At 37.8% G+C, this 57,671-nt stretch carries 41 protein-coding genes and 1 pseudogene (2 of these 42 cut by a window edge); 16 read left to right on the top strand and 26 right to left on the bottom strand.

From position 1 onward, the window contains the following. From F6K23_RS07210 to F6K23_RS07200, 3 genes are all read right to left on the bottom strand, one after another. On the bottom strand, window positions 1-228 hold the 5' end (the start) of the coding sequence (locus F6K23_RS07210) for a Cys-every-fifth RiPP peptide CefA (RefSeq protein ID WP_293152650.1). The gene continues 1,017 nt to the left of window position 1, outside the view; 228 of the gene's 1,245 nt are visible here — the first part of the coding sequence; the start codon lies at window positions 226-228; the stop codon falls past the left edge of the window. 269 nt (window positions 229-497) lie between these two features. Beyond that, entirely contained in the window at window positions 498-1,271 is a 774-nt protein-coding gene (locus F6K23_RS07205) for a hemopexin repeat-containing protein (RefSeq protein ID WP_293152647.1), read from the bottom strand. 33 nt (window positions 1,272-1,304) lie between these two features. After that, the gene (locus tag F6K23_RS07200; protein WP_293152644.1) at window positions 1,305-2,750 is read right to left on the bottom strand and encodes a TIGR04463 family radical SAM/SPASM RiPP maturase; all 1,446 of its coding nucleotides are present in this window, start codon (window positions 2,748-2,750) and stop codon (window positions 1,305-1,307) included. A gap of 766 nt (window positions 2,751-3,516) precedes the next feature. Between F6K23_RS07200 and F6K23_RS07195 the strand changes: the two genes are divergently transcribed. Continuing rightward, window positions 3,517-4,527 (top strand): radical SAM protein, encoded by a 1,011-nt coding sequence (locus tag F6K23_RS07195; RefSeq protein ID WP_293153152.1) that lies wholly within the window; start codon window positions 3,517-3,519, stop codon window positions 4,525-4,527. A 572-nt stretch (window positions 4,528-5,099) separates the two neighbouring features. Here F6K23_RS07195 and petC read toward each other — a convergent pair. From petC to F6K23_RS07170, 5 genes are all read right to left on the bottom strand, one after another. Continuing rightward, window positions 5,100-5,633, bottom strand: a complete 534-nt coding sequence (gene petC, locus F6K23_RS07190; RefSeq protein ID WP_124143436.1) for a cytochrome b6-f complex iron-sulfur subunit — start codon at window positions 5,631-5,633, stop codon at window positions 5,100-5,102. A gap of 572 nt (window positions 5,634-6,205) precedes the next feature. Further along, window positions 6,206-6,889 carry a Crp/Fnr family transcriptional regulator gene (locus F6K23_RS07185; RefSeq protein ID WP_293152640.1) on the bottom strand — a complete coding sequence of 228 codons (684 nt, stop codon included), beginning with the start codon at window positions 6,887-6,889 and terminating at the stop codon, window positions 6,206-6,208. Window positions 6,890-7,811: 922 nt separating this feature from the next. After that, the gene (locus F6K23_RS07180) at window positions 7,812-8,069 is read right to left on the bottom strand and encodes an EamA family transporter (RefSeq protein ID WP_293152637.1); all 258 of its coding nucleotides are present in this window, start codon (window positions 8,067-8,069) and stop codon (window positions 7,812-7,814) included. Window positions 8,070-8,093: 24 nt separating this feature from the next. Continuing rightward, entirely contained in the window at window positions 8,094-8,306 is a 213-nt protein-coding gene (locus F6K23_RS07175) for a hypothetical protein (RefSeq protein ID WP_293152634.1), read from the bottom strand. Window positions 8,307-8,402: 96 nt separating this feature from the next. Next, window positions 8,403-8,615 carry a hypothetical protein gene (locus F6K23_RS07170; RefSeq protein WP_293152631.1) on the bottom strand — a complete coding sequence of 71 codons (213 nt, stop codon included), beginning with the start codon at window positions 8,613-8,615 and terminating at the stop codon, window positions 8,403-8,405. A gap of 605 nt (window positions 8,616-9,220) precedes the next feature. Between F6K23_RS07170 and F6K23_RS07165 the strand changes: the two genes are divergently transcribed. Beyond that, a complete protein-coding gene (locus F6K23_RS07165; protein ID WP_293152628.1) occupies window positions 9,221-9,379 on the top strand; it encodes a hypothetical protein in 159 nt (52 codons plus the stop codon). A gap of 512 nt (window positions 9,380-9,891) precedes the next feature. Here the strand turns inward: F6K23_RS07165 and F6K23_RS07160 are convergent. Beyond that, window positions 9,892-11,481, bottom strand: coding sequence for a glycosyltransferase family 39 protein (locus tag F6K23_RS07160; protein WP_293152625.1), 1,590 nt, complete (start codon window positions 11,479-11,481; stop codon window positions 9,892-9,894). Between the two features lie 271 nt (window positions 11,482-11,752). Here F6K23_RS07160 and F6K23_RS07155 point away from each other — a divergent pair, with 271 nt between their 5' ends. From F6K23_RS07155 to F6K23_RS07145, 3 genes are all read left to right on the top strand, one after another. After that, window positions 11,753-11,920, top strand: coding sequence for a DUF2256 domain-containing protein (locus F6K23_RS07155; protein WP_293153149.1), 168 nt, complete (start codon window positions 11,753-11,755; stop codon window positions 11,918-11,920). Window positions 11,921-11,965: 45 nt separating this feature from the next. Then, window positions 11,966-12,889, top strand: coding sequence for an isoaspartyl peptidase/L-asparaginase (locus F6K23_RS07150; protein ID WP_293152622.1), 924 nt, complete (start codon window positions 11,966-11,968; stop codon window positions 12,887-12,889). 1,024 nt (window positions 12,890-13,913) lie between these two features. Beyond that, window positions 13,914-14,468 carry a DUF4347 domain-containing protein gene (locus F6K23_RS07145; protein ID WP_293152619.1) on the top strand — a complete coding sequence of 185 codons (555 nt, stop codon included), beginning with the start codon at window positions 13,914-13,916 and terminating at the stop codon, window positions 14,466-14,468. 1,343 nt (window positions 14,469-15,811) lie between these two features. Here the strand turns inward: F6K23_RS07145 and F6K23_RS07140 are convergent. The 3 genes from F6K23_RS07140 to F6K23_RS07130 form a co-directional block, all read right to left on the bottom strand. Beyond that, the gene (locus tag F6K23_RS07140) at window positions 15,812-16,435 is read right to left on the bottom strand and encodes a hypothetical protein (RefSeq protein ID WP_293152616.1); all 624 of its coding nucleotides are present in this window, start codon (window positions 16,433-16,435) and stop codon (window positions 15,812-15,814) included. Between the two features lie 451 nt (window positions 16,436-16,886). After that, window positions 16,887-17,228 (bottom strand): MgPME-cyclase complex family protein, encoded by a 342-nt coding sequence (locus tag F6K23_RS07135; RefSeq protein ID WP_293152613.1) that lies wholly within the window; start codon window positions 17,226-17,228, stop codon window positions 16,887-16,889. A gap of 499 nt (window positions 17,229-17,727) precedes the next feature. Continuing rightward, window positions 17,728-18,450: a pyridoxine 5'-phosphate synthase gene (locus F6K23_RS07130; protein WP_293152610.1), complete on the bottom strand. Its 723-nt coding sequence runs from the start codon at window positions 18,448-18,450 to the stop codon at window positions 17,728-17,730. A gap of 967 nt (window positions 18,451-19,417) precedes the next feature. Between F6K23_RS07130 and F6K23_RS07125 the strand changes: the two genes are divergently transcribed. The 3 genes from F6K23_RS07125 to F6K23_RS07115 all read left to right on the top strand — a co-directional run bounded on the left by F6K23_RS07125 (window position 19,418) and on the right by F6K23_RS07115 (window position 23,703). Continuing rightward, window positions 19,418-20,908: a glycoside hydrolase family protein gene (locus tag F6K23_RS07125; RefSeq protein ID WP_293152607.1), complete on the top strand. Its 1,491-nt coding sequence runs from the start codon at window positions 19,418-19,420 to the stop codon at window positions 20,906-20,908. Window positions 20,909-21,395: 487 nt separating this feature from the next. After that, the gene (gene ureC, locus F6K23_RS07120; protein ID WP_293152604.1) at window positions 21,396-23,105 is read left to right on the top strand and encodes an urease subunit alpha; all 1,710 of its coding nucleotides are present in this window, start codon (window positions 21,396-21,398) and stop codon (window positions 23,103-23,105) included. Window positions 23,106-23,421: 316 nt separating this feature from the next. After that, on the top strand, window positions 23,422-23,703 hold the full coding sequence (locus F6K23_RS07115) for a hypothetical protein (protein WP_293152601.1): 282 nt from the start codon (window positions 23,422-23,424) through the stop codon (window positions 23,701-23,703). A gap of 1,697 nt (window positions 23,704-25,400) precedes the next feature. On the opposite strand, the gene F6K23_RS07110 is transcribed toward F6K23_RS07115, so the two are convergent. From F6K23_RS07110 to F6K23_RS07065, 10 genes and pseudogenes are all read right to left on the bottom strand, one after another. Further along, window positions 25,401-26,069, bottom strand: a complete 669-nt coding sequence (locus F6K23_RS07110) for an isoprenylcysteine carboxylmethyltransferase family protein (protein WP_293152598.1) — start codon at window positions 26,067-26,069, stop codon at window positions 25,401-25,403. Window positions 26,070-26,253: 184 nt separating this feature from the next. Further along, a complete protein-coding gene (locus F6K23_RS07105; protein WP_293152595.1) occupies window positions 26,254-27,654 on the bottom strand; it encodes a serine/threonine-protein kinase in 1,401 nt (466 codons plus the stop codon). Window positions 27,655-28,396: 742 nt separating this feature from the next. Then, window positions 28,397-28,612 carry a hypothetical protein gene (locus F6K23_RS07100; RefSeq protein ID WP_293152592.1) on the bottom strand — a complete coding sequence of 72 codons (216 nt, stop codon included), beginning with the start codon at window positions 28,610-28,612 and terminating at the stop codon, window positions 28,397-28,399. 414 nt (window positions 28,613-29,026) lie between these two features. Beyond that, window positions 29,027-30,157, bottom strand: a complete 1,131-nt coding sequence (locus F6K23_RS07095) for an amylo-alpha-1,6-glucosidase (RefSeq protein ID WP_293152589.1) — start codon at window positions 30,155-30,157, stop codon at window positions 29,027-29,029. A gap of 28 nt (window positions 30,158-30,185) precedes the next feature. Next, window positions 30,186-30,878 (bottom strand): annotated as a pseudogene (locus F6K23_RS07090) (RNA-guided endonuclease TnpB family protein). A gap of 637 nt (window positions 30,879-31,515) precedes the next feature. Continuing rightward, window positions 31,516-31,674, bottom strand: a complete 159-nt coding sequence (locus F6K23_RS07085; protein WP_293152586.1) for a hypothetical protein — start codon at window positions 31,672-31,674, stop codon at window positions 31,516-31,518. Window positions 31,675-32,055: 381 nt separating this feature from the next. Continuing rightward, window positions 32,056-34,398: a TIGR03032 family protein gene (locus F6K23_RS07080; protein ID WP_293152583.1), complete on the bottom strand. Its 2,343-nt coding sequence runs from the start codon at window positions 34,396-34,398 to the stop codon at window positions 32,056-32,058. 750 nt (window positions 34,399-35,148) lie between these two features. After that, window positions 35,149-35,421, bottom strand: coding sequence for a type II toxin-antitoxin system RelE/ParE family toxin (locus tag F6K23_RS07075; RefSeq protein ID WP_293152580.1), 273 nt, complete (start codon window positions 35,419-35,421; stop codon window positions 35,149-35,151). Continuing rightward, window positions 35,418-35,639, bottom strand: coding sequence for a hypothetical protein (locus tag F6K23_RS07070; RefSeq protein WP_293152577.1), 222 nt, complete (start codon window positions 35,637-35,639; stop codon window positions 35,418-35,420). The genes F6K23_RS07075 and F6K23_RS07070 overlap by 4 nt, the downstream gene beginning before the upstream one ends. A gap of 711 nt (window positions 35,640-36,350) precedes the next feature. Beyond that, window positions 36,351-37,484, bottom strand: coding sequence for an RNA-guided endonuclease TnpB family protein (locus F6K23_RS07065; RefSeq protein ID WP_293152575.1), 1,134 nt, complete (start codon window positions 37,482-37,484; stop codon window positions 36,351-36,353). A 1,106-nt stretch (window positions 37,485-38,590) separates the two neighbouring features. Between F6K23_RS07065 and gcvT the strand changes: the two genes are divergently transcribed. The 3 genes from gcvT to rimK all read left to right on the top strand — a co-directional run bounded on the left by gcvT (window position 38,591) and on the right by rimK (window position 41,401). Next, on the top strand, window positions 38,591-39,724 hold the full coding sequence (gene gcvT, locus F6K23_RS07060; RefSeq protein WP_293152572.1) for a glycine cleavage system aminomethyltransferase GcvT: 1,134 nt from the start codon (window positions 38,591-38,593) through the stop codon (window positions 39,722-39,724). A gap of 314 nt (window positions 39,725-40,038) precedes the next feature. After that, on the top strand, window positions 40,039-40,545 hold the full coding sequence (locus tag F6K23_RS07055) for an ATP-dependent zinc protease (protein ID WP_293152569.1): 507 nt from the start codon (window positions 40,039-40,041) through the stop codon (window positions 40,543-40,545). After that, window positions 40,520-41,401, top strand: coding sequence for a 30S ribosomal protein S6--L-glutamate ligase (gene rimK / locus F6K23_RS07050; RefSeq protein WP_293152566.1), 882 nt, complete (start codon window positions 40,520-40,522; stop codon window positions 41,399-41,401). The genes F6K23_RS07055 and rimK overlap by 26 nt, the downstream gene beginning before the upstream one ends. Before the next feature lie 438 nt (window positions 41,402-41,839). On the opposite strand, the gene F6K23_RS07045 is transcribed toward rimK, so the two are convergent. Genes F6K23_RS07045 through F6K23_RS07035 form a run of 3 tightly spaced genes read right to left on the bottom strand, consistent with a single transcriptional unit; the run spans window position 41,840 to window position 46,946 of the window. Next, window positions 41,840-43,657 (bottom strand): bifunctional diguanylate cyclase/phosphodiesterase, encoded by a 1,818-nt coding sequence (locus F6K23_RS07045; protein WP_293152563.1) that lies wholly within the window; start codon window positions 43,655-43,657, stop codon window positions 41,840-41,842. A gap of 33 nt (window positions 43,658-43,690) precedes the next feature. Then, on the bottom strand, window positions 43,691-46,630 hold the full coding sequence (locus F6K23_RS07040; protein ID WP_293152560.1) for a histidine kinase dimerization/phosphoacceptor domain -containing protein: 2,940 nt from the start codon (window positions 46,628-46,630) through the stop codon (window positions 43,691-43,693). A gap of 34 nt (window positions 46,631-46,664) precedes the next feature. Beyond that, window positions 46,665-46,946, bottom strand: a complete 282-nt coding sequence (locus F6K23_RS07035) for a hypothetical protein (RefSeq protein ID WP_293152557.1) — start codon at window positions 46,944-46,946, stop codon at window positions 46,665-46,667. A 1,323-nt stretch (window positions 46,947-48,269) separates the two neighbouring features. On the opposite strand from F6K23_RS07035, the gene F6K23_RS07030 reads away from it, so the two are divergent. The 4 genes from F6K23_RS07030 to F6K23_RS07015 all read left to right on the top strand — a co-directional run bounded on the left by F6K23_RS07030 (window position 48,270) and on the right by F6K23_RS07015 (window position 57,013). Further along, window positions 48,270-49,232: a succinylglutamate desuccinylase/aspartoacylase family protein gene (locus F6K23_RS07030; protein ID WP_293152554.1), complete on the top strand. Its 963-nt coding sequence runs from the start codon at window positions 48,270-48,272 to the stop codon at window positions 49,230-49,232. Between the two features lie 1,368 nt (window positions 49,233-50,600). Next, window positions 50,601-54,422 carry a DUF4347 domain-containing protein gene (locus F6K23_RS07025; protein ID WP_293152551.1) on the top strand — a complete coding sequence of 1,274 codons (3,822 nt, stop codon included), beginning with the start codon at window positions 50,601-50,603 and terminating at the stop codon, window positions 54,420-54,422. Window positions 54,423-54,458: 36 nt separating this feature from the next. Beyond that, window positions 54,459-55,448: a radical SAM protein gene (locus F6K23_RS07020; protein ID WP_293152547.1), complete on the top strand. Its 990-nt coding sequence runs from the start codon at window positions 54,459-54,461 to the stop codon at window positions 55,446-55,448. A gap of 494 nt (window positions 55,449-55,942) precedes the next feature. After that, on the top strand, window positions 55,943-57,013 hold the full coding sequence (locus F6K23_RS07015) for an NAD-dependent epimerase/dehydratase family protein (RefSeq protein ID WP_293152544.1): 1,071 nt from the start codon (window positions 55,943-55,945) through the stop codon (window positions 57,011-57,013). A gap of 43 nt (window positions 57,014-57,056) precedes the next feature. On the opposite strand, the gene F6K23_RS07010 is transcribed toward F6K23_RS07015, so the two are convergent. Then, on the bottom strand, window positions 57,057-57,254 hold the full coding sequence (locus F6K23_RS07010; RefSeq protein WP_293152541.1) for a cupin domain-containing protein: 198 nt from the start codon (window positions 57,252-57,254) through the stop codon (window positions 57,057-57,059). 112 nt (window positions 57,255-57,366) lie between these two features. Between F6K23_RS07010 and F6K23_RS07005 the strand changes: the two genes are divergently transcribed. Continuing rightward, a protein-coding gene (locus F6K23_RS07005; protein ID WP_293152538.1) for an NAD-dependent epimerase/dehydratase family protein crosses the window boundary here: on the top strand, window positions 57,367-57,671 show its start. Its footprint extends 766 nt past the window's final position; only the first 305 of its 1,071 coding nucleotides appear in the window; the start codon lies at window positions 57,367-57,369; the stop codon falls past the right edge of the window.

Here is a 57,671-nt window from a genome sequence, read left to right as displayed (position 1 = left end):
GAAACCGTAGGCTCCTATCGCCGGGGTGTCCTCAAAGAAAACCTTGTAATTACCAGCAAAGTTTTCATTTTCGTAAAGAATCGCCATCAAACCTTGAGGAATTATCATCGAGCTAAGAGTGTTGTTCCCCACAGCTATATCTCCCATGCGGTAGCGTCCGATGCCTAATTTTTCGCTGGTTCCTTCGTAATCTGCATCCCTGTAGAGTGTGACTACTTTTTCTACCACAACAGACGAAGTCTTGTCGTTAAAATCATCCCCAACCGAGGAGGTATCCTTTACCGAAAAATTGGGTTTAAAGCCTCGCCCTTGTAGGGCGACTTTTTATTTTTATGTTAAGTCAATTGAATATATGATATAGTGTTATTAGTTGCCGGGGGGCACTCGGAAACTCTAAACGGACGTGGAGGGAAGCGTTAGACTACCGCCAAGGAAGCAGCACCCTGTGAAGCGTCAACCCGCCGAGGAGCTACGGCTCAGTAGGAATCCCCGTGCCTTTAGGCCGGGGAGGATGTCAAATACTGGTTGCCTTTGAAAAAGTAGGCACTGTCCCGCTGGGGCCAGTGAAAAATTGCATCAATGTCTTGATGAAAATTGCTCGGCATATAGTCCCAGTATCCTGAAATCGATTTTGGGTAGCCAGACTCGGCATGGTCGTCCTTCAGGTTGTATTTTACATACCGGCTGCCTTTGAAAAAGTAGGCGCTGTCCCGTTGAGGCCAGTAAAAAACTGCATCAATGTCTTGACAAAAATCGCTGGGCATTCCCGGCCAATAATCTGCGATTGGCTTGGGATAGCCAGGCTCTGCTCGGTCGTCTTTCAGATTGTATTTGACGTACTCGCTGCCTTTGAAAAAGTAGGCACCGTCTCGCTGGGGCCAGTACAAGATTGCATCGATGTTTTGAGAAAAATTACTGGGCATACCAGGCCAGTAATCGAAAATCCGCTTTGGGTAGCCAGAGTCGGTTTTATCGGATTTCAGGTCGTAGCGGATGTATGAGTTTTTTTTGAAAAAGTACGCATCATTCCGACTTTCCCAGTTAAAGACAGCATCAATGCCACTAGGTCCGTAAGAGGAGCTGAGAAACTCCATTTTCCAGCGCTGACGATCTTCCTCCGCCCATGTTTGTTGAACGATACTGTTGTCATCTTTGACCGTCATGGCCTTACCACTATGGACAGCAGTCATGCTATAAACCCGGTTGTCGTTGATTTCCGGTCCGGGGGCTACCGCACATTCTTGAACGAGGGGTTGAACGAGATATTTCATGAGTTTTTTCCTCCAAGTGTTTTTTGAGATTAATTACTTAGCAGCCACCGCGTAGGCAGCTTTCATCTTGTCTGGCAGCGACTTGCCGGGAATATGCACGTCGGCGCACAGTTGAGCAGGATTCGTTTTCACCGCATCAAAGTCATAGTCATCGGAGGTTATCGCCCCCATTTTCAAAGCTCGCAACACCAACCGCTCCTTGATGTTGTACTTCCAACTGGGACAGGGAAGAATGGCCGCTTCGCCTCGGGTTTCTTCCGCGTGAACGAACTTGAAAGCACAAGCACCAGCACAGTTTGGCAAAATCTTGCAGTTGCGACAAGTGTCATTTTCAAAGGGATTCCACTTCATCCACTTCATGGCCTGCTCGTCTTGGCGAATGTCTTCCAACTTGAAGACCGTGCCGATGCGTTTCTCCGGCCAAGACACCGTATCCCAGCACTTGTGGATGTCCCCGTTGGGCACCACCACGAAACCACGCGGGCGCACGGCACCGCAAGTTCCTCGAAAGCGCGGCGGATAGGGTAGGGATGTCAGACCCTTCTCGAAGGCGTAGCGGAATAGATTTGTTTCCAGATCCGCATAGCGAGACTTCTGCATGGTCACGTCGGCGACGATGTGACAGCCTTCGGTCATCGCTTCGACGGGGGCAAAGTAGAGTTTGAAGTTCTTTTTATTTGCCAGACCTTGGGCTGCCAGATCGTCGATCAGGCCGTGGATGTTCTCCCGGTTGCGATCGTCGATATTTATCCGGACACTTACTCCCAGAGGCACGTCATCGATCCATTCTTTAACGTTATCGATGATGCGCTGAAAAGTCCCTTTTCCTGTCAGCAGGGTGCGGCGAGTATCGTGGTAGTCCGCCATGCCATCGAGGGTGATTTGCACTTGCTTGACCCGACGCTGGTAAAGAGATTTCGCAGTTTCGGCGTTCAACAAATAGCCATTTGTCACCATCATGGCATCGTAGCGGACCCCAGTGGAGTCGCAGACGTGCATGAACCGCTCCGAAAGGGATTCAATAATTGATTTGCGCAGTAAGGGTTCCCCCCCGTACCAGGCCACGTGCAAATGCTTAATCCAAGGAACCATCTGCACTGCCATATCAAAGAGGGCATCCTGCACTTCCTGACTCATGGCCTCTTGAGGTTTATCTTGGCCTTGGAAGCAGTAGTCGCAGTTAAAGTTGCACCCGAGAGTCGGGGCGATAGTCAAGATGGCGGTACTCGCATCAAAGCGATGCTTTCTGTATTGCTGCCAGAGCACCGCTAACTCGTCGATCTGGTCGTTGACTAAATAGCCGCCTTTAGCAAGTTCGCGCAGAGCATCGGCATTATTAGGAGGCTTGCCGTCAACAACCTGTTGATAGGTTTGGTAGTCTTCTTTTTCCCATACTGCCAAGCCACCACTCATACCATTGTAGGCGAGGATACGATTTTGATGTAGCGGTACAAATATATTGTAGCGAGATACTTTCATTATTTTCCCTTTCTACCTATATTGATAGCTTGATAATAGATGAAACCATAGACACTGGTATATAAGTTTTTTGAAGTTTGTTGTGTAAAATTGTTATCATCTAATAAATTTTATTAAAGCGCTTTTCAATTGATCGGGACTTACGCAGAACTGCCATATATAGGGAATGGCATTCGCCCTCTACAGATAGCGTATGATCTACGAGTTTGTGTAAGTCCTGTTGATAATATTCTGGAACGGAGGTGGCTAATCTTCTAGTATCATGGCTGTATTTCCTGTTAAGTAGCAATATTTTTCAGAAATGCTATTAGCATAACTCCTATAGAGTCTTGGTTACCAAACCTCTACCCATTTTCCTACCCCTAAAAAGTAAAGTAACTACGGCGTTGGTGAATGTAGGGTATGATACTAATCATAATTACTTAGGAGTAAACCCACCCCTAACCCCTCCCAGGAGGGGGAGTCAGGAGTCAGGAGTCAGGAGATAAGAAAGAAGAAGAAACCCCGAGTATAAGGAGAAAGTTTTTTAGTCGCGTAAGCGGTAACGAAGTTCTATCGCGCTCTTATCTGCACAGATATCATACCTCAAATCACCAACGCCGTAACTACTAATAACCATGAAAACAAACATCCACAAAACACCTGAGAACAGCAGTACAAAACTCACCGCCAAACAAAAAAATCGCGGTATGTCAACTACAACTAGCATCCTAGATACCTTACAGCTAGTTTTTCAGGCAGGGGGCCAGGATTCTGTCAATTTGCCATTAACAATGTTTGCAACGCTAATTGTGGTTTCTGTAACTTTGCACGAGATACTTTTCCTAAAGAGCAAACACAGTTTGTCGGACTCAATGAAGGATTAGACTCAATTAATATTCTGTTTCGAGAAGGTATTAGATATCTAGTTTTTACAGGTGGGGAGCCTACTCTTAATCCCAATCTCATCAAATTCGTTGACCATGCAGCAGGATTAGGAATAAAACCTATGGTGGTGACAAACGGTGGGTTGTTAACGCCGAGCAAAATTCACGAATTGGCTGATGCAGGTTTATCTAGTTTAATCATATCGGTTGATGCCGCAACTGAAGAAATTCACGAGAAAAATCGTGGGTTGCCTGGTGTATGCAATAAAATCAAAGAAGCTAACAAAGTGCTAAAAGATATTGGGATGTATTCGACTGCTTCTGTCACCATGAGTCATTTGGTTGATTATAATGCACTGCCTGATTTTTTGACATCCCTTGGTTTTGAGTCAGTGGTTTTTTCTTATCCATTAACTAAACTTGATTCTAATTTTCTGGGATTTTCTGATGCTGGTCTGGTCACTCACACAAATGAAAGTCTCTGGCAAGCTTACGAAAAGGTGAAGCAATTGAAAAAGAAATTTCATGTAGTTAACCCGACCCTTTCTCTGGAGGAAATGCAGAGGTTTGTACAGGATGAGGAACAGCGTTATCCTTGTTTGGCGGGTTATCGTTTCTTTTTTCTGGACTGGGATTTAAACTTATGGCGTTGTCATTTTTGGCATGAACCGATGTGTTCTATTTATGAGTTTGATAGTTCAAAGTTGGTAAGGGATGGTTGTACAAAATTTATGATTAATTGTTATCGAGATTCGAGTTTAATGCAGAATATTGCAGTGTCGATGCAGGATGCTTATCAGTCAATCAAGAAAGGTAAGTTGTTAGATACGGCAAAAGCTTTAATAAGAAAAGGTAATGTAGATTCTCTGCGGGCAGTGATGGAAGAGTTGCCTTGGATTATGCGGTTTTAATTATTCAGAACTTACACAGGAATTATACCTGTAGGGTGCGTTGCAACGCACCTTCAACCAAAGCTAGTCTATCGCCCACATTTCATATCAAATCCGGTGAAACAGTTATAGATTGGTTAAGTCAAGAGGAGTCAGGAGTCAGGAGGAGAGAGAATCACTTTGATGAGCGTAGTTATGACGATTTAAGAATTTTTTTATGTCCAATTAAACGGATTTGATATCACACTTCAAAATATAGCCTAAAAAAATACAAAAAACTAATCTATTTAAAGTTTATAGAAGAGTTTTTGATCTACTACAGCGCTTTTGCTGATTGATGAACCACATCAAAATCCTGTAGAGGCGATAGCGGAGCTTTGAGTTAGCAAATGGCCATTCGCCCTGTAGTCTACCGAAATGAAAACCGCTGTAAATGTAAATTAGACATCTCCTATAATAAAAAATCAAATCAATTATCACACTAGATATATCAATTCTTTCCCCTCCTGGGAGGGGGAGGGGCGAGGGGTGGGTTCCCTACTGCCTACAGCAAAGCTGCCTACTGCCTCTTTTCTGGAGATGTCTATTGATGCTTAAATCCACCAAGGTTTTTCTCCTGTTCGGGGATCATTTTTTGTCCAAGGAAAAATCCAGATGACATCTTCTTGTACTTTGACCTGTACTAGCTTCAGAGGAAGAGGAGCAGGACCTCTTACAACAGAACCATCAGCAGCATAACGAGAACCATGACAGGGACATTGAAATTGATTGTCATTGGGATTCCAGGGAAAAGTACAACCGAGATGGGTACAATTATCGACAATTCCCATGGTGTCTAACTTACCATCTTCTGCGATCGCCAGATATGTTGGTTCTCCAGCTATTCCTGCGACTAAAGCACGAGTTCCTTTTGGTTGTGCTAAAATCTGGCTGGCAGGAATGGGATATCCCAAGCGGTCTCTGGCAATAATTGAACCATCCTCGTTACTTTCTCCTGGGGTGACAAAAAATTTTGCTGCAGGATAGAGTGCGGTACTGGCGGTAGTTGCGACAACTGCACCAGTTAGAAAGTTAAGTAATTGTCGGCGAGAAATTGAAGGGTATTCTAGAGGGAGACTTTCTTCCATAGTGATTTTGACCTCCTAATAATTAGTCATCTATGAAAAACAATAGCCAATTTATCTCTATTTGTTCTGTGATAAAGTCACATATTGAAGAAGGAGTCAGTCCTCAGGAGTCAGGAGAAAGGAAGAATGAGAGTGAGAATTATCTGGGGATATTCCGGCATTTTCTGTCTGCATTGAATGGAAGTAGAAAGTGCGATAACTGTATAACCGGATTTCGTATTAGGAGTCAGAAGATTTGGGTTGATGAGGATTCTCACTTCACCTACCAAATTTGCACCGTGTAGACGGTGGGGTATTAAACCCATAAGGAAAAAGATACATTTTCTAATTAGGGTTTGCTGAAAAAGTCTTATTGGTGAGGGTAGGAGACAGGAGACAGGAGACAGGAGAAATGGCTTGGGAGCGAGGAGGTAGGAGCGGGCGTTTTGTCCCAAGATTGTTCTGCCCAACTATGCGCCTAAAATACGCTCCTTTTTGAGCATGAAGAGCTAAAACAGGCGCACCTTTTTCGAGATCAAAAAGGCTAAAGTATTTATATATCAATGCTTTGAGATTTAACCAGCAAGCCCTAATTAATATTTTCCTAACTGGGCAATCTTCTCCAGTTTTTCCCAGTTATGTAGTTCAATCTTTCCTCTGGAAAGAGATAATAATTTTTGTCTTTCAAAAGTTTTGAGAATTCGACTAACTACCTCTCTGGAACTTCCTAATTCTTGAGCGATCGCTTCATGGGTTATCTGTAAATTTTTTATCTGACTATTGACATTATGTAAAAGATATGATGCAATTCGAGAATCCATGCGATGAAAAGCAACCTCTTCAATTATTTCAATTACATTAGCTAATCGTTGGGAAAGTAGTCCGAAGATATATTCTTGCCAAATGGTGTTGTGCCTTACCCATTTTTTGAGGCTATTTGCAGGAATAATCAAAGCTTCAATTTCCGTCTCGGCAATGGCAAATGCCGGAAATACTTTTTGACTGATGATACAAGAAGCTGTCATAATACAACTATCACCTTTTTCTAGATGATAAAGAGTAATTTCTCTGCCACTTTCTCCTATTTTGTAAACACGAACATTTCCAGAAATTATGAGTGGCAAATGATAACAAATATCTCCCTCTAAACAAACAAATTTACCAGGTGACAAACTGATGTGTTGACATTCGTTAAGAAATTTTTTTTTTGCTTCAGAATCTAGGTTTTCCCAAAAGGGAAATGTAGAAGCAATGGTTTGAGTTATTGCTTTATTCATCAGTATTAAATCTCCGCTATTTATCTAATTTAACCCAAAATATAGTCCAAATTATCCCCTCATTCTCAATCACCTTTTTCTTGTAGTTGAATAATATTCCGGCAATTCATTAAATCTCTTTCTATATCTATACTTTCAGTTTGCTCACAGGGTGAGCTGGATTTACAGCGGATTCTACCTTGGTGAAGTACACCCCGAAGCGGGCAAGATTCACGCACTTGTATTCATTTAATTGTTAATATTTGTACTTTATATACTTGGAATCTACTTTCATTAACTGATAATTGATAATTACCTCTGGTTAAAACCGTTACGGAATTGAATATAAGGAAACATTATTTCTTCTCTTGGTCGATTGGATATGGTTAGAAAACCAATCCATCCCACCCTACGGGAAGCTCCACTAACAACGGCTGTCTTGGTTGATTGGATATGGCGAGGGGACCTCGCCATCCCTCAACCGCTTTTTTTCTCTTAAAAGGGTCGGCTTTAAACCAGAATTATTTAATTATTAATTATTAATTATTCGGTAATATAATTTCTTTATTCTTCCTTCTTCCTTCTTCCTTCTTCCGTAAGCATTCAGCCGTCAGCCATCAGCTATCAGCTATTGATTTTAATTTAGGATAGAAGCTTGATTAATTGTCTTACTATAAAAGTTGTCTCCCTTGCCCTTACAGCGCTTTTCAAATTGATGAACCACAATCTTCACAAGCAAAACATTGTAGGGACGTTCCATGGAACGTCCCTACTGTGGTCTACCCAAATGAAAACCGCTGTAAAGTCAGTCGTTAATTTAAACACTGTCCTTAAGAAGAGAGTCTTGTTGCTGTTAACGCAGTTCCTCCGGAGGAGGCTAGCTGACAGCTAATAGCTGTTTGCGCAGCATTCCGGAGGAAATGCTTACCTTCTTCCTTCTTCCTTATCGATTAACTATCAGACCAATAACAATAAAAATAATTCCGATAAATCTACCTTGAGAAACCTTTTCTTTTAACCAAATTTTCGCTCCTAAAATACTACAAACATAAGTCAAAGCTGTGGCAGGTCGGACAAAACTAACATCTGCCCAACTTAAGACTGAAATTAATGATAAAAAAGCAATTGTTTGACAAAAAACTCCACCAATAATTAAAGGATTTATGAGGATTTTACCTACTTGTTTAATGAGATTTTTCATTGATTGTAAATTTACTTCTTCGATTTATTTCATTCCTCTGGCAAGACATAAATCTCCTGTGGAATCAGCTAAGGCAATTATCGCGATCGCCAAGCAAGTTTTAGACCGATAAAAACTCAAATCTAATGCCATTAATAGGAGATGAAAATTATGGTATCGTCGGTCTTCATAAAGAGTTTTACTTAAACCCACAATCAATAGACCAATAGTTATAATTAGAGTTCCTATCCACCGCATATTTGAAATTGTTTCGCCTAAAATCAACCAAGCAAATAAAGCATTTAATAAATAAGTGTAAGAGTGTATTGATAGTACATAACTCAGGTCAAGTTTCTAAATAACAGTGAGGTATAACCCCAGAGAAAGCATGAGAAAAATTACTCCTAACCAAATCCAAAAATTTGTCAGTAAATAAGATATTAATGGTATCCAATTTTCAGAATTAACTAGATTAATTTCCCCAAATTGTTTCATGGCTTTACTTAACCAAATATCTCCTAAAACCTGAGTAAGACTTAACAGAAATAGTAAGATTAAACTTGCCATTATTAAATCAAAAAAAATAGTAATATTATATGGGATTAATTATATCAATTATCGGTGAATTTAGGAAGTTTTTGAATCTAGATATTGAGGAGTTTCTGCTTTACCGACAAATTGATATTAAATCTGGTTTACTTCAGTTATCATGGATGGCAATACGATAACACTGGAAAAATAGCAAAAGTTTTTTATTTACCGAAAAATTGTGGTTTAAAGCCTCCCCTTTTAAGGGGATAATAAGCGGTCGATCTTCGCAGCTTCCCCGTTGGGTGGGATGGCGAGGTCTCGGAGCCATATCCAATCGACTCCTGTGAAGAAAAATTTTCATGAATTTGTCAATCCTCTTCAATTCATAGAGAGGTAATTATTCATTATTCATTATTCATTATTAATTGTTGAACAACAGGTTACCCTTTACCAAAAGGAGTAAAAAGTTATCCTTGTCAGGAAGCTTATGGTCATATTTTTGTCTTTTCTAGAAAAACATAATTAGCTAAAACCGTGCCCTTTCCAGACATTAAAAATTGGTCTAATAATGAATATAAAACCATGTATTTTTCCCGTCGGGTAATTTTCATTATTCATTTATTAAAGAAAATTTAATTGATATGAATCATCAATTTTTACAGCGAAGATTTATGGGAAAAGTCAAACCAACTCTTCTGGAAACTTCTAAAGGAGAAAATTGGGTAGAAGCTAAATATAAATTCAGCGGAGAACCCTATGCAATTGTTAATACCAATTTGATCAACGTTTGTTACAAATAGTAGAGACGTTGCATGCAACGTCCGTACGAAGGAAGGAAGAAGCAAGAAGGAAGAAGAATAAATATTGAAAAAAAGGGAAAACGATAGATATAACTATCTCAAATGAACTGGAGAAGCTATTTTTAAGCATCTCCGATTGAGATGCACTTTTTATAGCATTCTTTTTTCAAACTGGTATAACTTAGTATTAGCAGCAGTCTGACACTAGTTGTCTTAAGTCTAGTTCCGCATTTGTCAAATGACTAAACCTTAGTTTCCCAGATTTTAATGGTTGTAAATTTCCATCTGTTTTTTGTTGAAGATATTAGTGACCAATATAAATTTACCTGTTTTAATTTTTTGAGATTAAATTACTTCTGGTATGGTTTCTATTAGGATGCTATAAGTCAGAATTTCAAAGAGATAAATTGATATATTTTTTTTAAATATAAGCATTTTTTTTACCTAAAAAAACGGCAAATAGTTCATCAAATCTACTTCCAGATTTCGAAAATTATTTTATCTGATGTATATTATTTATTCAATCTTAAATAGTAATAAAAATTTTGGTCTTGGTATTGTAAAATGTAACGGTTATTTAATAGGTTTAAATTCTGATAAACTTGTAAATTTTCTTGAAAAATTGGGTCATAATCTTTTAATTCTATCAATTCTATTGTCACTTTTTTTTCTACTTCTCGTAATTCATGTAATGTTTGGGGTAATTGCCAAATTACTTGAGTTGGATAATTAGCGATCGCTAGATAAAAGTTTTTTTCTGATATTACTACTTGTGGCTTAATTTGCAATTTTGAAATAACTTTTTGCACCCGGGAACTATAAGTATATAAACGTTCAGACTGTCGTCGTTGCAGATTTTTTAATTTGTGAAATGTGACAAAATTTGAATAACTTAAACACACCAAAATTCCTAATCCTATAGCAAATATCTTTTTAGTTGGTAATTGTGAAATTAATAAACTAAGGCAAAAGTCATCATTCTCTTCTGCCTTCTGCCTTCTGCCTTCTGCCTTTCCTAATAGCCATAAACTTGTCGCTGATAATATTGCCATTAATGGAGAAAAAACTGCCAGTCCTCGAATACCCATATCAATATATTGATAAAGTAAAAAAACTGCTAATAAAGCTGGCATAAAACTAATTAGGCTAAAAAAACATAAATTTCTATAAGCTTGAAAAGATGTAGATTTATGTCGCTCAATTTTGGTAGTAAATACAGCTAAAGAAATACTCCATAGCAGCAGCATTGATAGAGTAATTGTTGCATAGACTGGAAACTGTTTAAAGTTAATGATGAGACTGCAATTAAATAAAAAATTGTCGCCCATCATTCTGAGCATATTAGTAAAATTAGATTGGGATAAAATTCTTGTTGCTGCATAAGGATAAATTTCTTGATTTTGGGAAAGGGGAATTAAGAAAGCGATTGATAATAATGTCAAACAAAACAATAAACTCAGTAAAGTTCGTTTGTAATATTGATTTTTATTTATCCATAAAACAGTAATAATAGCAGGAAGTAAGGTTAAAAGAAAAGGTTTGATTAGATATGCCAAAGCTATTACTAAACTTAAAAGTATACCTTTTAACCAACCCTCTTTTTGTAGAAATAATAGAACTACAGCCACCATAATTACAGTAGCAGCAGATATTTCAGTCATTACCGAATGAGTCAAAATTAGAGTGTAAGGATAAATTAGGTAAATCAAAGCAGCACCAAAACCAACCCATTGATTAAATATATTTTTGCCAACTATAAAGATGAGAAACATAGTTATCATCAGTAGCAAATAATTGACAAAAAACGGCGTTCTTTCATTAATGCCACCAATCAAAAAACCAATAGCTAAAATTAAAGGATAACCAGGCAAATGAGTATCCTTAGTAGGATAACCTTTTTCGATAATACTACTAGCTAAATAATGATGACTATTAAAATCAAAATTACGCACAATATTTTGAGCCACAGTATAGTAAAGTGTTTCATCATTCCAACGAATTTGTAAAGAAACTGGTCTCGTAAAATAAAGAGCGATCGCCGTCATCATCAAAAGTAATAAATAAGGAAAAAAAATTGTTAATAAGTTTTTACAAGTCTTCATTTTTGAATAAATTAATCAAGAAGAAAAAAAATATCTAAAATTCCCAACCTTTGGCTGTATATTCCTCTTGGTAGAAGGAAAAATTGTTTATAGTTAGGAGCCTAGATTTGATATTTTAAAATAAATAGATAAATTTTAAATTATCAAAATTATCTTTTTTCGATACAATAATTAATAGGTATAGCAAAAAAACAAAAATCAAAACAGCAAAAAACTAGCAAAGTTAATATAAACAATGCTTTTTTCACACGCTGAAACTAAATATAATATCATGGGAAAAGCTAAATCTAAATCTGACTTACCAACCAAAATCTGCCCTGTATGTAATCGCCCTTTTACCTGGCGAAAAAAATGGGCTGAGTGTTGGGATGAAGTTAAATATTGTTCTGAAAGATGTCGGCGACGCAAGTCAAATCTTCACAAACAAATTGACATATAGCCTCATACCGAAATTTAATTATTATGTAGTTAATCACAACAAAAAATGCAACCAAAACTAATTATTCACGGCGGTGCAGGTAGTTCCCTTGAGGAAAAAGGAGGATTAGAAACAGTTCGTAAATCTCTCCATAAAATAGTAGATGAATTACATAACTTACTTCTGAGCGATACAAAGGCCATTGATGTAGTTGTCCGTGGTTGTCAACTATTAGAAGATGACCCAATATTTAATGCTGGGACTGGTTCAGTCCTACAATCTGATGGCCAAATTCGGATGAGTGCTTCCTTGATGGATGGTTTAAATAATCGGTTTAGTGGGGCGATCAATGTCTCCCGGATTAAAAACCCCATTGAGTTGGCCAAAGCACTGCAAACATCACCCGATCGAGTACTATCAGACAATGGAGCAGCCGAATTTGTGCGGGAACTACAAATGCCAGTTTACAACCCCCTCACAGATAAACGATTAAACGAATGGCTAGAAGACCGCAAAAACGACTTTAGTAGAAAGATGGCAAATGTCGTGGCAGAATCTCCAGGCACTGGCACTATAGGGGTGGTAGTCTTAGATAAAGAAGGGAGATTAGCTGCAGGAACTTCTACTGGTGGAAAAGGTTTTGAAAAGATTGGTCGTGTAAGTGATTCGGCCATGCCCGCCGGAAATTATGCCACTGGCAGTGCTGGAGTTAGTTGTACAGGCATTGGAGAAGATATTATTGATGAATGTTTAGCTGCCAAAATTGTGATTCGGGTAACAGATGGTTTTTCCCTCAAAGCAGCTTTTGAGCGTTCATTTGCTGAAGCTCACGAACATCAGAGGGACTTAGGAGCGATCGCTATTGATGCCAACGGTATAATTGCTTGGGGAAAAACTTGTGATGTAATTTTGGCTGCTTTTCACGATGGGCAAAAAATTAGTGATAGTTTAGAAGCAGCAAAAGGGACATTAATTTTTACTGCTGAATAATTCATAATAGGGGCCTGTGGCCCCCGATATCAGCCCAAGAATGATTTCTCTACAATTAACAATCTCACAGTTAAATCAAAGATTATAACGGGAGATTCTTGTTTTGCTGGCGCAACGCTACGCTAAAATGGATTCTTGACTAGGCAACAAATCAAATAAACTGAGTTGTACTTCCGTTAGACCATCTCCACACTCACGGCAAATTGGAGCCACTCAAAAAACAGATAGATATTGATTATTGATTTAGGTATATAATATATAAAGTAAACTTAAGGTAATATTATCTTGCTGTAATATCAAGTCTATTCAATTAGTGATAAAAACTCTCCTTCTCTGTATATTTGGTCAAATATCCCCTATATTGAACTGTTTGTCAACTTTCTCCCTGTTCTTGATTATTGATTAAATATTCAATCAAATAGAATCTAAATTCATAATTCCTTTTGGTAGCCCAAGCTAATGATTCTTAGTCTGACTCTGAAGCAATTATTTATTCAGTATTTAACCGGACATGATATGACGGTTAGCCAAACTTGATATAACAAAACAAATAAGTATATTTGCCTTGTTTAAACTTATTGAGTAACTTGATATAAATTAGTATTTAGTTATCAGCTTTGTTTGTTTCTCTTTAAGAAGAAATAAAGTATAAATTCTCCATTCTACTTTTGCTGGAGAAAAATTTATGGTGTATATTATGAATTTCTATATCATTTACTCTGAAAATTAGTATTGAAAAACTAAATAGGAACACAATGAACTTTTAATATCTGTAAATAATCAAATGGTGTGAAGATCATAATCACCCACTTTTAGGAAGCGTTTGAGTTGCTGTCTGTCTTAAAATTAAAACAATAGATATAGATAATTAACAAGAGGCTAGTACTCTACTCTCTAATATATTTGGCTTAGTATCTGATTCAGAGAAACACCAAGTTAATAAAATCGTCTATATAGTCTATATAATAGACAAGGTTCACAAATAAACATCTATCTACCATCCATTTTTAAGGAAAAAATTCCAATGTCTACAATCAACATCTACCAATCCTTATCTACCAAAAAGTCGATCGAATTATTTGATTTTTCGACAGAAGCAAAAACAGAGCAACAAATAGTCTTTATAGACTCTCATGTGGAGGATTATCAGAGTTTAGCTACAGAAGTTTTGTCAGGGACAAAAGTAGTTATTCTTCATCCAAATGACGATGGTATTCAGCAAATTACCAAAATTATCAAAAAATATCCTCAGATATCATCCATACATATAGTTTCTCACGGTGCGCCGGGATGTTTATCTTTGGGTAATAGCCAATTAAATACTAATAATATCAACAATGATTATGCTGAAGAATTAGAAACTTGGTCGGTTACTAATATATTGCTCTATGGTTGTAGTGTTGCTTCTACAAATGCAGGTACAGAATTTTTGGAAAAGCTACATCAGTTAACAGGGGCAAATATTGCGGCTTCTGCTAGACCAACAGGTAGTGCTGCTTTGGGTGGTGACTGGGAGTTAGAGGTTACTAAAGGTGAGATAGANTTTCGACAAACATCTTCTTTTCTACAGTATTTATGAGACAAGGCGGGTACATAACCAATTTCATTATAGCACAATTATAGAAAGTCGCCCGCGCCTCGGCGAGGCGCCTACCCCAATTTTTCGGTAAATTGCCCTTTGCACTGGGAGCAGCAAATTTTTGAGAAACACCCAAAAGACTCAAACCAATGAAACCAAAAATTAAACCAGGCTCTGGAACACTGACTCCACTATTGATTGTAAAAGAAAAATCTATAGCAGGAGATTCAGGTACAGCAATTCTTTGAGCAAAAGCGACTTCATCAATTCCGAATTCTCCATTATGCAAAAGCATTTTGGTTCCATTAGCGAAAATAGTTATATCGAAGATGTCCGATACACTGTTAGCTAAATCCCAAACAGCATCTTCACCTGGTGCAATAGTATACAAGATATCTGTTATAGCAAACCCTGTATCATTTTCAACAATTCTTGCAGGAGCGCTCGTATCCAAGCTGATAGTTGCTCCAGGAGAACAAAGATTATTATCAGCACAAAGATTAATCTCAGCCGGATCGGTAGTTGTAGTAACTACATTACCAACTAAAGTAGCAGCTTTAACTGAGTCAATTCCTATAGCGGAAAAAGTTAATCCTAGGGCAGAAGCAGTCAACATTCTGGGCAAAATCTTAATGGAAAACATTTGAGAAATTCTCCTTTATTAATGATTTAATTTCAAGCTTCTTTTTGGTAATTTTAACTCATCATACATCGTTAAAATTACGGATACAAGTAAAAATGAAATCTTTACTGAATCTTCATATAACAGAGAAATCTTTACTGAATCTTCATATATTTTTGGTACTTTTCTGCTAGTATTCCTGACTGCAATATTTGGTAGTGGGTCATAGCACTACGCACAAGTCAGAAGTCATCTATGACTGGGTTTGAGCGGCTTGGTGTGGCTTTGAGTGAAGTGCGTTGGGCGGTTTCCCCGATTTGAAGCAACTGCATAACCCGAAGCTGGGTTACATCCGCATTTAGGAATGTCCTAAGCTTTGCTTCAACTGCTATAAATAGGGTTTGCTGAAAAAAGCAAAGCGTGGGGAGCGTGGGAAGTGTGGGGAGGGTGGGAAGATAGAGAAAGTAGGAGGAATAATAGTTAGAGAGATTTTTCTGCCATAGCCACCGCAAAATCCTCAAAAAGTGAGAATTTGAGATTAAAACAGGCACACTTTTTTCGACAAACTCTTTACATATATACCTTATAGCTAGCTTGTCAGCCCGTGAGTATTAGAAATCTCCTCCAAAAGAGGAAATAGGGAGAAGTAATTGATAATTTATAGCTCAGAATAGATTTGATTTTTGATTTTTGATTTTTGGATAGGTATAAGGTATATTAGTTATTGATTTATTGATTTAATTCTAGGACTAATTAATGTTACCCGACTACTATCCACAACAAAAGCTAAAAATCCGCGATCGCTTAAGTTGAACAAACTATTTGTAGCAGCTCTCCTATTCTCTGTATATGTAACCAATAAGAAAGGTTTTTGTCCATAGGCAACTAAACCTACGTTGCGTCCTAAACTTCTTTCCAACTGTAGAGCAATTTCTGGTTGATTATTATAATCGACTAAAACTGCAAAACCCGTACCCAGAGGTTGAGGATTAAATCCTATTTCTGGAGGCGCTGGTAATGGAGTATCTGATGGAGTTGTTTCTCTACTAGGTCTAACCACATAAGCAGACAACCCTACAATGTCCTGAATATAACGCGCCCAATCACTAGCCACATCTTTGTCATCAAAACCTCGGATACTACTAACAGTCTGGTCAATGTAGCGACAGACTTCGATGATAATATCTGGCGGTAGACTCCGTCTAAGTATATCTTGAGCTGCTGATGTCTCTGTAATTATTACCAGTAAGTATTCGTCACTAGCAGGAGATTGACAAGTTTCTAAAGCAAAAGCATAGTTAGTATCAATTGTCAAGGATGACAAAAACAAAAAAGCTGAGGCCATAAAAGTTTTCAAGCCCCCTAAGCAGAATTTATTGAGTTGCAGTTGAGTATGATTCATGGCCAAAAACAAACCAGGGAGTAGGAAGTAGCAGGGACTTTGCATACAACGTCCCTACAGAGGAAGGGGGAATTAGATATATTCTCAAGATGATTGATGAAGATCATTTTTCTCTTTTCTTTTGCAAGTTTAATACCCCACTGTTAACAGGGATACTTAAAATTGTTTGGGAATTGATACCATAAGGAATTTTTCCTTCTGCCTTCTTCAAAATGAAAAGCGCTCTGCCTTCTTCAAAATGAAAAGCGCTGTAATTTCTGCATCAAGGCTATTGAGATTGAAATCTTCATCCAATTGATTCTGATATAGAACCCGATTATATAGGATATGTTAATAATTCTATAATTACTCCTCTACTCCTCCACTCCCCTACTTCTATGTCCTGACTTTTTCTTCAAGAGTCTTTCAAAGAAGCATCCTCAAGAGAAGCTAAAGGATCAGGGATAGAATCCGAAGGTGCTTGAAATTCTCCTGTAATTACAGATTCTAAGCGTAACTTTAACCAAGTAATAAATTTAGAGTTAGTAGAAATGATCGCTGCAGCAGGTTGAGGACATTTTGCCTTAATACTAGATAGTTCCGGAGCTTCTAAAAAAGCAGGTTGAGGAACCAGCCAAAAATCTATTTCTTTTTCTTTTTCGTGATAATCTCTGGTGCGTTCCCTAAAAACTTCTTCCAGGGGTTCTTCCTCTAGTAAAAATTTTTTACTAGCTAAAACGTAATAGTAAGTTTGCATTTCAATCAATAAACAGAAATTATTGACTTCTCCTCGGACTCAAGTCACGGGGATTCCAAGTATATACCAAGCAACACAGATTTATCCTGTTGCTTAGTCTATTCTTAGCTGACCAAAGATATATTCTTTGGGGACAAGTCAAAGTGCCCCTACACAGTCTGCTCAGGCTAATGCCTAGCATTCTGCTTACTTTTTATTGGTAACAGTAGCACAGGACAACTAAAATTGTCTAGTCTAAACAACTCACTTGTTTTCATCCCCCGGTTAAAACCTATCCCTTATAAGGAACTCCTGAAAACCTTGTGGGGAGGGTGGGGGGTTTGGGAAGTAAGAATTTTGTCTACAGTCCTCAAAAAAGTGTATTTTTCAATATAATTTTCTCCCGAAAAAGTCGCTCCCAGTCTTATCCATAACTTGTCTTTTTTGTCAAGTTTTATGTTAAGAAAGATATTAATAAAGCATAGGTTAAAACACAGGGGGCTTCAACATCGCTTTTCTATTATAACTGGTCATTAATGGCTTGTTTCATTTCGCGGACAGCTCGCTCCATACCCACGAGTACTGCCCTAGAAATTATTGTATGACCAATGTTTAGTTCTTCCATACCTTCTAGACAAGCAACTGGATAAACATTCCCATAAGTAAGGCCATGTCCAGCATTAACTCGAAGTCCAGCAGCGATAGCCATTTTGCACCCATCTGCCAAAATCGTCAATTGTTGATAGCGAGTGGCCTCATCAGTAGCTTCTGCATAACATCCCGTGTGGAGTTCGATAAACTTAGCCTGAATTTCTGCGGAAGCTTCAATCTGGACTTTTTCTGCATCAATAAACATACTGACAGGAATATCCGCTCCTTGCAACTGAGCTACTACTTCTCTCATACGAGAGATATTACTAGCAACATCTAAACCGCCTTCGGTCGTTACTTCTTCTCGACGTTCTGGTACAAGAGTAATATAATCAGGCTTAATTTCCAGAGCGATCTCCACCATTTCTGTAGTAGGTGCCATCTCCAGATTCAAATGAGTTCGCACTGTTTGTCGCAGAATATGGACATCTCGTTCCTGAATATGGCGACGGTCTTCCCGCAGATGAACAGTAATACCATCAGCACCAGAAAGTTCAGCTAAAATTGCTGCTGCTACTGGATCTGGTTCTACAGTTCGTCGCGCTTGTCTAATTGTGGCAACGTGGTCAATGTTGACACCTAGAGTGGGCAATTTTTGATTCTCCTGATTATGTGAGTTAATTTGCCATATTAGTTTAGTTGGAAATGTTCACTTGAGCAACTGTTTCTCAGGAATCTTGCTGTCCAGGCACTTAAAAATTTTACATAGGTAAGTCAATTCAGTTAACAGTTATTCAGTACCTCCGGCAATAGGGATGGGAGAAGATACAGAATTTTCTTTCTCTTGGTTGATTGGATATGGCGAGGTTTCCTCGCTATCCCACCCTTCGGGAAGCTACGCTAACGACCGCTTTTTATCCTCTTCAAAGAGGAAACTTATATAATGTCCGATTGAATACTTATAAATAAATGACAGAGTCCTCAGGAGTCAGGAGTCAGGAGTTAGGAGGGAAGAAAGAATAAAGAGGAGGAAAAGGAGAAAGTTTTTTGATCACTAATTATCGGGATATGATATTAATACCTTATTTTTTTGCTCAAACTAATATATAAATAAAATAGTTGTGATGAGGCTTAAAGTTTTTCTTCCACTTCACACCTATCTCTTAGTTTTATATTGATTTATGTCTACTTATTAGAATCCCTGTAAATTTAATTCACAGAGCAGTAAATGATTAGTCTTTAAATCAACTATAGCTAAAAAATGTTATTGCTGTTTGCATATCAGTTAATTTATGGGTTGCTAAATCAATGTTTAAATTGATGAAAATTTAGATTTTTTGATAACTATATAAATAAAGATTCAAAAAGTGTAAATTGAAAGCTTATATCCTATAGAAACTAATATATTACAGGACTTCCGCAGAGACTCTACATATAGCGAGGGCAAATACCATTCGCCCCTACAAATGGTACTTGAAAAGTCAATTTGTGTAAGTCCTGATATTAGTTTTGAATCAATGTATTAGTTATAAACTCAATAATTTGGTGCTTAATTAAAATTGCAAACAGCTATAACTAACATAAAATATGACTGTTTAGTTGTAAATTGGAGCTGTAGCATGGAAATATCACAAAATTGTCTAAACTTAGTCAAAAAATGGGAAGGACTTTTTCTGAATGCTTATCTAGACCCAGTAGGAATACCAACCATTGGGTATGGAACCATTCGTTACCCCAACGGAAAAAAAGTTCAGCTAGGAGAAAGAATTACAGAAAGAAATGCAGAATTCTATTTAAAGTATGAATGCGAAAAAGCAGCAGAAGTAGTTTCGAGGCTGGTTAAAGTTCCTTTGAATCAAAATCAGTTTGATGCTCTTGTATCGTTCTGTTATAACGTTGGAACTGGTGCTTTTGAAAGAAGTACTATGTTAAGAAAACTCAACCAAGGAGACTATCAAGGAGCAGCAAATGAATTTCCACGTTGGGTAAACGGAGTAGTCAATGGTGTTAAGCAACCACTGCCAGGTTTAGTATCCCGTCGTACTGACGAACAAAAGCTATTCAACACTGCTAGCAATAAAGGAAAACCCTTAGTTCAAGAAGAATCATTGCAAGATCAAGTAACTTGGCTAGAAGGATACAGAGATGAAAATAAAAAAACTGTAATTGTAGCTTGGCAGGGAGGTGAAGTAGGAGAAATATTAACTTTAGAAAAATTTGACAAAGAGTATTTAGCTAATGTTTTTCCTCTATACAAAAATGCCAGATATTTTGTAATTGCTCCGGCGAATAAACCAATTCCAGCAGGGGAAAGAATCTCAATTTTTGGCATCTCTGATATCTTCAAGAAAGGCAAAAATCCCAGTCTCAATCGTGTCTTAGTGCGAGGTAGTCAAGGGGAAGATGTGAGGATTTTACAGGTTAAGTTGAGAGATTTAGGGTATTATAACGGAAAAATTGATGCTTTTTTTGGTAATAAAACCGAATTAGCAGTTATAGACTTTAAAGAAGATTATTTTTTCAATACCAATGCTGACGGTACAGTAAACTTAACAACCTGGCAAAAATTGTGGGGAGAAAAGCCTGCTCCAGTTCCTCCTACACCCCCTGGAACCACAGGCAAAAATTATTTGCTGCTAACAAAAACAGATCGTAAAGATGTCTATGGATGTTATGTGCTGAACTTAGACTATTTTAAAAATGGGAAACTACAGGAAAGATTAGAAGTATGCTGTGGGGCTCCGGGAAGACAATATTTCCGTACCGCAGTTCAAAGTCGGGCAATGACTGGAGAACCACTGCCAGAGGGAAGATGGTACGTTAACGATATTATCTGGGCTGATGGGAGAGATAATTATTACGGTAATATTTTTCAGAGTGGTATAGGTCCAGTAACTGTTCCGTTAGATTATTTAGAACCTGGTACTACAGAAAGAAGCGCGATCGAAATTCATATTGACTGGAATCGCTATTATGGCTCCCCTGGCACTGTGGGTTGTATCGCTCCCTACAATATAGATGACTATAAAAGGTTTATTATTTGGCTCAGGGACACAGACCCTCGCGATCTCTATGTTGACTGGAAACTGGGGACTTGTCCTAAACCTTAGATTAACCAGCGATCGGTATTTTCCGTAGCGGAATGCGGAGCTAACAGCATTTCCGTACCGGAATGCTTTTTAATTTTGCTGTTCTCAGTTTTCTGTGTTTTCAACAGGCATCTTCAACCTACTGGACCGATACACCTAATTTTGTGCGGAGCGATTATTGGGGTGGGGGCGGTTTCATTTAATTGCTTAAGACTCATTAATTTAACGTGGAACCCGCCCCTACTATTGCACTATTTTAGCTGTGTCGGTCCACTACAGTGTTAAGGTAGCATCGATGTAATTTAGATAAAGAGGGTGGAGACCCACCCCTAAACCCTCCCAGGAGGGGAATGTCGGGAGATGGGTAGATTCGTATATTTGCACAATTTTTTGTATTTCATATTAATATTCTGTGACAACAAAGAATTAGCCCTGCCCTACTCCCTACTCCCTCTTTTGGAGGAAATGTCTAATGCACCACCACCGTTCATTTTACTAAAGAATAAATATGGCTTACAGAATAAACCGTCGTGCCTATGCTGAAACTTATGGGCTAACAATAGGCGATCGCGTCCGTCTAGCTGATACAGAATTATTCATAGAAGTCGAGCAAGACTACACTACCTACGGCGATGAAGTAAAATTTGGTGGAGGCAAAGTCATCCGTGACGGTATGGGGCAATCTCCTATTGCTAATGCCGATGGCGCAGTGGATCTAGTCATTACCAACGCTCTCATTCTCGACTGGTGGGGAGTTGTCAAAGCAGACATCGGCATCAAAGATGGTAAAATCTGCAAAATTGGCAAAGCAGGCAACCCCTACATCCAAGATAATGTAGATATTATCATCGGTCCGGGAACTGAAGCTGTAGCGGGTGAGGGCATGATTTTAACGGCAGGTGGCATTGATGCCCATATTCATTTTATTTGTCCTCAACAAATAGAAACAGCGATCGCTTCTGGTATAACAACTATGTTAGGTGGAGGAACAGGTCCTGCCACAGGTACTAATGCGACTACCTGTACTCCCGGTCCTTGGAATATTCACCGAATGTTGCAAGCTGCTGAAGCTTTCCCGGTAAATTTAGGTTTCATGGGCAAAGGTAATAGTAGTCAACCCCAAGCTTTAGTCGAACAAGTATTAGCAGGGGCGATGGGATTAAAATTACATGAAGACTGGGGAACTACCCCGGCGGCGATCGACACCTGCTTAAATGTTGCGGACGAGTACGATGTGCAAGTTGCTATCCACACCGATACTCTCAATGAAGCAGGGTTTGTAGAAACCACTATAGAAGCTTTTAAAAACCGGACAATTCATACTTATCACACTGAAGGTGCGGGAGGCGGTCACGCTCCAGATATTATCAAAGTCTGCGGTCAAGCAAATGTTTTACCTTCTTCTACTAACCCCACTCGTCCTTATACTCTCAATACTTTGGAAGAACATTTGGATATGTTAATGGTGTGTCATCACCTAGACCGAAATATTCCAGAGGATGTGGCTTTTGCAGAATCTCGCATTCGTCGAGAAACTATTGCTGCTGAGGATATACTGCACGATCTGGGAGCGTTTAGTATGATTGCTTCTGATTCTCAGGCCATGGGACGTGTGGGAGAGGTTATTATTAGAACTTGGCAAACAGCTCACAAAATGAAAATTCAGCGCGGACCTTTGAATGGAGAGTCTGGGGAAAATGATAATTTGCGTGCTAAACGTTATGTGGCAAAATACACGATTAATCCGGCGATCGCTCATGGTATTGCTGAGTATGTGGGTTCGGTGGAATTGGGAAAGTTGGCAGATTTATGTTTGTGGCGACCTGCGATGTTTGGGGTGAAACCAGAAATGGTGATTAAGGGAGGAGCTATTACTTATGCTCAGATGGGAGATGCCAATGCAAGTATTCCTACTCCACAACCAGTGGTTATGCAGCCAATGTTTGCTAGTTTTGGGGGAGCGATCGCTGCTACTTCTTTGACTTTTGTTTCTCAAGCTGCTCTGGAAACTGATATTGTGGCTCAACTACAGTTGAGAAAGTCAGCAGTTGCAGTGGTAAATACTCGGCAAATTAGCAAACAAGATATGAAATTAAATGATGCTTTGCCAGAAATAGAAGTTGACCCGGAAACTTATGAAGTTAGAGCTGATGGGGAGTTGTTGACTTGTGAACCTGCAACAGTTTTACCCATGGCACAGCGATATTTTCTGTTTTAGGAAGTTCGCTCAAAAAGGCTGTTATATCAAATCCGGTAGCATCGGTCTTGTATAGTAAATAGGCAACAGCTCCGGAAGGCAAGAAAAAAACTTAAATTTCCTGCAAATATCCACGCCAACTTTTACACAAACGATTGCCTTCGGACATGATATTATATCAAATCCGGTTGAATACTTATTATCAGGACTTATATCATGTCCGGATAATTAGTGATCAAAAAACTTTCTCTTTTTCTTCCTCTTCCTTCTTCTTTGTTCCCTCCTAATATCAAATCCGTTTAATTCGGTATACAAAAATGGGTGGTGGTGCATAGTAATGGTAAAGGAAGTGTGGGGAGATGGGGACCCACCCGCGCACCCCTCCGGTGGAGGGGAATGTGGGGAGATGGGGAGTGTGGGAAAAATTAAAAAATATATATCCTCACCATTACCATGCAGGACTACCCAAAAATGTTCCATCTTCAACCATTACCAAATATTTCTCTCACTCCCCATCTCCCCATCTCCCAATCTCCCCATCTCCCCATCTAATTACACCGATGCTACCGGATTTGATATAACTCCTGTACGTCGCCAATCCGACAGCTCCCCTACCTGACTCCTGACTCCTTAGGACTCCGTCATTTATTTATAAGTATTCAACCGGACATAATATTACGCAAAGACACTATATATAGCGTATGCTAAATGATCGCTATCGCTTACAAAATTATAGCGATCGCCCAGCTTTGCTGATTGTATTCCTATTCATAAAAACTTAAACGACTATCATTTTAATTTTAGTATATTTGAGTTCAGATACTAGATATTTAGGCGTTGCTAAAGCGCGTGTATGATATTAATCCTAATTACTTAGGAGTCAACCCACCCGCGCGCCCCTCCCAGGAGGGGAAGTCAGGAGGAGCGAGTCAGAAGGGAAGAAAGAATAAGAAACCCCGAGTAGAAGGAGAAAGTTTTTTGCTCGCCCTCTTATCCTGAATGATATCATAGCTCAAATCAGCAACGCCGATATTTAGATAAAAATTGATGTTTCAGTTGATCTTCCTGTACATTTGACCACAAAATTTTTGTCCCGTGTTTCAATATTTTTGAAGCTAACGATTAATTTGATTGCTGACGCAAAGCTACGCTATCGTGGCTAACTTTTTCCAGATGGTCAGCAAGATTTGTGAGAGTGTAATTTTTCTGGCTACTTATTAGACTTGTCGCTTTATAAACTAAAAAATTGTAGAAACCCCCGTTATGTAAAGCTTGTAGGTATTTATCGATCAAAAGAGTCGAAATAATTACCCTGTCTAGGTTTTGGATATTTTTTCTATCTATTTAGCGACAACTCTATTAAATACTGACAATATTTTATATAATTAAAGTCCATGAAAAACTCTTCATAAAAATTTAATCTTATTCACCATTAGAATGCCAGATAATCTACATCAACGTTAGTCAACCTCAATCGAATTTTTCAGTTGATGATAATTTTGTGGTTTAGGCGATCGCCAAGGGAAACTTAGTTTAGATCGCCAATTTAGAGAGAGACTTACAGCAGTTTTCTAGTTGATGAGGTACAAAGTTTTATTGCTCTAGGCAACAGCTCCAGAAGGCAACAGGCAACAGGGAATATAGAAATAAATAGTCTTATAGCTGTACCTCACGCTTCCTCAAAAGTGCTGTAAGTCTATATAGAACCCATTTGAGAACTATACAATTATGTAGTCAAGTCTTTTCGCGCATCAATGAGTGAGGAAAAATCATCTGAAGGAGTGTTGAATTTTTTGTATTATTTCTCCCCACATCTTCCCTCTTACCTCCTTCCCCTCCTGGGAGGGGTTAGGGGTGGGTTGTCTCCTGTCTCCTGACTCCTTGCTAAATTTATGAAGATACGATCGGGGGTTCTATATAGTGCGTTTGCGTAAGTCCTGATTTCAAAGCCTCCATTACTGGCATCCATATATTTCATTTATTTTTTAATCAGTAAATGAATGAAGTATTATCACTAGTTATATTTACCGAATAATTAATAATTAATAATTAATAATTAAATAATTCGCGCCTTGAAGCCTCCCCTTGGATAGGGGAAAAAAAGCGGTCGAGGGATGGCGAGGAGACCTCGCCATATCCAATCGATCAAGAAAAGAAATAATATCTCCTGATATTCAATTCCGTAGCGGTTAAAACCCGAGGTAATTATCAATTATCCATTATCCATTATCCATTAATGAACGTATATTTTTTTTTATACAATTAATCAAAAAAAATTGATTAGGTATAGTTTTAATTTAATTTTTCTCAAAGATTTTAACTATTTTTTTCTGCAAATTTTTTGGCTTCCGAAGTCAGAGGATTTTTGCCAAACAGTTGAGGAATAATTAACCCAGAACTAGCTTGATATTCTACAAATTCGGGATAGCGAGATAGAGACTTATCTTTTTTCAGCATATTAGGGATAAATATTCCAGCAAAAAATGCTCCTAGAATTAAATAAGGCAACCAATGTTGCACTAACATTGCAAAAGAAAGATAGATAAATATTTCTCCTAAATAGTTAGTATTTCGACAGCGAGCAAAGAATCCTTCTGTAATTAATCCTGACTTATATTTGAGAGTATAATATTTTTGAGCATCGCTACTGTAATGGAGGAAAATGCCAAAAATATTTAAAGAAATTGCAGCAGCTACTAAAGGTATTGGAGGTTCAGTTCCACTACTAATTAAAATATAGGGAGCTATCCAATATAAGCAGACTATTCCAAAAATTATAATACCTTGTAGAAAAGGAACTTCTTGTTCCCATTGCTTATCTGGATAAATACGGTCTTTCAGTAACCATAAAATTCCATAAGTACCATGTAGGGATAGATATAACCACGCAACTAAAGAAAAATTTTGATAGGCTATCATCAGCGTCAATATAAATATAAAAGTTGTCGCTTTATATAGATTAATTGGATGTTTTACTTTCATCATTAGTGCTATTTTTCTTTTTAAAAAACTGCTTATAGCTTATATAGGAATAGAGAGGTAGGGCACTGACATAGAGTGATGACTATCCGAATCAGTGGAAATGTTTTTCCCACTATTCCCTATTCCCTACTATATAATACATAGGATTAATTTAAAAGTCAAATTATATTAGAGAAAACCAACCTTTCTAACCAGCAATAAAAGCAGCAATAACAAACAGAAATAAAATCACTAAAATCCCAATAATTACGGCACTTGAAATTAATAATAAAGAGATAATCGACCATATTCTCTGATGCTTTCTAAATTCAGCAACATTTTTCCATTTGCGGCTTTTCCAAGCCCACTCATTTCCTTTAAGACCTAAAATTATTCCTGTCAGCAACCATCCCATACCTAAGGTAACAAAACTTAAATCGATCCAGGCAATTAATCCTATCCAAACATGATTAGTTAAACACCACAAACCAGGCAAGAAAAATGCCCCCCAATTCCAACCAATAATTTCTGATGGTACGTCATTTGAACTATGAATAATATTTCCGAGTTTTGGAATAGAAGCTATTGCTGTTTTTGTCTCTATTTCTTGATTCTTTGACTCAGTTTTACTGATTTGAGTTAGTGCAATAATTTCCGGTTCTGGAGGTTGTAACTGCGCTAATATTTCCTCTGCGGACTGGAAGCGATCGCCAGGAATAAAAGCCAACATTCTATTTAAAATACCATCAAACTTCGGACTTAATTTTAGTTCTTTACTCCATTGCCACTGCATTGTTTTTGTATTAATTAACTCTGAGGGAAGTTTACCAGTCATCAATACTAAACAAGTCACTCCTAAAGCATACAAATCACTATGTGGAGCAACAATTCCTAGGCGCATTTGTTCGTCAGGAGCATAACCAAATTTACCTAATTTAGTGCCAGAATAAATAACATTTTCGGAACTATCAGCTTTGTGAGAAACTTCGGCAGCAATTTGTTTTACTCCACCCAAATCAATTAAAATTGGTAACCCATCTTCTGCCCGACAAATAATATTATCAGGAGCAATATCTCGATGAATAATTCCTCGACTATGTAGATAATTTAAAACTGGTAAGATTTGACGAATAAAGTCAATTATTTCAACTTCGCTAAAAAATTTACCTTGTCGCCGACGTTGACTAAGCAGAGATTCATAAGTTTGCCCTTCAATAAAATCTTGCACCAAAAATAAACATTTATTTTCCTGAATAAATTCCCAAAAACGGGGAATTTGAGGATGATTAATTTGATGTAATATCATTGCTTCTCGGTGAAAAAGTTCCTCCGCTTTTTGTATAAATTCAGTGCCTTGGTTTCCTGGTGTTAATTGTTTTAAAACTACTGCTTGCTTAAATCTACCTGTATCTTCTGCTAAGTAAGTTTTGCCAAATCCACCTTGACCTATTTGGCGAATAATTATGTAGCGATCGCGTAATTTTGTGCCTGGTTTTAATTCCGTAGATGCTGTTTGAGAGGGTATTATTTCCTCTAGAGGAGCACCACAATTAGAGCAAAAACGGGAGGCAATAGCATTGTTATGTCCACAGCTTGTACAAATAGTCATATTTATTAATTTTAAGAAATAAGGAAGAAGGGTAACTAATAATCCCAATATTAACTTTCTGCTTGGCCAGCATCTGAATACAAGCATGGTTTATGAGACATTGACATCCCTTGATATGGCAATGGGTAGTTACCAATATTATAGCTTTGCCTATGGGTTTATCTATTTTAGGGGTCGTTACTTTTGCTGCATTTGTTATTATTTTTGAAGTGCCTTTAAAAGAAAATGACTGGCCTCCATACCCATTACCATTAGGTTATTTCTTGAAAATTTTGATAATTTGAGTAATTTTAACTGCTTTACAATGGTTTTTGCTACGACAAAAAATTGTTTATGCTCCGTGGTGGACAGCATTTAACAATTAATAATTAGGGTTTGCTGAAAAAGTCTTTTAGTAGGGGTAGGAGACAGGAGGAATGGGAATTATAGAGGTGCTAGGAAAAAGAGTTTTCCCAAAATTTTTCTGCCTTTGTTTGCTCTCAATACTAACTTTTTCAACTTTTTATACCAAAAAGCTAGCACTTTTTTCTCTCCAAAAAGGCACTTACCAATATCAGTCAATGCTTTGAAATTTAATCAGCAAGCCTAATTAATAACTATCTCTCCTTGAAAAGAAGAGGATTAACTCAAAGGAAAATTTTTTCTTCTCTTAGTTGATTATATGGCTCCGAGACTTCGCCATCCCACGACCGCTTTTTTCTCCTTTAAAGGAGAGTTTTAAACCTTAATTATTCGGTAAATATTAACCTAAATTCCGCCACCTATTACTTTCATTACTAGGGGAAATTGGATTCTCTTTACTTTTGTTCATTAAATCTTCTAAATCTGGAGGAAGAAATCCTCCGACCACACTTTCTAGTTCATGTTCTTGTAATGCCACTAAACTATTCTCTACTTGATTAATTTTTTTGATTCTTCTTGGCTTTAATCTTAATTTGTTGTTTTGTTTTGGAGTCAATTTTTTTCATATTTTTCTCTTTGTATTGAGGAATTTAAGCTCAGTAGAGAAGCTAGAGGGGTCATACAAATTTGGCGATCAAAGATCCTTTATAAGGATGTACAGCAGATTCCACTGTTGTAAAACACACCTATTGCGCGCATATTGCCCGCACTACAAACATTTAATTGTTAATATCTGTACTTCACAGATACTTGGAATTTGATGTAAGATTAAACCTTTTGCGTATTTCCCCTAAAACTTCTCTCCACATTTGCACAATTATGATAGTCTATAAACTGGATTTAGTATCAAGAGAAAAGAAAATAGTAAAGGCGTAGAAATATTTCTTCCCTACTATCAGTCTGATAATTTTATTTGTTGCTAATTATTCAAACTTAGTATCAACAATCCTTATAGCTATCAAATGAGAGTTTAAGCTTCAATTAAAATTTGCAAATCTCCCTGTTGCTTAACAACAGTACAAGTAGTTATCTCACCGATTTTTTCTAGATTGAAATCAACTAAATTATCACCTACTTTGAGGTTTTGCACAGATAAATGATTAATGAATTTGGGTAAAGCAGGATTCTTGATCGCTAGACAATTATTAGCAGCATCAGGAATCAAATTCACCATCATTTGTAACAGTTTAAATATCGTACCTGTTGCCCAAGCTTGAGGAAAACAAGCTACTGGATATTTAATAGGGTCTCTATTAGCTTCCCTTTCAAAACCACAAAATAATTCTGGAGGTCGATTATTCGGCTGCACTTTAGTCATATCAATCAAACCTTCCGCAATTTCAAATGCACTATTTATTCGCCCCATATTGCGCAATCCTACAGCAGCGAAAGCATTCTCGTGAGGCCAAACTGAACCCAAGTGATAACCCATTGGGTTGTAAGCAGGAGATAGACTACTGAGAGTGCGAACACCCCACCCACTAAACATATCTTCTGCACAGAGGCGATCGCTCACTGCCTCTGCTTTTTCGGCGGTAAAAATGCCTAATTGTAAACAATGTGCTGGATTAGAGGTAATACTATCAATGGGATTACCCTTTTCATCTAGAGCTAAGGCACAATAGTTTTCTGATTCTAGCCAAAAATCTCGATTGAATCTTTCTTTGAGTTGGGCTGCTTCTAACTCCCATTTTTCCGCCAATTCAGGATATCCCAAAACTCTGCCAATCTGACTCGCTCCCAATTTTGCAGCATAGACATAAGCTTGTACTTCGCACAAAGTAATAGCTCCATCCACTAATTTCCCTTTACTGTTAACAATGCAATCATTGGAATCTTTCCAACCCTGATTTTGAATTCCACCAGGCGATCGCCTCAAATAACTGATATATCCAGTTGCTTGGCATTCCTGGTCTATCCAGTCCATGGCAGCGAGAGCATTCGACCACAAACTTTTTATAGTTTCTGTATCCCCTGTCCATTTGTAATAGTTGCTATAAAGCATCAACCATAGAGGGGTCGCATCGACACTACCATAATAAGGAGTATGGGGAATTTCTTCACACCGAGCTAATTCCCCTAAACGTAGTTCATTTGACATCCTCCCCGGCCTAAAGGCACAGGGATTCCTACCGAGCCATAGCTCCTCGGTGGGTTGACGTTTCACTGACTTCTGCTACCTTAACGGTAGTCTTATGTTTGCCTCCACGTCCGTTTTTTGTCTCGGACTGCCCGCCCGCGACTAATATATTTCTTGCTGCGTTTTCGTCTCTATCATGTTTACTGCCACAGTTTAGACACTCCCACTCCCGAACTGAAAGGTCTAACTTTCCACCTTTAAAACCGCAACATGAACACTTTTGTGATGTTGGTTCCCACCTGCTAATTATTCTAAAATCACGACCGTATTTTTCTGCTTTTCCTTCTAGGAATGTTCGGAAAGTTCGCCATCCTAAATCAGAAATAGCTCTGGATAATTTACGGTTTTTAAGCATTCCAGAAACATTTAAGTCTTCTAAAACAATTGTTTGGTTTTCACGAATTATTTTAGTAGATAGTTTATGAAGAAAATCTGTCCTTGTATCTTTCAGTTTGCCATTAAATTTTGCAACTCTTAGCCTGGCTTTTTCATATCGTTTAGAGCCTCTAGTTTTATGAGATAATGACTTACTTAATTTTCGTTAGCGAAGCTCCTCTGAAAGAGGCTACTTCTTAATGCGTTTCTTGAGCGGTTTTGGTGCGTCAACTTTTTCTCCATTACTCAAAGTAGCAAAAGTTTTGATTCCTAAATCTATACCTACTGAATTATCAATTTGAGGCAACTCTTCTGGCTGTATTTCTACTACAAAACTAAGAAAGTATAAGATTAAGCTACGATTTAGCTGACATAATAAAGACTCCTTTAGAGATCCAGTATGAAGTTGAATTTAAAGCTCGAACTTAACAAGATTGTTATTAAGTGTTATTAAATAACTTGTAAACATTCAGCCGTCAGCTATCAGCTATTGCTTTGAGTTTTAGATAAAAGCTTTAGTAATTGAGGCAGAATTTATACTTACTACCAAATTAGGCTGTAAAGTCTATATTAATTTAAACCCCCTCATAAGAGCTGAGAGCTGACAGATAATAGCTGTTTGCGCAGCATTCCGTAGGAAATGCTTACAATAACTTAGTTCTATAATAACTGTCTTTAATAGTTATAGATACTAAATTTATGGGAATTTTGATACTAACTAAATAGCCGTTTACTCTCTGCGATAAATTGACTACATAGTTCCTAAAAAGTGGGTTTTTCAACCAAATAAAAATAGGGTAAAGCTGCATAATACACAGGATAATTGATGATATTAAATTCATTAGCACCTCCATATATTTTCTGAAGTTGTAATGTTAAATAAGCGTTGTATTGTTTAACAGTAAAATCAGTATAAATGAGGTATATATCAACAAACGTAATTGTTAATTATTCATTATTAATTCTTGAATAGGGGCAAATAAAGTAACTTCATACCCACGGCAGACTAATTCATATGTCAAGGGAGCCACTATTAGTTCAATGCCACTATAGGCAACGGGAAAAACTTTTTTCCATAAAGGATTAACTTGAGAAATCCGCATATAAAAATCTCCTAAGTCCTGAGATTAAAATTTTTAGAAGTAATATTTTTGGTACACAGTTTTACTCAGCTATGAGCTGTAAATCTTTATAACAAAATATTAATTAAAGTTTTTGGTTATTGCCAAGGTAGGTATAGCCGTTCAAAAGTTAGGGATATCTACACTCATTTGTGACGTTTAACTAAAATGACTACTTCTTCTAGTGCAGGATGGCGGAAATAACTGACCAGTTACAAAATCCTAAAATAATTACAAACCAATACTTTTGACTTTTAACTTCCGCGTAACGGCACTAGGGTATTTTTGATGTGAAATTATCCTGTAGAGACATTCCAGAGAAAATCTCTACTAAAAACTAAAATAAATACTTAATTTAAGCTTCTACTGAACACTTATAATCATTTTTTTTCCCATAATTTCCCATAGCTCTGCTTGTACTTTTTCAACTACTTCTTGCCACTCTCTTGACTGAGACTGACGGAATAATCTCATTGTTGGATACCAAGGAGTATTTTCTCCTTCCTGTAACCAACGCCAGTCAGGGTTAAAACATAATAAAGTCCATACAGATTTACCTAATGCTCCTGCTAAATGTGCCACTGAAGTATCAACAGTAATTACTAAATCTAATTGATTTATTATTGCTGCTGTATCGGCATAGTTATTTAACTGAGGACTCATATCTTCTATCTGAATATTGCTGGAAATTTGAGCTAATTCTTTGGTTGCTTCTCCTTTTTGCAGACTGTAAAATTTTACTCCTGGCACTTGTAAAATCGGTAAAAAATTAGTTAGCTTGCAAGAACGGTTATGGTCATTTTTATGAGTAGGACTACCTGCCCAAACAATACCTACTTTGTATTCAGAATCGGAGATATTTATATGGTTACTGTTTGTAGATTGGAGATAGGGAATATTGGCAGGAATTGTTTCTAAAGTTGTGTCAAAAATATAAGGTAAACTCATCAAGGGTACATAGATATCAAATTCTGATAATTGTAGTTCTCCTGGTGGCATTAATTTATCAATTCCTGGCACACTTTTAAAGATAGGAATTAAATCTGGCGTACAGACTAAAATAATCCGCTTACACAGTTTTGCCACTAGAGGAATATAGCGAATAAATTGAATAGCATCTCCTGCTCCTTGTTCGGTATGAATTAACAAAGTTTTATCCCTAATATCTTCCCCTTTCCATCGGGGATGAGGACATTGAAAGGGAGTAAATTCTGAAGTTTGCCAACGCCATTCACATTCAGAAAATCCCCTTTTAAAATCTCCATTTTTTAACAAAATCATGCCTAAATTAAAATGAGCTTTGGCAAAACTACCATTAAGATTAATTGCCTCTTCATAATGTTTAATTGCTCCTTCTAATTCACCTTTTTGACTATAAGCATAAGCAAGACTGTTATGAGCATCCGCATTATCTGACTCTGTCCTAATTACCTGTTGTAAAACATTAATGGCTGCTTCATACTGTTGATTGTCTCCTAAAGCTACCCCCAAATTGTATTTAGCTCTTGTCAAATCTGGTTGTAACTTCAGACATTCTTGATACTCAGCGATCGCTTCTATTAATTTACCTTCTTGATAGAACTGATTTCCTTTGACTAAATGAGTTTCTGATATAGCTATTTCTGAAGCTGGTTGTACTGTTTCTGCCAAAGCTTCATCAGGTAAAACATAAGAACTAGCAAGTAAATTTTCATTCCATTCAATAATTTCAGGAAAGCGAATATTCGGCAAAACTGCTACAGAAAATATTTCCTGAACTCCTTCTTCAAACCTTAAAAAAGCAAGAGTTTCTCCAGTTAAAATATTTACCACCCATACCCCACAAATTCTTTCCTGAAGTTGAGTAATTGGCATCCCAGTAAAAACAGCAGTTTCTCTAACTTGCGATAAACCAATAAATGCTAAATTTCCCCAAAAATCTATACCACGAGTAAACCCAGGCAACTTAGCAACTGTTTCTAATTTTCTCTGGTTTAAATCGACTTTTGCCAGACTGCCATTTCCCGATTCTAATAACCATAATTGTTCCTGATACCATCTCGGAGAATGAGGCATAGATAAACCCCGCATTAATATTTCATTTGTTTCTATATCCATTAATATCCCACCATTAGCTTTATTCTTTCTCCAACCAGCAGCAGTATCAGTTTCTCCTAAAGCTGTGGCATATTTTGGCAGGTCATTTTTTAAACATAATCCATTCAAATGACAGCGGTCTGTTAAATCATATCCACTAATAAAAGGAGGTCTCCATCTAGGGACAAAACTATTAGGATGACCGAGAGTACAGAGACAAGAAAAACGAGTATTAATAAACCATAATTCATCCTTTGCCCAAGCCATTTCGTGAATATCAATATCCCCAGTTATATGAATATTTCTCGGTAAAAAACAAGCATCATGTTTACCAGCAGGTTCTAATTTTTTTGCTACTGCTGGAACGTTGCGAAAATCCCAAATTTGATAAGCAGTTCCCAGGGCAATTTTTTCGTGAGTTGCTGCTAATCCCATGGGTTTATTAAAGGTGCGAAAGTGAGTATTAATTACTCCATTATCCGCACGCAAAACAATTAATTTTCCCGCTTGATAAGTAGAAACAACTAAAGAGACGCCTAACTGGTCTAAAATTTGGGGAAAATTGTTTGTATGTACACTTCTTAATAAATAGTTGTCAGTATTAACAGGAGCATTAGCTTGATTATTCATGGTCTTTTCAGTTATCAGTTATTAGTTGTCAGTTATCAGTTATCAGTTATCAGTACCTCCGGTTTCAGTCAGAGGGTTGAAATCTGAAATTTCCTTTTTTATCCCCCTGAAAGGGAAGGGTTGAGACCTTATTTATTGGTCAAAATAGGTATAAATGTATTAAACAACCAAAAGAGCTAAAAATCCGGATTTTTAGGAGTCAGGAGACAGAATGGAAGAAGGAATGCAGATGTAGAGGCGGGTTCGGTGTTAAATTGGGGGCGACAACCAGAAATCAGCTAAACCCGCCTCCGGCTCAGGTAAGGATATTGTTGACCTAGAAGTTGGAAAACCAGGAAAAAAAGCGAGTGCGTAATTCTGGGGTCTCCCCAGAATGATAAGACGCACTCAAGACAGTGACATAAATTTTTTTCGTGAAACACAAAAAAAATTATCTCGAAAACAAAAATTTACTGGGGATAAAGCTGAGGGAGTAGTCCAAGAAAGATTTAGGCTAAATACTGATAAATATTTGCAAATAATGATGACTATTTGTGGTCTTGTTAGACTGCGAATAGGGACCGTTATTTTGTATTAGTGAATTTGGCTAAAATCTATCAAAAAATTATTGATTTTTTGAGGCGGTGGTGATTTACCTTATGCGTTGGAGTTTGGTAGACCGCTGGACTTGTTACGATGGTGAGGTGCTAGTTAAGCGGTTTCGGTAACTATTTGATGAAGGAATTGAGCAGTTTAGTTATGTCTGACTACTTATAACTTTTTAAGTAACTTATCATATTCACTATGGGTTCCAATCCAGAACCAAACAATTGTGTCTGGTGTTTTCATGACTCCCACAGCACGCCAACCAATGCCTACTCTTACCGAATATACGAGTTCCTTGGTGTTGAGTTTCTTGAACTCTAAACTTGGATGATTAGGGTTTTGTTTCCAGAGTTTATAGTTTTTGCGGGCAGTTTGTTGGACTGTTTCAGGTAACTTAGCAAAACACTTCACGAACTCATCTGTTAATTCTGACTTCATAGTTCATCAAAACCCATAACTCTTGTTTTTCCTTCTGATGACTCATTTAAAGCTTTGCGTGCCAATTCGTCTAGGATAGAATTTTGGGGTTTCGATAAGGTTTGCTGCCATTGCAACTCGCTCTCTATATCTTCAATTAACTGTTTTGCCAGTTCCTCTTGGATATGTTCTGGCAAGTTTTGGGCTTTCTTAAACGCCTCTGTTAATAAATTTGTCATCACTAAGAACATTATTAATTATTTTTATTGGATGCTCAAACAGTCTAACTTAGATAATAAATAGGCTTTGGTGATTTTGGCTATGATTTCTCTTGAAATGGCGATTGCATAACTCCTAATTTAAAAGCATTTTATATTTTACCAACTTGGATTTCATAGTTTGATTAACCAACGCCAATAAATATTACAGTTGTTGGGAAATAAAAATTTACAGCAGTTTTCAGGTGAATGAACCACATTGAAAAAATGATAATTCTTTAGGGACGTTGCATACAACATCCCTACCTGCACTCTACTAAAATGAAAATCGCTGTAAAATGCTCAAAAGCTTACTCTATAAGCTTTTCAGGATTTTAGGACTGAAAATACCCATAAGGTTTGACTAATAAGGGTTTTAGCCATTTTTCTCCCTTAATTCCCAACAACTCTATTATATCAAGAAAACCTAACATCGCTTATTGATTTAGTTATAATTGTCAGGTTTTGTACATCAATCACAAATATTGATGATGTAGCACTACGCATTAAGGTTAGGACATAGGTAATGGTTATAGCTCTGGCGGGAAGAACCAAAAAGCTTGTAAAGTATATGTATTGTCATCCGAACAATTCGACATGATTGGTCGTAATGTGATTGGATAAATACTATGCCGTTCTTAGAAACCTATGATAATCTATAGAAATCTATGATTATCTGTTCTATTCCTGTTTCTATCTGGCAACGTCGGCGTTATCCAGTCCACAGGCATTCACGGTCGAACTGACCGCCATAGCTAAATTTAACCCTGCATTCAAGTCTCGATCGCAACTGAAACCACAGTTTTCACATTCAAAAACACGCTCTGATAACAATAGAGACTCTTTAACAGTTCCACACCTGCTGCAGGTTTTAGAACTAGGAAACCATCTATCAATGATGATTAACTCTGAACCATATAACTCACACTTGTATTCTAACTGTCTGCGAAACTCGTAAAAACTCATGTCAGCAACAGCCTTAGCTAACTTGTGATTTGACATCATTCCTGATACATTTAAGTCTTCTATTACTATTTGACTGTGGTTTTTAGCCAAATAGGTCGTTAGTTTATGTAACGTATCTTTCCTGATATCAGCTATCTTTGTGTGTAGTCTCGCTATTTTTAGCTGTGCTTTTTTCCAGTTGTTGGAAAACTTAGTTTTATTCCTGTTAAGGTATTGCAGTCGTGATAGTTTAGACTCTAACTTTTTGTAAGATTTTGCACCAACAAAAACCTCACCAGTTGACAGTGTAGCTAAAGATTTTACACCTAAATCTACACCAACGACATCAACTGATTTATCAGTGACTTGAGGTTCTGTTTCTATCTTGAAACTAATAAACCATCTATCAGCTTTTTTGCTAATAGTTACAGACTTGGGAGTAACATTGTCTGGCAAGATTTCAAAGGTTTTAACCCAGCCAATTCGAGGTAACTTTATACGATTAAAACCGACTGTAATTGAACCATCCAAAGTAAAACTATCATCCCTACCTTTTTTCTTGAATTTAGGTTGACCAGAAATTTTGTTAAAACAACGCTTCCAAGCTGATGACAAATATCTCAAAGCATACTGAGGCGCTGTTTTAGAAACCTCGTAGTACCAATAGTTTTTAGGTTTGACCATTGCTACTAAAAGCTTATGTAAATCAATAGCAGTAGGAAATTTAAGTTTACTATCAGGATGACGCTGATTGTGATTAAGGATGTTTCTGGTAAGCCATAATCCCCAGTTCCAGGCATGACGAGCTACACCAGCGTGTTTAGCCAATAAGGTTTTTTGCTGATTATTTGGGTGTAACTCAGTTTTGAATCCTAGTAGCATAAAATGAAATATAGATATTCATAGATTATAATAGATAATCATAGATTATGTCAAGCTGTTAATTACCCTCCAGGATCTCCATTCTCAGTATCGACGGGAAACTCGTCGTTGTTCCTGACACCAGTATACCATCTAGTGTCTTCTTCCTTCTTGTCATGATCAATGTTGAAAGTTGGCTGCCCTGCAGGTGCATGATGAACAACCCATCTCAACCATGAGCCGTCAGGGGGGTCCCTGTTTGAAAAATTATCTGCTGAACGTGCGTTTTGTCCAGGTTTTGGACCATAGCATACCTCCAGCGTCCCCATGCTGTGGTAAATAGGTGCTGCTATAGCTTCAACAGGTAAAATCCAGAATTGGATAAAGAACAACTGAATGAGTATTAGTAGAACTGAACCTATACTTCGAGAACATTTGACATAACTGTTTCTCACTTTTTCTACCTTTCTTCAATTAGACAATTTTAGCTAGAACAATGGAAGTCATTTAGACTTACATCAAGATTAATTTTAGCACGGTGCGGACAACGGCCGCAACAATAATAACTATGGCAGAAACATTCAATCCGGCACGGGTCATGCACAAAAGAATACATAAATTATACCACAAGGAGGGGAGTATGAGGAGATAACCTTCATATTTGGCAATTGTGCTTATGGTGCGTTACGACAGATTGTTAAATTCTTCTCACAGCGAATGATTGTAGTTGTCTAACGCACCCTACTTGACCGTTTCATCTAAAATGGTGCATTAGATAGGGAGTGTGGGAAGGGTGGGAAGGGTCGGGAGAAAAAGACACCTAGAAACAAAAATCTATTGCACAGTTTTAGCTGTGTCAGTCCACTACTGGACTGTTTCATCTTAAATGTTGCTTAATGTTGCTTTAGGAAAATGCTGCGATCTACCTATAGCAAGAATTTAGCTCCAAAAACTAATGCCATATTTTAGATGAAACGGTCTACTAAATTAATCTGTGGCGGGCAAGATGCTCGCACTACAACAATAAGACAGCAGAGCGATCGCTACTCCCTCTTAACTCCTGACTCCTGTAAATACCCACAATGTCCTAAAATCAATAAAGTCTATTACAAATAAGGGACATACCAGTGGCCAAATCAACACAATCTCTTTCTCGCACACCTCTATACGACTTAGCAGCAGAACTCAAGGCCAGAATGGTAGAATTTTCTGGCTGGGAAATGCCAGTACAATACACCAGCATCAGCACCGAACATGAGGCAGTACGCACAAAAGCAGGAATGTTCGACATTTCCCACATGGGCAAGTTTATCGCTCAAGGCCACGACTTAATCGAAAAAATTCAACTTTTAGTACCTTCCGACTTGAGTAGCTTAGAACCTGGTAAAGCTCAATATACTGTCTTATTAAACCCCCAGGGAGGTATTATTGATGACTTCATTTTCTATCGTCAAAGTGATGACCCCCTTACCAACGAAGCACGGGGTTTTATGATTGTTAATGCTGCCACTAAAGCTAATGATAAAGCCTGGATCTTAAGTAATCTAGAAAATAGTGGTGTTAAATTTCAAGATATTTCTGAGGAAAAAGTGTTATTAGCTGTCCAAGGTCCGGAAGCAGAATCTTATGTGCAGCAATTTGTCAAGGAAAATTTGGCATCAATTGGATTTTTCGGGCATTCAGATATTACTGTATTAGAACAACCTGGTTTTATTGCCAGAACTGGCTATACTGGGGAAGATGGGTTTGAAATTATGGTTGACCCGTCTGTGGGTGTGGAGTTATGGCGTAGTTTGTTGGATGCTGGCGTTACTCCCTGCGGTTTGGGAGCAAGAGATACTCTACGTTTAGAAGCTGCGATGGCTCTTTATGGTCAAGATATTGATACTAAGACTACTCCTCTAGAAGCGGGTTTAAGTTGGTTAGTTCATCTAGATAAAAAGGGAGAATTTATTGGTCGTCAGGTCTTGGAAAAACAGAAGGTGGAAGGAGTATCAAAACGGTTGGTAGGTTTGGAAATGCTCGATCGCTCTATTGCTCGTCATGGTTATCCTGTTGTCAGTGATGGCAAAGTGGTGGGGGAAGTTACCAGCGGTACTAAGTCTCCAACTTTAGGGAAAGCGATCGCTTTAGCTTATGTACCAAAAAAATTAGCTAAGGTAGGTCAAAAATTGGAAGTAGAAGTTAGGGGTAAAAATTATGCAGCTATTGTTGTTAAGCGACCCTTTTATAAAAGTCAAAAGTTAAAAGTTAAAAGTTAAAAGTTAAAAGTAGTGGGAGCATCTTGCTCCCTAAATTTTTGGGTACTGTAGTGTAGATAGTGTGTAGGGTGCGTTAGGCGCAACCGTGTAAATGTGGTTGTACCTCAAAACTTAAAATTACGCCGTAACGCACCATTTTAAAAGTCAAAAATCAAAAGTTAAAAGCTGGAAATGGGGGAAAATTTACAACCTTCTTACTTACAGTAGATTCGGTGATTAATGTGGTACAACTAACAAGGTAAATATTTTTTGCTTATTCCCTATCTTGCTCCCCATCTTCCCTACTCCCTACTCCCTACTCCCTAAAACTAAAAATGAAACATCAAGAATTACCAATTATTGGCTGGCGGGAATGGATAGCATTACCCGAAATTGGCATTACTAAAATCAAGGCAAAAATCGATACTGGCGCTCGTACCTCTAGTTTACACGCTTTTGATATTGAGACTTTTGAAATTGATGGTAAACCAAGAGTAAAATTTAAAATTAATCCCCAACAACGAGATACGAATCAAACAGTAATTGCTGAAGCAGAATTAATAGATGAACGTAATGTTCGTAGTTCTAGCGGGCAAGCAGAATTACGCCCTGTTATTTTCACAGAAGTAAATTTAATGCAAAAAAAATGGCAAGTTGAGTTAACATTAACTAATCGTGAATTAATGGGTTTTAGAATGTTGTTGGGACGACAAGCAGTGCGGGGATTTTTCTTAATTAATCCAGGCAAATCTTATTTAGATAAAAATGCAAAAAATAGTCAAAAAGAAGAGCAAAAAATGGTAGGAAAACAACAAAATGAAAATCGCTATTTTATCCACTGAACCAACTCTTTATTCAACTAGAAAATTGCTAGAAGCCGGAGAAAAAAAAGGTCACAAAGTGCAAGTTATTGATTACTTGCGCTGTTATATGAATATTACTTCGATGAAACCTCAAGTTATTTATAAAGGTGAACCGTTGGTAGGATTTGATGCTATAATTCCTCGTATTGGTGCTTCTAAAACATTTTATGGGACGGCTGTAGTTAGACAGTTTGAAATGATGGGGGTTTTTACCACAAATCCTTCTCAGGGTATTTCTCGGTCTCGTGATAAATTACATTGTTTGCAATTATTAGCTAGAGATGGAATTGGATTACCTGTAACTGGGTTTGCTAATTCTACTAAAGATATTGATGGTTTAATTAATACCGTGGGAGGTGCTCCTTTGGTAATTAAATTATTAGAAGGAACTCAAGGAATCGGAGTAGTTTTAACCGAAACTTATCAAGCTGCTAAGTCAGTTATTGAAGCTTTTCGTGGCTTGGATGCTAATATTTTAGTTCAAGAATTTATTAAAGAAGCAGGTGGTGCAGACTTGCGATGTTTTGTAGTAGGAGATAAAGTAATAGCATCTATGAAAAGACAGGGAGCTGAGGGTGAGTTTCGCTCCAACTTGCACCGGGGTGGTAAAGCAGAAAAAATTAAATTAACTCCTGAAGAACGTTCAACTGCTACCCGTTCAGCTAAAGCAATGGGGTTGAGAGTTGCTGGGGTAGATTTATTACGCTCTAATCATGGCCCTGTGGTGATGGAGGTGAATTCTTCTCCCGGTCTAGAAGGAATAGAAGCAGCTACAGGAGTAGATGTTTCTGGCAAGATAATTGAGTTTTTAGAGAAAAATGCAGAAAAAGGTTAAGTGTGCGATCGCATTGAAGATTGACAAGCTGTAGTTATATCATGTCCGTTTGATTTGTTATAATAAAGTTCTTAGGTGGTAGGTTTCAACAATTAATAATTAATAATTAATAATTACCTCTCCTGGAAAAGAAGAGAATTGACTAAAAGGAAAATTTTTTCTTTTTCTCCTTTAAAGGAGAGGCTTTAAACCTTAATTATTCGGTAAATTCAACGGGGAACACTGGAGCTAGCAGAAATTTCGGATATTCCTTCGAGATCGATAGAATAACATTTTGGTGGTGGTGCATTGTCCGGCAATGTTTGTTACAAGGCACGGCAGTGGGAGCGTCTTGCTCCCGTGCCAGGTATTTCTTTTTGCTGTATACCATTACGCTCCGCAGGACTACCAACATTAAAACTCAGACAACAGATTTTTCCTTCTTCGTTCTTCCTTCTGCTATATAATTGGCCAAATTTTTCCCTGATGTACTAAGTCAGAAAATGCCTGTGCAGAAATAGGGGGACTAAAAAGATAACCCTGAATCATATCACAATGGTGTTTTTGCAAGAATGCTAGTTCATCTTCAGTCTCCACTCCTTCAGCTACAACAGTAAGATCTAGTTGACGTGCCATCTGAATCATTGCAATTACAATAGCTCTGTTCTTAGAATGCTTGTGAATATTGGATAAAAACGAGCGGTCGAGCTTGAGAGTATCAAAAGGAAATCGATAGAGATAACTCAGAGACGAATAGCCAGTGCCAAAGTCATCGATCGCTAGATTCAGTCCTAGACTTTTGAAAGCCTCTAACTGTTGCTGGGCTAGATCGATATCTTCCACCAGAGCACTTTCAGTCAACTCCAACTCTATAAAATTAGCACTGAGTTGGTGATTTAGTAATATTTTGGAAAACTTATGCTGTAACTGAGGCTGTCGAAGTTGATAAGTTGAAATGTTAACAGCCACTTTAAAGTCTTTGAGCAGCTCATCTTTTTGCCATACTTGGAGTTGTTGGCAGGCATTTTCTAATACCCATTCTCCAATAGTTTCAATCAAACCAGTAGCTTCTGCTAGAGGAATGAATTCTGCTGGAGATATGAAACCTGACTGTGGGTGCTGCCAACGCAAAAGAGCTTCAGCACCAGAAATTTTACCTGTTTTTAGGTCTATTTTTGGTTGATAATAAAGCTGAAGTTGTTCGCGCTCTATCGCATAGTGCAAATCTGTTTCTAGAGCTAACCAGTTAGTATTGCGGGTTTTACCCTGTGAGCTATGGAATTGATGACGGTTACCTCCTTGCTCTTGGGCTTTTTGCATTACTAAATGACAATCTTGTAATAAAGAGAGAAAACTGTTGCTGTCACGAGGATAGAGCGCTCCACCAAGACTTGCTGTGAGGAAAACTTCTCGCTCTCCAATAATATAGGGATTGGCGATTGCTGTTAATACAGAGTCAGCAACTTCGCTAGCTTGACCCAAGTACTCAACAGGCTCCAAAATCAGGGTAAACTCATTGATATCTGTACGGGCAACAACATTATTTTTTCCTACTACCTCAACAATTCGCTTGGCTACAGTTTGCAGTAGATAGTCTGTTTCTTGACGATCCATGTATTGGTAGGTTCTATAGAAGCGATCAAGACTCAGACAAAATACTGGTATGTAAAGAGATTGCTGGAAATGAGAAGAATTGTTTACTATGGGAAGTGAAAATCTATTTACTATCTCTTCAAACATACTTTGCAAAACTTTTCTAGTGGGTAGGTTGGTCAGTGGATCATACTTGTGCAAACGCTCTAACTTTTGGTAAGCATCTTCAAGTTTTCCAGTATATTCTGCTTTAGCAGCAACAACTGACTGGTGCTGTTGCAAGGTAATCTCTATAGTAGTTTTTAAGTCTATGATTTGAAAAGGTTTGATTAAATAACCATAGGGGTTTGTCTGTTTTGCTCGTTCAATGGTATCATCATCAGCATAAGCTGTTGTAAAAATTACTGGATACTGGAATTGTTGATAGATTTTTTCTGCTGCTGTAATTCCGTCAATCTCGCCTTGAAGCATGATATCCATGAGTATCAAATCTGGATTTTTTGTCGCAACTTGTTGTATTACTTCTTCTCCAGAGTGAATAACCCCGACAATTTCATAGCCTAGTTTTTGTAAAACCATCCTGAGGTTTTCCGCCACAATTAATTCATCTTCAACAATCAGAATTTTAGTAGTTGCACTGTAGTTAACTTGATTATTTCTTGCAGAATGGGTAGGGATTTTCATTGTAATACCTCCAAAGATAATATAATTGACATTTTAAAACCGTTTTTTGTACTTTAACTCTGAGAAAATTAAGCTAATAGATGTACCGTTAGAAGTATCAAAAGTAATAGTTCCGTTTAACTGTTTCGCCAAAAGACGGACGAGTTTTAGGCCCAGAGAGTTAGAAGTTTCCCAATTAACTGTTGAAGGTATTCCAATACCATTATCACATACTTCTAAAACTAATTTTTGATTGACATCTTTGAACATCGCAATCTGAACCTTTCCTACTCTTTGGTCAGGAAAACCATGTTTGAAAGCATTCATCAGAAGTTCATTAATCAGTAATCCACAAGGAACAGCTGTTTCTAAATTGAGCAATATGGCATCAACTTTGACAATAGGATTTACTCTGTTATAGTTGCTTTTACAGGAACAAAAAATGTTATTAACTAACTGTTTTATATATTCACTAAAATCAACCTTTCCTAAATTATTACCTTTATAAAGCTGTTCGTGAATTAATCCCATAGTCTGGATACGTTTTTTAGTATCATTAAATAGATGAAGCAGAATTTTATCAGTAATTGAGTAGGATTGCAAATCTAATAAATTAGAGATAATATTAAGGTTATTTTTAACGCGATGGTGAATCTCCTTCAGTAGTACTTCTTTTTCTGCTAAAGATTGCTTTATTTGTTCCTCAGCTTGTTTTCGTTCGGTGATATCTCGCACAATGATTAACACTTCCTCTTCTCCATTGCCGACAATTCTGAGCTCTTCATAATGTACCTCACCATACCTGATAATTTGTCGTTCATAGACTTGCAGTTTGTCTGTGAGTATTGCTTGATTGATATAGTAAAACTGCTGCTCTAATAAATTTGGTGGTAAAGGTTGATCATTAGGCGAAAAATCTACCATATCTAGACTTTCAGGAGGAATAAAATCCAAACAAGTGCCATCTCGTCGCACCCGCATAATTAAATCTGGAATTGCCTCTAACATTGCCCGGTTTCGGGTTTCGCTCTGATGAAGTGCTTTTTGTGCTAACTGATGAGCACGCTCTGCTTCAACTCGCTCACTTGCTTCTAGTGCTAAGGCTACTAAATCTGCTAGAGTAGTAATAAAATTTTGTTCTTCTAAAGTCCAGGTACGAGGGGTACCAATATGCTCCAGGCAAATAACTCCAATGACTTTTCCGCCAGAATAAATCAAAGGAGCCAACATGGAAGTGATACCAAACGGCATCAGATATTCCGGAAGCAAATCTTTGACTCTTGTATCAGAATGTACGTTGTCAATCACCAGTACACGACTATTTTCTAAAGCTTGGAAGTAGCCTGGATAGTCAGCAACCTGCAATTCTAATCCCTGAGTATGTTCGTCTGTAGTAATTCTGTAAAAATCCACACATCGAATGAGAGTGTGAGCATCATCTAGCAGCCAAATACCTACCTGTTTGACTTCTAATGTCTGCGATATGACTTCATTAATTTTTTGGCAAGCTGCCAAGAAATCTCCTTGAGTTAATACCTTATTTTTAGACAGCTCAATCAGTGCCTGATTGTGGGAAATTAACTGTCTGCGACTCCTTTGCAGTTGTACAGTGCGTTCCTCTACCTGTTCTTCTAAGGCCTGATTCATTTCTGCCCATGCTTCAAAAGCAACTTTTAACTGAGCAGCCATCAGATTAAAAGCGATCGCTAATTCGTCTAGCTCACGAATATTTGGTAGCCAAGAGGCAATACTTTTTAATGGCACTTTCTGGTCTAAGTTTCCATAGGCAACAGATAAAGATGCTTGATGAACGCTGAGAATAGGAGCAGTAAGCCAACGCGAAATCTTAATGGCTAATTGTATTGCTAGTATGAATGCGACTAAAGAAACTGGGACGATGGTTTTCAGCTTGGCATAGACACCTGTCATTAAGGCAAACTCCGGTGTAGCTACAACGACCAGCCAGTCCAAACCTAAATTTTCTCCCCAACTTGAAGCGTGAACAAAATATTGCTCGCCTAGTAATTCCGTATTAAAATGTTGATCTGACTCAACTGTCTCTATGTTGTCAAGCTGTTGCTGCAAAGATCGAGCAGTTGCTTGAGTCAGGGGGTCAGGACTATTAACTGCTGCCAACCGTTTTGCTTTACCATTTATCACTTCAAAAGAAGGTGATTTTGAGGAGCTAGCAACCAACATTCCAGAACGTTCCATAATCATCACTACCTGAGATTTATTAACTTGTAACTTCTGTAGGAAATTGGAAATATCAGAAATCGCTTGATCTACTCCCAAAACACCAATTAATTTTTGGTTGTCGTCATAGAGGGGGTAACTTGCAGAAATTGCTAAGATATCGGTTATTCCATCGCAGACATAGATGTCGCTCCAGATAGCTTTACCTGCTTTAATCGGCTGAGTATACCAGTCTTCTATTTTGTAATCGTAGGCATAAGTGCTGCGAACATCTCCCAAGTTTCCTTCAGAGTCAACAGCATACTCATATACGATTTGAGGATGGGAGCGAGTTGTAATATCAATACTTATATTATTATTGGCTGTCCCAGCACCCACAAATCCTCCCGCCTCATTGGCAAAATTAATATAGCTGACATCAAATATCTGGCTTTGCTGGAGGAAAAAACGTCCTGTTGTTTCTAGATCGGATAAATCCAATAAACCTAATTTCACAGCATTGTGGTTCACCTGATTAATTAATAGAGGTTGACGCAGGTAGCTTTCTAGTAAGTTAGTAACATTATTGATAATTTCTTCATGGAGAATTCCTGCTAAGTTATAACAAGCCTGATACCCATTCCAAACTGTTACCCATTGCAGTAGTAACATTACTACTGATATTTGTAACACAAAGAAAATAACTAAAAAACTACGGAGAGAAATTTTGCGGGAAATACTTTGGAGATAATTAGAACCTTGTCGTCTCCAGAAACGTCCCCCCCTTTTTATGAGATTATCTACTAGAAATTTTAACATGAATTAAACTCCCTTTTATCTGAAAGCAATCTCTTTATATCCTACTTGAATTAATTAAAACTGCTGATATAGCTTTACTCAAAGATGGTCTAAGAGGTAACTGGTCATAGTCTTTGATTACCTGAATTTCTGAAGCACCTGGTTTTGCCCCCAGGCGGTTATGGAGGATAGTGAGGGTACTATCAAATGCCACAAACTGTTCTTCTATATGCTCTAAATGTGAGTTTTGTCTTTGATAACTATTTTTTTTATCAGCAAAATATTCTCGTATGTCTGGTGGTTTAGCTAAACTTTGTAGAACTAAAATAAAAGACACAAATGAGTTTTTATGAGGATATTTTTTACTTATACAACTCGCTTTTATTCTAGTTTTATTACTTTTTTTGTTGCTAAATTATATGTAGTAACTGTTAGCAATGACACCTCCTATAAGAATATATGTAGGAAAAAATGTCAGTGCAAATTGTTTGGTAATTGCACCATAATGTTGCCTTAATGGTATAAAAATTAATATTTTCTCTTGATATTTATTCAGTTGTATTTTCTGATAAACAACTGAGTAAAAAAAAAATTACAACCCAAAAAATATGCAAAAATAATATATATCATAGTTATAAAATCCTATAAGTGAATCTTTATAGTATAATTATACTAATAATTATCTGTCTTACCTTCATCTGTCTGGGTAATTTGAAATTAATTTTATAACTAACACAACTGGGTGATTGCTGCATTAAACAATTGTTAAATTACTTTCAAAAATAAGAAAAAATATAAATATAGGTAAAATTATTATGAAAAATAGAGATGATTTCGATCAAATAAAATTCATCCCTTATACAATATATTTTATTGATTAACATACTGATAATATGATTATTAGTTAATAAAGTTGAACCGATGGAATAAATAAATATAGTAGTTTTCATATTTATGAAGTATACTAACTAGCTCCGAAAATTATACAGGGAGAGAAAAATAAAAAACTAATTGCAATATCAGACTAAGAGGCAAATGTCAAATGGGATAAGAAAAATTGTTTAATTTCTGCTCCCTATTTCCTGTATCCCTCCCAGAAACTATTTTCGTAAGCATTCAGCCGTCAGCCATCAGCTAGCCTCCGGAGGAGGAACTGCGAACTTCAGCTATTACTTTTAGTTTAGGATCAAAGCAATATTTAATTGTCTTACTACAAAAGTTGGCTTCCTTACCCTTAGAGTCAGTTGTTAATTTAAACACTGTCCTATATGAGAGAGTCTTGTTGCTGATAGCTGACTGCTAATAGCTGTTTGCGCAGCATTCCGTAGGAAATGCTTACCTATTTTCTATTTAATTTGACCCACCTCCTTAATATATTATATAAAATTCGGTTGAATACTTATCTTATGTTTGGGGGTGGGAAGTGTGGGGAGGGTGGGGAGTGTGGGGAGAAGGGGAGGTCGAGAGATTGAAGGCTCCGAAAGTGTGGATAGAATTATAAACATATACTGTATAACCGGATTCTATATTATCTCAAAAATTATATTCAGATGGGGAAAAGATTACTCTTTTTACTAAAAGACAACCCAGTTGAAATGTAATTTTCATCTTTATACTTAAAAATTACATTTGATATTCTTACCCATAAACTCAGTAAAAAATGATCGAAATCGGTGGTTTAATTATTCCTCCAGCACAAAGACAACGCATAGAAATACCAGTAGCGCGTCTGCCTACTCAAACTTTAATTACTTTACCAGTTACAGTTATAAATGGTAGTCATACAGGGCCGATACTTTGGTTAAGTGCTGCTATTCATGGAGATGAAATTAATGGTGTAGAAATTATTCGTCAAGTATTACAAAAAATTTCTCCATCTCTATTAAGAGGTACAATAATTGCAGTACCAATTGTTAATATATTTGGTTTCATAGAACAATCACGTTACTTACCAGACCGTCGTGACTTAAATCGTTCTTTTCCAGGTTCAAATAGAGGCTCCCTTGGCAGTCGTTTAGCTCATTTATTCATGGCAGAAATTGTTAGTAAATCTACTCATGGTATTGACTTACATACCGCTTCAGATCATCGCAAAAACTTACCACAAATTCGGGCAAACCTCCATGACAGTAGAACTTATGAATGTGCAAAAGCATTTGCTGCACCAGTAACAATTCATTCCCAAACCAGAGATGGTTCCCTACGCGAAGCGGCCACAAAACGTGGCATTCCTGTCTTATTGTACGAAGCAGGAGAAGCATTACGGTTTGATGAAAATGCAATTAAAGTAGGGGTAGAAGGGATTATGCAGGTAATGGGAGCATTAAATATGTATCAACAAGAAACGTACATAGATCCACAACCAACGGTACAAGTTTATGAGACTAAGTGGGTGAGAGCTTCTAGTAGTGGGATTTTGAGACTATATGTGAAACTAGGTCAGAAAGTTACTAAGAAGCAAGTTTTAGGTATAATTTCAGATGCTTTTGGAGAAAAAAATACTACTGTTAATGCTTCCTGTGCAGGAATAGTTATTGGTAGTTTACAAAATCCTCTGGTTAATCAAGGTGATGCGATCGTGCATATTGCTGTTTTATCTGCGACGAACTCTCAAAAAGCTTAAAAATCATATTCAAATCAAGTCCGGTAGCATCAGTATTGTAAGAGAAAGGAAGAAGGAAAAGAGAAGAAGGCTTAAAAGGCTGAAAAAAACTTAAATTTCCTGTAGATATTCACCTTTAGGTTTACACAAACCATTGCCCTCGGACTCCATCTCCCAATCTCCCAATCTCCCAATCTCCCAATCTCCCAATCTCCCAATCTCCCAATCTCCCCACCCACTACCAGTTTTAAAATAGGCGTTGTTGAATCAAGGGATGAATCTTTTTGGAACAGGTACATTTGATCTTTAATACTTCTAACTTCTTTTTTCTCCAAGACTACAATTTATCCCACAAATATGCAACGCCTTAAAATAAGTATGGGGTATGAGGGTGATAGGAGTTCAACAATGAATAATAGAGTTGTTGGGAAATAAAAATTGAACAATGCTCAAAAGCTTACCGTATAAGGTTTTCATGATTTCATAGATTAAAAACGCTATAAACATTGACTAGTAAGGGTTTGAGCTATTTTTTTAGCTTAATTCCCAACAACTCTAATTAATTATTAATTATTAATTATTACCTCTTCTTTTCAAGGAGAGGATTGACTAATAATGAAAATTTTTTCTTCTCTTGGTCTCATGGATATGGGGAGGAGACCCGCTCTTATCAGAGTCGCTCCAAATTGCGCCATCCCACCCTTCGGGAAGCTGCGAAGAGAGAACTCCGTTCCGCTGTCGCGTTTCGCGTCAGCGTTGCGAAGCAAACGACCGCTTGTTTCTCCTTTAAAGGAGAGGCTTTAAACCTTAATTATTCGGTAATAAAGTCACCCAATAATTGTGATCTCTATCATTGTCAAAGAAAAACAGAGTCAAAACTTGAGGAAATGGTAGTCCTATAAGTGCTTTAACGGTTTCAATTATATTTCTTGAAACTAGAAAAATTAAGTATTTCCCCAGTAGCGGATCAAAAAAAAATCAGTAATGATGGAAATGTTAAAGAAAGTAAAACAAAACAAAGATATTCTTCATTACGTTTTTTTGCAATTTTAAAATGACTGATATTCAGTCTAAATTAAGAAAAAAAATGAGGAATAAAAAGTGACTTTAATTCCATTATTTGCAGTTATTTTTATAATGTATTATTTTTTATAATTTATTGTTTTTATATACTTTAGGCTGTTTTATGACTTTTATTAGCCTCAAATTAACGATTTATGCATCACCCAAATGGGTGAATTAAGTATTGCCTAATTAGAGGATATAAAATACTTATTGCTTCTCTTATATTAAAGGTATTGATAGTTATAGCCTAATAATAAATAGCAATTATAAAGCCTCTCAAAAATATTTACCATTAATAATTCATTCATCAGGAAATAAATTACCATGACTAGATTAAACATCTGCCAATCCGCATCTAGCGAAAAATCCAACAATTTCGTTGAATTATCTACTAAATCAGGCACCTCACAACAAATAGTTTTTATAGACTCTAATGTAGAAGATTATCAGAGTCTAGCGAATGGTGTTTTACCAGGATTCCAAGTAGTTATTCTCGATCCTAGTAAAAATGCTATTCAGCAGATTACTAAAGTTATTCAAAAATTACCTCAGATATCATCTATTCATATAGTTTCTCATGGTACCCCTGGCTGTTTGCAGTTGGGGAATAGCCAATTAAATATTAAAAATATTAATGACTATGCTGCTGAGTTAGAAACTTGGTCAGCTAATAATATATTGCTCTACGGTTGCCGTGTCGCAGCGGGAGATGCAGGAGCAGAATTTATTGAAAAATTACACCAACTCACAGGCGCAGAAATTGCTGCTTCGACCTCTAAAATTGGTCATGCAGCACAAGATGGAAATTGGGAATTAGATGTAAAAACTAGCCAATTTGAAGCGGTTTTAGCTTTTAATTCTGAGGTTCAAAACCAGTGGGAGCATGTACTAGCAGATACCGACGGCGATTTAGTTGACGACGCGGACGATATCGACGATGACAACGACGGTATCCTGGATACAGAAGAAGGTTTTGGAGTTGTCACTACAGTCGCAGTCATTAACGACGATCAATATGACTTTGATACAGACTTATCAAATCAAACTCTCAATAGTCTTGGAGACGCGGGTAGTAACTCTTTCAACTTCACATCATCGTTACAGGGAGGTGCGACGTGGAAAGATGGTGTTGAGTTAATTGAGGATGGCAGTAGCTTTGATACCCCCATTAATAACTTTATTAGAGTACAGCCAGAGAATACTGATATTGCCAATGGCAAGACTGCCTTATACGTCTTTGAGTTTGAAAATACCACACCTTTCAGCATGATCATTGGGGGACTCAATAACGATGATGCTGTGAGTATGAAAGCCTTCAATGGGGATACAGAAATTACATTAACCTCCGATAACTTTGTCGATCTAGCTGACGGTGTAGAATTAATCACAGGAGCAGGAATTCCTAACAATACCTATGGTTCAGCCAACAGTAATGGTGGTGTTGACCCAACAGTTAACCAACTGACCTTCACTATCGATCAGTCTATCACTCGACTGGAAATTACCTCCGGAAAAAGTGATGGTGATGATGGGACTGTTACCCTTGGCTTTCATACCTTAACCTACGGTACTGCAACATCAGGAAGGGATACAGACTCGGATGGCATTGAAGATCACCTTGACCTCGACTCCGACAACGACGGCATCGCTGACCTAGTTGAAAGTGGCGCACCCCAAAACATACTTGATTTAGACACCAACAACGACGGTACTATCTCAGACAGCGAGTCTCCCGTCGGCACTAATGGCTTAGTGGATGCGATTGAAGGCACTGATGGCAACGGAACAGGCACTACCCCCGTCAATAGCGACAGCCCTGCCGACAGCACCCCCGACTACCTCGACCTCGACTCCGATAACGATGGTATCCCTGATGCTGTTGAAGCCCAGCCGACAACAGGCTACACCTCCCCTGGTAATGCAGTCGATGCTAATGGCGTTACCACTGCAGTTGGCCTGGTTACACCTGAAGATACTGACAACGACAATACCCCTGACTACCTTGATGCTGACTCTGATAACGATACTACTGATGATGTAGATGAGTCTGGGCAAACCCTTTCAGGTAATGATGACAATGGGGATGGAATTGATGATAGTGTTAATGCCAGCTACGCCTTTCCTGATGGAGATATTAATAACCCAATCAACAATCTGCAAAATACAGATTCTGATACAAGCGATGCAGATTATCGGAGTTTAAATGTTGAGACTGATACCGATGGTGACAATGTTCCAGACACAGACGACATCGACGACGACAATGACGGTATTCTCGATACTGTAGAGTCTTCTGCGGGGTTAACGTTCAACGCAAATGATGTACTGATTAACAGCCGCACATTCACGGCTGATGGGACAGCGGTAATTCTGTCTGATGTCTCCGACATTCTTACCTTTGGACCAAACATATACAACAACTTTGATCAAGGAACATTTGGAACAGCTGTTGTTCCTGCTGACGACGGTAATTCAAATACATCAGAAACAGTTTCACCCACCGTGAATCCCTATCCGGGGTTCGTCATCGACCAAGATGGCAACAGTTTGGATGCAAACTACAGTGAATACGACAATATTACACATGGCGATTGGTCAATCGTTGCGAACATTGATCTTGAGGGCCGTCGTAACGGATCACAGGCAGATCCGGTCATCGACCCTGTTTACGGAAGGAATGGTCGGATGTTTACAGCAGATCCGGACGCGGGCGAAATTCCAACCCTTTCGGATACCATAACAGATCTTGTGCCTGGACAACTCTATCAGTACTCATTCTGGGCAGCAAATTCTGAAATATCGGGAGATCCTAACTCTATCGGGGTGCAAATTGGACAGCCTGGCGGTTCAATGACGGAAGTGATGAATACGGGCGGACTTCCTCGTGGCAATTCTGGGATAACGAATGAAGGCGGTGATGGTGCTACCAGTGGAGTCATTTGGACAAACTTTTCATTCGTTTTTGAGGCACCAGCGTCAGGGCAACTACAGGTTGATCTAGCATCAACAGGAAACTCACCTGGAGGAAATGACTTTTTGCTCGACAATATTGAGTTGCGTGCAGCGTCATTCGATAAAGACGGGGATGGTATTGCTAATCACCTCGACCTCGACTCAGACAACGACGGCATCCCCGATAATATCGAAGCCCAAACAACTCAAGATTACATAGCTCCCAACCCTGATGATGATGCCACCTACACCACTAATCAGGGTTTAAACTCCGCTTATCTTCCCACCACTGATGGCTTAACCCCTGTTGACACCGACAGCGACGGTAATGTAGATTACCTTGACACTGACAGTGATGACGATGGCATCAATGACATCACTGAATCTGGTTTGGGTCTCACTGATGATGGCAGTGGCATGACCACAGGTACAGTGGGAGCTAATGGTCTTGATGATACCGTTGAATCAGCTGACGACTACAGTGATGTTAACGGCGACGCCCACGATGGTACTAACTTCAACCTCGACGACAGCGATAACGACACTGCGGACGATGGTTCCAATGCTGCACCCACCACTACAGACTTTGATTATCGGGATGACAAGGACGCACCAACAGCCACCAACAACAGCAATAGCACAACCAAAGACGGAGGCACCCCAGCCAGCGGAAACATCATCACAGACGACAACGGCAACGGAGTAGACAGCGACCCAGACTCTGACAGTCTAACTATTAGTGAAATTGAAGGAACAACCATCAGTGCCGCAGATACAGAAATCCCAGGCACTTATGGAACATTAACCATCAGTCCAGACGGAACCTACCAATATAACGTAGACCAAAGCAACCCAGACGTTCAGAGTCTAGCCTCCGATGGTAACCTTACAGAAACCTTCAACTACACCCTCAGCGACAGCAACGGAGGAGAAGACACAGCCGAATTAGTCATCACAGTTAATGGCACAAACACAGACCCAACAGCCACCAACAACAGCAATAGCACAACCAAAGACGGAGGCACCCCAGCCAGCGGAAACATCATCACAGACGACAACGGCAACGGAGTAGACAGCGACCCAGACTCTGACAGTCTAACTATTANTAGAAAGAAATTCCCAGAGGCATTTCCTCCCGAGGGAATAGTGAGCTGTGCCGTACAGCCTGTATTGGTTAATCCAATATCAAGATAAAAGCTGTTACGATTTTCTACAGTTTTTTTCGTACGGTTGAGTTACCATGATTCCCAAGGCAATATTCACCATACACCAGAACGAGAATTAATTCATGACTGGGATGCAATGCCTAGTGTTTTTCCTGTTTATGCAGAACATCTGGATATTCGCAAATATCTAATTGGTTATTTACTCGCTCCCTACATCTCCTTATATACAGGTCGCGGTTGCCCTGCTAAATGCACTTTCTGTTTGTGGCCACAAACTATTGGCGGACATCAATACCGAGCCAAAAGTCCCGAAGCAGTAGGGCGAGAAATGGCAGAAGCAAAAGCTATTTGGGGCAGCTCTGTGCGAGAATACTTTTTTGATGACGATACCTTTACTATTGATAAAAAACGAGCGATCGCTATTAGCGAACATTTGAAGCGACTGAAGCTAACCTGGAGTTGCAACGCTCGTGGAAATTTAGATTATGACACTCTTAAAGAATTGAGAAATAACGGTCTACGTTTGCTTTTGGTAGGTTTTGAATCTGGAAATCAACAAATTTTGGATGGAGTCAAAAAAGGAATCAAATTAGAAGTCGCCCGCAAATTTATGGAAAATTGCCATAAGTTGGGGATTAAAGTTCATGGAGCTTTTATTCTCGGTTTACCCAATGAGAGTAGAGAAACTATTGAGGAAACTATCCGTTTTGCTTGTGAAGTAAACCCTCATACGATTCAAGTCTTGATCGCTTCCCCCTACCCTGGAACAGAATTATATAGTCAAGCTCAGGAAAATGGTTGGTTTACTGGCGATGCTTTGGTTGCTAATTCTGGAATTCAGATGTCAGCGTTGCAGTATCCTAATTTGTCAGGTAGTGAAATTGAAGATGGAGTAGAGCAGATGTATCGTCGGTTTTATTTTAGACCGAAGTCAATTATTCCTATAGTTGGTGAAATGCTAGTAGACCCGCAAATGTTAGTGCGTCGTTTGCGTGAAGGTAAAGAATTTCTTTCTTATCTGAGAGAACGTCATCAGAGAGCAGCGAGTCATTAATCGGCTAAAAGAAGTCAGATTAATCTACCTGTTTCTCAGTCAAAGCTTTATTCTAATTTTCTTTCTTCTAATTTTTTCAGAAATGCTGTGTTGTTACCATGCACCAGCATCAATTAGTACGATTCCAGGTCGATAACCTCTATCTAAACTACGCTGCTTCATAAAACCGACATAAAACTATAGTCAGGACTTACGCAAATACACTATATATAGCGCATAGTAAATAGAGCGATTGCTGACGCAAAGCTCCCCTAACGCTATAATTTTTTCAGCGATCGCCCAGTATTTCTGATTCTATCTCTATCCATAAAAACTTAAATAACCGTCATGTTAATTGCAGGATATTTGAGTTCAGATACTAGATATACTGAACTAAGCACCTAGGTATCGCCAAAACTCTAATCAATAAAATCTATAATTATCTGATTGCTAATTTATTAAAACAATCTTATATTAAGTTTATTATTTAAAAATATTCTGAGAATAGACATAACATGAGTATTATCTTAATAACAGGAGCAGCTGGATTAATAGGTTCTGAATCTGTACGTTTTTTTTGCGCCAAAGGTTTTACTATTGTTGGCATTGATAATAATATGCGTTCTTTTTTCTTTGGTGAAGAAGCATCAACAGATTGGAATCGCGATCGCCTTTTAGAAGATTATGGAGAGCATTATATTCATCATAATGCTGATATTCGAGACCAACAAAAAATCTCTAGAATTTTTCAGACTTATGGTCAAGACATTAGCTTGATTATTCATGCAGCAGCTCAACCTTCCCATGATTGGGCCGCTAAAGATCCCTACACTGATTTTACAGTTAATGCTAATGGCACTTTAGTTTTACTAGAAAATACTCGTCAGCACTGTCCAAATTCTGTATTTATTTTTTGTTCAACGAATAAAGTTTACGGAGATACCCCAAACTATTTACCCCTTATTGAGCAAGAACTACGTTGGGAAATTCAGAAGTCACATCATTACTTTCAAGGTGTTGATGAAAATATGAGTATTGATAATTCAAAACATTCTCTATTTGGAGTTTCTAAAATAGCTGCTGATATTTTAGTGCAAGAATATGGTCGCTATTTTAACTTAAAAACAGCTTCTTTTCGAGGTGGATGTTTGACAGGATCAAGTCATTCCGGAGCTAAATTGCATGGTTTTTTATCTTATTTGATGAAATGTACTATGACTGGAGAACCCTATGAAATTTATGGATATAAAGGCAAACAAGTGCGTGATAATATTCATAGCTATGATTTAGTCAATGCTTTTTGGCACTATTATCAAGCTCCTAGAGTAGCTGAAATCTATAATATAGGAGGCAGTCGTTTTAGCAATTGCTCAATGTTAGAAGCCATTGATTATTGTCAAGTAATTACAGAAAAAAAGCTTGATTATAGTTATGTAGAATCTAATCGAATTGGGGATCATATTTGGTGGATTAGTGATATCCAAAAATTTAAAAATCATTATCCTGAGTGGGAATTAACCTACACCATTAAAGATATATTAGAGGAAATTTTTATGAATAATGTAAATCGTTGGACTAAAAAATAATTAGTTTGTCCCCAATCTTTTTACTAATTATTCCAATTCCCTCTCACAATATTAATCGTGTCATTTTCTCAATCAGAGACTGATGTTGGGGATAAAGTTTATTTAATTTCTCTTGCTTACCCAACTCAAAATCATTAAAATCAAAACTAGGAGCTACTGTACACCTCACCAGTGAATAGGATTGTGGAACATTCACCATAGCGCCAAACCAATATCCTGCTTTGACTACAGCTTGAAACATTTCCCAGAAATCTACAAAAATCAATAAAATCTATAATTATCTGATTGCTAATTTATTAAAACAATCTTATAGTAAGTTTATTATTGAAAAATATTCTGAGGATAGACACAACATGAGTATTATCTTAATAACAGGAGCAGCGGGATTAATAGGATCTGAATCTGTGCGTTTTTTTTGCGCCAAAGGTTTTACTGTTGTTGGCATTGATAATAATATGCGTTCTTTTTTCTTTGGTGAAGAAGCATCAACAGATTGGAATCGCGATCGCCTTTTAGAAGATTATGGAGAGCGTTATATTCATCATAATGCTGATATTCGAGACCAACAAGAAATCTCTAAAATTTTCCAGACTTATGGCAAAGACATTAGTTTAATTATTCATACGGCAGGTCAACCTTCCCATGATTGGGCAGCTAA

The sequence above is a fragment of the Okeania sp. SIO2C9 genome, from assembly GCF_010672455.1.
Lineage (GTDB): Bacteria > Cyanobacteriota > Cyanobacteriia > Cyanobacteriales > Microcoleaceae > Okeania.
The sequence above is the reverse complement of the archived record's forward strand: the minus strand, read 5'-3'. Positions and strand labels throughout refer to the sequence as shown.

What these genes read in the sequence shown, in the direction of transcription:
- F6K23_RS07205 (WP_293152647.1), bottom strand. Translation starts at nt 1,271, where the DNA reads ATGAAATATCTCGTTCAACCCCTCGTTCAAGAATGTGCGGTAGCCCCC.
- F6K23_RS07200 (WP_293152644.1), bottom strand. Translation starts at nt 2,750, where the DNA reads ATGAAAGTATCTCGCTACAATATATTTGTACCGCTACATCAAAATCGT.
- petC (WP_124143436.1), bottom strand. Translation starts at nt 5,633, where the DNA reads ATGGAAGAAAGTCTCCCTCTAGAATACCCTTCAATTTCTCGCCGACAA.
- F6K23_RS07185 (WP_293152640.1), bottom strand. Translation starts at nt 6,889, where the DNA reads ATGAATAAAGCAATAACTCAAACCATTGCTTCTACATTTCCCTTTTGG.
- F6K23_RS07180 (WP_293152637.1), bottom strand. Translation starts at nt 8,069, where the DNA reads ATGAAAAATCTCATTAAACAAGTAGGTAAAATCCTCATAAATCCTTTA.
- F6K23_RS07175 (WP_293152634.1), bottom strand. Translation starts at nt 8,306, where the DNA reads ATGCGGTGGATAGGAACTCTAATTATAACTATTGGTCTATTGATTGTG.
- F6K23_RS07170 (WP_293152631.1), bottom strand. Translation starts at nt 8,615, where the DNA reads ATGGCAAGTTTAATCTTACTATTTCTGTTAAGTCTTACTCAGGTTTTA.
- F6K23_RS07165 (WP_293152628.1), top strand. Translation starts at nt 9,221, where the DNA reads ATGAATCATCAATTTTTACAGCGAAGATTTATGGGAAAAGTCAAACCA.
- F6K23_RS07160 (WP_293152625.1), bottom strand. Translation starts at nt 11,481, where the DNA reads ATGAAGACTTGTAAAAACTTATTAACAATTTTTTTTCCTTATTTATTA.
- F6K23_RS07155 (WP_293153149.1), top strand. Translation starts at nt 11,753, where the DNA reads ATGGGAAAAGCTAAATCTAAATCTGACTTACCAACCAAAATCTGCCCT.
- F6K23_RS07150 (WP_293152622.1), top strand. Translation starts at nt 11,966, where the DNA reads ATGCAACCAAAACTAATTATTCACGGCGGTGCAGGTAGTTCCCTTGAG.
- F6K23_RS07140 (WP_293152616.1), bottom strand. Translation starts at nt 16,435, where the DNA reads ATGGCCTCAGCTTTTTTGTTTTTGTCATCCTTGACAATTGATACTAAC.
- F6K23_RS07135 (WP_293152613.1), bottom strand. Translation starts at nt 17,228, where the DNA reads ATGCAAACTTACTATTACGTTTTAGCTAGTAAAAAATTTTTACTAGAG.
- F6K23_RS07125 (WP_293152607.1), top strand. Translation starts at nt 19,418, where the DNA reads ATGGAAATATCACAAAATTGTCTAAACTTAGTCAAAAAATGGGAAGGA.
- ureC (WP_293152604.1), top strand. Translation starts at nt 21,396, where the DNA reads ATGGCTTACAGAATAAACCGTCGTGCCTATGCTGAAACTTATGGGCTA.
- F6K23_RS07115 (WP_293152601.1), top strand. Translation starts at nt 23,422, where the DNA reads ATGGTAAAGGAAGTGTGGGGAGATGGGGACCCACCCGCGCACCCCTCC.
- F6K23_RS07110 (WP_293152598.1), bottom strand. Translation starts at nt 26,069, where the DNA reads ATGATGAAAGTAAAACATCCAATTAATCTATATAAAGCGACAACTTTT.
- F6K23_RS07105 (WP_293152595.1), bottom strand. Translation starts at nt 27,654, where the DNA reads ATGACTATTTGTACAAGCTGTGGACATAACAATGCTATTGCCTCCCGT.
- F6K23_RS07095 (WP_293152589.1), bottom strand. Translation starts at nt 30,157, where the DNA reads ATGTCAAATGAACTACGTTTAGGGGAATTAGCTCGGTGTGAAGAAATT.
- F6K23_RS07085 (WP_293152586.1), bottom strand. Translation starts at nt 31,674, where the DNA reads ATGCGGATTTCTCAAGTTAATCCTTTATGGAAAAAAGTTTTTCCCGTT.
- F6K23_RS07080 (WP_293152583.1), bottom strand. Translation starts at nt 34,398, where the DNA reads ATGAATAATCAAGCTAATGCTCCTGTTAATACTGACAACTATTTATTA.
- F6K23_RS07075 (WP_293152580.1), bottom strand. Translation starts at nt 35,421, where the DNA reads ATGAAGTCAGAATTAACAGATGAGTTCGTGAAGTGTTTTGCTAAGTTA.
- F6K23_RS07070 (WP_293152577.1), bottom strand. Translation starts at nt 35,639, where the DNA reads ATGACAAATTTATTAACAGAGGCGTTTAAGAAAGCCCAAAACTTGCCA.
- F6K23_RS07065 (WP_293152575.1), bottom strand. Translation starts at nt 37,484, where the DNA reads ATGCTACTAGGATTCAAAACTGAGTTACACCCAAATAATCAGCAAAAA.
- F6K23_RS07055 (WP_293152569.1), top strand. Translation starts at nt 40,039, where the DNA reads ATGAAACATCAAGAATTACCAATTATTGGCTGGCGGGAATGGATAGCA.
- rimK (WP_293152566.1), top strand. Translation starts at nt 40,520, where the DNA reads ATGAAAATCGCTATTTTATCCACTGAACCAACTCTTTATTCAACTAGA.
- F6K23_RS07045 (WP_293152563.1), bottom strand. Translation starts at nt 43,657, where the DNA reads ATGAAAATCCCTACCCATTCTGCAAGAAATAATCAAGTTAACTACAGT.
- F6K23_RS07040 (WP_293152560.1), bottom strand. Translation starts at nt 46,630, where the DNA reads ATGTTAAAATTTCTAGTAGATAATCTCATAAAAAGGGGGGGACGTTTC.
- F6K23_RS07030 (WP_293152554.1), top strand. Translation starts at nt 48,270, where the DNA reads ATGATCGAAATCGGTGGTTTAATTATTCCTCCAGCACAAAGACAACGC.
- F6K23_RS07015 (WP_293152544.1), top strand. Translation starts at nt 55,943, where the DNA reads ATGAGTATTATCTTAATAACAGGAGCAGCTGGATTAATAGGTTCTGAA.
- F6K23_RS07010 (WP_293152541.1), bottom strand. Translation starts at nt 57,254, where the DNA reads ATGTTTCAAGCTGTAGTCAAAGCAGGATATTGGTTTGGCGCTATGGTG.